Raw genomic sequence first — 57,671 nt, 5'->3', positions numbered from 1 at the left:
AAAAAATATATTGGAGTTAAGATATGTTATGGTTCCATATCTTTATAGTGAGTATATGAAAGCTGTTTTAAATAATGAAATGTATTTTAAACCATTAACATTTGAATATAGTGATAACTTTGTAAAAAGAGTAGAAGATCAAATGCTTCTAGGTGATAGTTTAATGGTAGCACCTATATATGAGCAAAATGCTTTAGGAAGATATGTATATCTTCCAGAGGAAATGCTTTTATGGAGAGCTAGAAAATATGATGATGGAGATTATGAAGTTTTAGAAAAAGGACATCATTATGTTGAAGCTAAGTTAAATGAAATTCCTATATTTATAAGAAAAAATAAAATAGTAACAATGGCAAGTAAGCCAAGAAAAAGGGTAGAAGAAATAGATACTAGTGAATTAAATCTAATTGCTTTTGTTTGTGATGAGGCTGAGTACATTTATTACAATGATGATGGTATCACTAAAAATTATAAGAATGGTGAGTATGAAGAGCTAAAAGTTAAGATTACAAAAGCACAATCAGATTATGATGTATTAGTAGAAAATAAAAATTCAAGGGTTAAAAAGTTAAATATAAAAATATTTGATTTAAATAAAAATATGATTGAAAAAGAGATATTAATTCAATAATAGTAACTAGGGGGAAGTAATATGAGAAGAGCAAGTGGAATAATAATGCATATTGCTTCCTTACCTGGAAAGTATGGAATAGGTACTTTTGGTAAGGAAGCATTTGAGTTTGTAGATTTTTTAAAGAAAGCTGGACAAGGATGTTGGCAAATATTGCCCTTAGGTCCTACAAGTTATGGTGATTCACCATATCAATCATTTTCAGCCTTTGCAGGAAATCCATATTTTATAGATTTTGATATTTTAAATAAAGAAGGATTACTTGATAAAAAAGATTACCAAGGAATTAATTTTGGAAATGACCCAGAAAAAATAGATTATGCTTTATTATTTGACAAGAAGATGAGAGTGTTAAGAGTAGCATATGAAAAATCTTTAGATGAGAATAAAGAAGAAATTGAAAAGTTTAGAGAAGAAAATAAACTTTGGCTTGAAGATTATGCTTTATATATGGCAATCAAAAATGAAAACGAATTAGTAAGTTGGCAAGAATGGGATGAAAAATTAAGATTAAGAGATAAAAAGACCTTAGAAGAATATAAAGTTAAATTAGAAAAAGAAATAAACTACTGGGTATTCTTACAATATCATTTCTTTAAGCAATGGAATAAATTAAAAGAGTATGCAAATAGTTTTGGAATTAAGATAATTGGAGATATGCCTATATATGTTGCAGAGGATAGTGCAGATGTTTGGGCAAATCCAAAAGCATTTTTATTAGATGAAAATAATATTCCTAAAAAGGTTGCTGGATGTCCACCAGATGCTTTTTCAGAAACAGGTCAATTATGGGGAAATCCTATATATGATTGGAGCTACATGGATGACACAGGATATTCTTGGTGGATTGATAGAGTAAGAGAAAGCTTTAAGCTTTATGACATATTAAGAATAGATCACTTTAGAGGGTTTGAAGCTTACTGGCAAATACCATATGGAGATGAAACTGCTGTAAATGGTGAGTGGGTTAAAGGCCCTGGAATAAAATTATTTAATGCAATTAAAGAAGAGTTAGGTGAGGTTAATGTAATAGCAGAAGACCTTGGTTATTTAACTCAAGAGGTTATAGATTTTAGAAATGAAACTGGATTCCCAGGAATGAAGGTTTTACAATTTGCCTTTGATTCTAGAGAAGAAAGTGATTATCTTCCACATAATTATCCAGTTAACTCAATAGCTTATACAGGTACTCATGATAATGATACATTTAGAGGTTGGTTTGAAGTTACAGGAAATAGAGAAGATGTGGAATATTCTAAAAAATATTTAAAACTTACTGAAGAGGAAGGGTATAACTGGGGGTTTATCAGAGGAGTTTGGAGCAGTGTATCACATACAGCTATAGCTCTAATGCAAGATTTCTTAAACTTAGGAAATGAGGCAAGAATAAACTATCCATCTACTCTTGGTGGCAATTGGCAATGGAGAGTTAAATATGATGCTCTAACTGATGAATTAGCAGAGAAAATATATGATATAACAAAATTATATGGAAGGGTGAATATTAATGAATAAAGAACAAATAAAGAGAGGAATCGAGAGATATCTAAAAGTAAAGTATGGTAAAAGTTCAATTAAAGATGCTAAGGATTTTGAAATTTTCAATGCATTATCACTAACTCTTTTAGAGGGAATTGTTGATGACTGGAATCATACAGAAGAACTTTATGAGAAAGAAAAGAATGCATATTATTTTTCAGCTGAATATTTAATGGGTAGAGCTTTAGGAAATAACTTAATAAGTTTAGGACTTTATAATGAAGTAAAAGAAGTTTTAGATGAACTTGGCTTTGATTTAAATAGAATTGAGGAAATAGAAGAGGATGCTGGTTTAGGAAATGGTGGATTAGGTAGATTAGCAGCTTGTTTTATGGATTCAGGAGCTTCATTAGAAGTACCTTTAAAAGGTTATGGAATTAGATATAATAATGGTTTATTCTCTCAATATTTTGAGGATGGATTCCAAAAAGAAGATGTGGATAGCTGGCTAAAATATGGAGAACCTTGGAGCATAAGAAAAGAGGATGAATTTGTAACTGTTGATTTTGAAGATATGACAGTTAAAGCAATTCCATATGATACCCCAATTATAGGATACGCTAGTAAAAATATAAATACTTTAAGACTATGGAAGTGTGAGCCTGTAAAAGAATTTGATTTTAAATTATTCAATGAACAAAAATATGATGAGGCATTAGAACTTAAAAATAGAGCAGAAGACATATCAAGAGTTTTATATCCAAATGACTCAAATAGAGAAGGTAAATTATTAAGATTAAGACAACAATATTTCTTAGTAAGTGCTTCACTAAAAGATATAATAAGAAAGCATAAAGAGGTTTTTGGAAACGTTACTGAAGATTTTGCAAAGATGCATGCTGTTCAATTAAATGATACTCATCCAGTTTTAGCAATTCCAGAGCTTATAAGACTTCTTGTAGATGAAGAAGGATTTACTTTTGAAGAAGCTTACAATGTAGCTTCAAAAACTTTTGCTTATACAAACCATACTATATTAGCAGAAGCTTTAGAAAAATGGGATGTTGACTTAATAGAGGAATTATTCCCAAGAATATTAGAAATAATTGAAAAGATAGATGCAGAGTTCATAGTTAGCCTTGAAGAAAAAGGATACTCAGAGGAAGAGATAGAAGAGTTTAGAATAGTTAATGATGGAAAAGTTAGAATGGCTAACTTAGCAATACATGTAGGGTTTGCTGTTAATGGTGTTGCTAAATTACACACAGATATATTAAAAAATATTGAGCTTAAAAACTGGTATGAATTATATCCAGAGAAGTTCCAAAACAAAACAAATGGAATAACTCCAAGAAGATGGTTAAGACTATGTAACCAAGAGTTATCAGCTTTAATTACTGAACTTTTAGGAAACGAAGATTGGGTTAAAAATCTAGACTTATTAAAAGGATTAGAAAAATATAAAGATGATGAAGAAGTTTTAAAAAGATTCATGGATATTAAGCACACTAAGAAAGAACAATTAGCTGCTTATATTAAAGAACATGAAGGCGTTCAGTTAGATCCAGATTCAATATTTGATATACAAATTAAGAGATTACATGAGTATAAGAGACAATTATTAAATACTCTATATATCTTAGATTTATATTATAGATTAAAAGAAAATCCAGATATGGATATACCAAAGGTAACATTTATATATGGAGCAAAGGCTTTCCCAGGATATAAGAGAGCTAAATCAATAGTTAAGTTGACAAATGAAGTTGCTAAACTTATAAATAATGATGAATCTATAAAAGGAAAAATAAAGGTTGTATTTGTAGAAAACTACAGAGTTTCTTATGCAGAAAAATTATTCCCAGCAGCAGATGTATCAAAACAAATATCAACAGCTGGTAAAGAGGCATCAGGAACAGGAAACATGAAATTCATGTTAAATGGTGCACCAACTTTCGGAACTAATGATGGAGCTAATGTAGAAATTGTTAGAGAAAGTGGAGTAGATAATAACTTTATCTTTGGATTAGAAGTAGAAGAGATAGAAGAACTAAAAGGAAAATATGATCCAGTTGCTTACTATGAAGCAGATGCAGATTTAAAGAGAGTTTTAGATTCATTAGTAGATGGTACTTTTGATGATGGTGGTACTGGTGACTTTGAAGATCTTTATAATTCATTATTAGAAGAAGGAGATCAATACTTCTTATTAGCAGACTTCAAAGCATTTAAAGATACTGAAGATAAGGTCTTTGAAGCTTATAAAGATAAATTAGGATGGGCTAAAAAAGCCTTTGAAAATACTTGTAATGCAGGTATGTTCTCAAGTGACAGAACAATACAAGAATATTGTGATGACATCTGGGGAATTAAAAAATGTACTAATAAATAATAGGGAAAATAACTTTATAAAAACATAATAAAACTTACAAACATATTGAGAAAATTGCTAGATATTTTCTTTATATTCTTTGTAAGTTTTATGAAAAGTTGTTTTTATATATAACTAGGAAATATAAGTAATCAGAGGAATAGTTTTGCTAAAACTTGAAAACTTAGTATAAATCCAAATTATATTTGGATGTTAGGAATTTATGTTTTTATTAAAGTGTAAATTTAAAGTTTGTTTTTGAGTTTTGTGCAAGGCCTTTTCTAAATTTATATAAAGAATTAAAATTTGTGAAATTTATAGTTAAATAGTTAAATAGTTAAAAGGGTACTTTAGATATTGAATTAAGGGGTGTCAATTTATGAAGTTTGGAAAAAAAGATTGGATTAGTTATGACAGAGGGATAGAAAAAGAGTGGATGCTTACTAATGGCATAAGTGGATTTTGTGGAGGAACTGCTATAGGAGCAAACTGCAGAAAATATCAGGGGTTATTATTAGCATGTACTAATTCTCCAGAAGAGAGATACATGATTCTTTCAAATTTAAATGAGGAAATAAATATTAATGGAAAGCTTCACCAGTTGAGTTCTTGTAAATATACAGATAAAATAGTGGATGGCTTTAAAAATCTTCAAGGATTTTATTATGATGGACTACCTTATTTTAGATTTTTTGTAGATGGAGTAGTTATAAATAAAAAGATTGCTATGGAATATGGAAAGAATACTGTAGTAATAGAATATGACATATTAAACGGAAGTAAAGAATCAAAAATAAATATTGAACCATTATTTACTTTTAGAAATCCAGGAGTATGTAGTGGAGAAGAAAATTTAAAGTTTTCAAAATCTGTGGATAAAAATAAAATTCAACTTACTCCACAGCTAAATGAGGACATAAATATAAGATTTTTTACTTATGGTGGAAAAATAGTAGATAAAACTGATAAAATTGTGGATAAAATTTATTATGATGTGGATAAAAGTACAGGTGATAAGTTTGTGGATAAATGTTACATTCCAGGAACTGTTGAAATAAATTTAAATCCTAAGGAAAGAAAAAAGATTTATTTACTTTGTACTATAGAAAATGAAGAGAATTTTGACTGTGAAAAAATAATAGAAAATGAAGAGAAAAGAATAAATAATCTTAAAAATACCTTTAATGATTCAAGAATTTTAGCTAAATATCTTCCTATTGCAGGGGATCAATTTATAGTAAATAGAGAATCTATAAAGGGAAAAACAATTTTAGCTGGCTACCCTTGGTTTTTAGATTGGGGAAGAGATGCTATGATTGCTATTAATGGATTAACTTTGTCAACTGGAAGATTAGAAGATGCTAAAGATATTATAAGAAGTTTTAGCCTTTATGAGAAAGATGGATTAATCCCAAATATGTTCCCAGGAAAAGGACAAGAGCCACTTTATAATACAGTAGATGCTTCCTTATGGTTTATAAATGCAGTTTATAATTATTTGCTTTATGCTAATAGTTACGAAGCTTTAGAGTTTGTTGAGAAAGAAGTTTATAAAACTATAAAAAATATAATAAAGGCTTATAAAGAAGGTACTAAGTTCTCAATAAAAATGGATGAAGAGGATTCTTTAATAAATGCTGGATCAGGATTAGATCAGGTAACTTGGATGGATGTTAGAGTAAATGGTATAGTGGTTACTCCTAGACATGGTAAACCAGTTGAAATAAATGCTTTATGGTATAATGCCTTAAAAATAGCAGGCTTATTAAAAGATAAGTTTGAAAAAGATGAAAAGAATGAGTACGAAGAGCTAGCGCAAAAGGTTAAAGATTCATTTAATAAGGCTTTTTGGAATGAGGATGGAAAGTATCTTTACGATGTTGTAAATCATAATGAGAAGGATCATAGCTTAAGACCTAATCAGATTTGGGCAGTATCATTACCTTTTACAATGTTAGATAGAGAAAAAGAAAAGTATATTGTTCAAAAGGTTTTTGAAGAATTATATACTCCCTATGGATTAAGAAGTCTAAGTAGAGACCATAAGGATTATCATGGAATTTATATAGGAAAGCTTTTTGATAGAGATATGGCCTATCATCAAGGAACAACATGGGCATTTCCTCTTGGAGGATTTTTCACAGCTTATTGTAAGGTAAATGATTATTCTAAAGAAGCTGTAGAGTTAGTTGATTCTTTAATGAGAGATATGGAAGATCATATTAAAGATCAATGCTTAGGAAGTATTGCTGAAATTTTTGATGGTGATAATCCTTATAAAGCTAGGGGATGCTATGCTCAAGCTTGGAGTGTTGGAGAAATGCTTAGAGTTTATTATGAGGATATTCTAGGAAACCATAAAAAATTAAAAAAAGTCCACAAAGATATATTTATATAAATGTTTTGCTAGAGATTAATTTAATGATCTCTAGCTTTTTTTAATTTTTGTAATTATTAAGTTTGTAATTTTAGGATATAATTAAAGGAAGAACTTAGCGTAAAGGGGCGATTTACATGAGAACATCATTGAATATAGAAAATAAAATTAATATGATAACTGAAATGAGAGGAGATTCTGTATTTCAGGTTTTAGAGTATGATAGTTTAAAGGGAGGAAATTCCTTAGAGCTTGCAGTTAAACTAAATCAAATGAAGGAAGCTAATATAAAGCTTAGACAGGTAAGAATTATTTTAGAAGATAGCTCTGTAAATATAGAAAAGGGAGCCTTAAGCTATATGAGAGGTCCAATATCTATGAAAAATAAGATTGGTGGGCCAATAGGATTAGGTAAAAAACTTTTTTCTAGTAAAGTTACAGGAGAGAGTACATTTAAACCTAAATATGAAGGAACAGGGGATATATTTTTAGAACCTTCCTTTGGTCATTATGCCTTAATTGAATTAGAAGATGATGAAATAATAGTTGATGATGGATTATTTTACGCTTGTGAAAGTAGTGTAGAAATAACTGCCCACATGAATAAATCTTTATCCTCTATGGTTTTAGGAAATGAGGGAGTATTTCAAACTAAGCTTTCAGGAAATGGAATAGTGGTTTTAGAAATACCAGTACCTGAGGAAGAGGTATTTAAATGTAAAATAAATAATGATGTGTTAAAGGTTGATGGAAATTTTGCCATATTGAGAACTGGAGATATTGAGTTTACAGTTGAAAAGTCATCAAAATCACTAGTATCTACAGCTACTGGAGGAGAAGGGCTTTTAAATGTATTTAGGGGGACTGGAGAAGTATGGCTAATACCAACTAAATCTGTTTATGAAAAGCTTGAGAAGGGATGGAATTCCTTAAGACCATTAACAGATCCAAAGGGTAGCTCTAATACTAAGGTATAATTTATCAAGATTAAATTAGTTCTAATACAAGTATTATTTTATTTATTATGATAAAGAGATATAATTAACTTAATAAAGAAAAAATATTTAACTATTATAGAGTTATATTAATATACCAGTAGTTGAAGGAGAAGATTATATGAATGGAGTACAATCTAAACTAAAAGGTAAGGATTTAGATTTTTTATTTGAGGCTATATTAAAGTTAGAAGATATAAATGAATGTTATAATTTTTTTGAAGATATATGCACTATTTCAGAGCTAAAAGCATTAGCGCAAAGATTACATGTTGCAAAAATGCTTAGGGAGAAAAAAACATATACTGAAATTGCAGAAGAGACTAAGGCTTCAACAGCTACTATAAGTAGAGTAAATAGATGTTTAAACTATGGAGCAGATGGTTACAATAATATCTTAAATAGATTAGATGAGAAATAATTAGAAGAATAATTATTTTAAAAAGAGGCATACTACTATCATTAATACTTAAGGAGGGATATAGTATGCCAAATTTAAGCTGTGGTGTAGATAACTGTGCATATAATCAAAATGATATGTGTTCATTAAATTCAATAAAAGTAAATGGTTCATTTGCTAATCATTCAGAAGCTACTTGTTGTGGAAGCTTTGTTGAGAAAGGTGGATTTACTAACGCTGCTGTTGATATGGGCCCTGCAGAGCCAGCAACTAGCGTTGCATGTGAAGCTGAGAAATGCTGCTACAATAAAAACTGTAAATGTCATGCTGAAAGCATAGATATTTCAGGTGATTATGCACAACACCAAGACAATACAGAATGTTCAACTTTTAGACAAGAATAATAAAATATTGATTTTACTAATTTAGAAGGAAGACTATATATTTAGTCTTCTTTTTAAATAAATTTATTTATTTTATTGGACAAGCTTATAATTCTACATATTATTTATATAGTTTTTAGTTTAAATATAACTAATGAAAATTCTAATTATTTATAAGAGGTGGAAAGTTTGAATATATTATTAGTTGATGATGAAGAAAAAATCATTGAGGTATTAGAAGCTTATTTGAAAAAAGAAGGTTTCAGTGTTTTTTCTTGTAGTAATGGAGAAGAGGCTTTAAAAATATTTGATAACAATAAAATAGATTTGATTCTTTTAGATCTTATGCTTCCAGATTTAAGTGGAGAAGAGGTTTGTAAGGTTATTAGGGCAAAGAGTTGTGTTCCAATAATAATGATAACAGCTAAGACTGAGGAAGAGGATTTATTAGAAGGCTTTGATATTGGAGCTGATGATTATGTTACAAAACCTTTTAGTGTGAAACAACTGATTGCTAGAATAAAAGCTATTATTAGAAGAAGCACACCATGTCCTAATGAGGGAAGTGATATTTTAGTCTTTAATAATGGAGAGTTAAAAATTAATGTAGATACAAGAGAAGTATGGGTTAGAGATGAATTAATAACTCTAACATCAACAGAGTTTAATATACTTCTTTGCCTAAGTAGCTATCCAAAGAAAATATTTACTAGAGACGAAATAATAGAGTTAGTATTAGGGGATAAAAGTGATAGCTTTGATAGGGTTATAGATTCTCACATAAAAAATTTAAGAGGTAAAATAGAAGAAAACACTAGAAAACCTAAATTCATAGTAACTGTATATGGGGTGGGATATAAATTTGAAGGTAAGAAAATATAAAAGTTTAAATTTTAAGGTTATAGTTCCATCTATAGTTATCATAATAATTGTAACTTTACTTACTGTGGTCATATCTAAATTTTATTTTGATAAAAAGTTTGGTGACTATATTATGATTAAAAATCAGAATACAGTACAAAACATTTTGATGGAGCTAAGTGAACAATATTCCGATAATGAGTGGAATTATAAGAATATAGAGAAGATAACTTATAATTCCTTAGATAAAGGGATTATAGTTGCTTTATATGATAAAGAAGATAAGGAAATAATGAACATAGAAAAAAACTCTAAGGATAAATGCAATAGAATTATGAATTTTATAAAAAGTTCTATGGAAGGGAAATATGGCTCTACAACAAGTCAATTTGAACCTGTGTATTATCCTTTAATAAAGAGTGGAGAAAAAATTGGAGAGGTTAGGGTAAAATTTTATGGTCCTATATTTTATATGCAGAATGAATTAGTTTTTCTGGATATAGTAAATAAGATAATATTAGGTATTGGAGTTTTACTTATTTTAGCATCTACAATAATGGGATTTATAATTTCAAGATCCATAACAAGACCAATAAATAAGCTCATGACAAAGGCGAAGTATATCTCTAAAGGAGAGTATGACAAGAAAATTGAGATAAATACAGATATTTTAGAGATAAATGATTTGATAAATTCCATAAATAATCTTTCACAGAGTATAAAAGAGCAAGAGAATATAAGAAAAAGACTTACTGGGGATATTTCTCATGAGTTAAAAACTCCTTTAACAAATATACAGTCTCACTTAGAGGCAATGATAGATGGCATATGGGAACCTACAGAGGAAAGGTTACTAAGTGTTAAGGAAGAGGCAGAAAGATTATCGTCCTTAGTAAGTGATATGCAAAAGTTAAATAAGTATGATGAGTCTTCTATTAAGCTTAAAAAGGATAATGTGAATATAAGTGATATAATTTGCTTTGTAATATTTCAATTTTCTAATTTAGCAAAAAGCAAAAATATAAAGATAGAATATGAAAAAAAGAATATTAATTTATATTGTGATAAGGATAAAATAACACAGGCTTTAGTAAATATTCTTTCAAATGCTATTAGGTATTCAAATGAGGGAAGTACTATTTTTATAGAAGAAAAATTAAAAGATAATAAGGTTATAATATCAATAGAAGATCAAGGTATAGGTATTTCAGAAGAGGATTTAAAATATGTCTTTGAAAGATTCTATAGGGCAGATAAATCTAGAACTAGAGCTACTGGAGGAACAGGAATAGGACTAACCATAGTTAAATCCATAGTATCTTCTCATGGAGGAGAAGTTAAGTTAGAGAGTAAACTAGGTGAAGGAAGTAAGTTTACTATAATATTACCTAAAGAAGATATATGATTATTTTATGGAAAAGTAATTTTATTTATAATGCTATATAAATAAGTAAGATACTTAGAAACTATATAATTTAATACGAAAGTTTGAATTATATGATTATAAAAGTTTAAATTATATAGTTTAGTAAAAAATATACCCCTTAAGTAGATTTTAAAAGGTGGTTTTCTTAAATCTACTTAAGGGGTATTTTAAATATTTATAAGTTAATAAAATATAGAATAATATAAAAAATATATTTTTCTATATAATAACCTATATTTTTATTTTAAATTGTTTAGTTCATTTCTTATTTCATGCATTTCATTTTGAACTTCTTTAACTTTAGCTTTATTGCTTTCAATTCTACCTTTGATATCTTCAACTATTTCTTGGTATTTTTCAATAGTTTCTAAAGAATTGTTTCCAGGTCTAACATTAAATAATCTGTTAGTAAAGTCAGAAAGTCTTTCTTCATCTTGGCTAATATATTTTTTTAGCTTTTTAACAAACTCATCTTTATTTTTAAGTAAAGAGTTTAAGAAATCTTTTTGTTTATTAGCTCTAGCAGCATTTATCTTATCAAAATATTCTTGTCTAGCAGCGTAGAAACCATCTCTTATTTCTTTAAACTCGTTTATAAGTTTTTCATTTTCTTCTTTTCCGCAGAATCCTATTTTAAAGAATTCATCACTTATTTCTTTAACCTTAGCAGAAGCTTCTTTCCAACTATCATTTTCATATAGTTTCTTTAATTCTTCTATAAGAGCTTTTCTTTTTTCTATATTAACTTTGTTCTCAGCTTTTAGGGCATCAAAAAATTCTTGTCTCTTAGCAAAGAAAGCATCCTTAGCTTCTTTATATCCTAGAGAAATTTCTTCATTTCCTTCTTTTCCAGAGAAACCTATACCTTTGAATTCATCGCAAAGAGCATTGAACTTTTCAGTAGCTTCTTTCCAGTTTTCATTATTAACTAAAGCTTTAAGTTCTGAGATAATTTCTCTTTTTCTATCAGCTTTATTTCCGAATTCTTCTCTTAAGCCTTCCATAGCAGCTTTTCTAGTTTCTTGAGCTGCATTTCTAGCCTTTTTAAATCTATCATATAATTCAGTGTTTAATTCTTTACCTGCAAAGCCTATAGCATAGAATTCTTCAGATAAAGATTTAGCTAACATATCGCAAGCTTTTATATCACTTGTATATACTAAAGCTTCAAGTCTTTTTATAACATCTTCTTTCTTTTCAGCATTTTCTTTGAAACCTTCATTTGCTTTTTCAAAGAATTCTTTTCTAGCAGTATAGAATTCATTTTTAGCTTCTCTTAATTCACTTTTTAGGGTATTCTCAGTTTCTTGGTCATAGTAATAAATATTGTTAAACTCTTCAAGAAGAGCGTTGAATTCTTTATTAGCTTCTTTCCAATTTTGAGCACTTTTTGCTAAGCTTCTTATTTTCTCAATTACTTCTTTTTTTCTCTTACAAGAATTTTCTTCTTCAGCAGCTAAAGCTTTAGCAAAATCTTCAGTTTCTATAGGATTTTTATTTTCATCTATGTAATTAGATTCATTAGTTGTCATGTAAATTATCCCCTTTCTTTTATATCACTCAATTAATATTTTAAGGCGTAATGAGACTTATGTCCATAATTAAAATGTTTTCACCAATATTTATGTAGGATATATAGAAATATAAAATTTATAGCTCTTTAAATAGACATAAATTTATTACCTTTATAGTTTCAAGTATATGCTAATATTGATGATATATTATATTAATATAAATAAATCTATGTAATAATTAGTGAAAATAATGTTAACTAAAACAAGCTAAAAATAATATTTTAGTAATAAATATATTTTATTCATGTGGTAACATAAAAAATGACTATAAAATATAAAGAAAATTTAAATTTTTAATAACTAATATTTGACAAATAGCATTACATACAGTATTCTTTGAAAGTGTAAAAAGTATTAATTAAGTAGCAAAATTATAGGTATTTTAATTAAATATAAGTATAATATAAATTTATTAGAGGGGTGACATAAATTGTCAAGATTATTTGGAACAGATGGAGTTAGAGGAATAGCAAATACTGAATTAACAGCAGAATTAGCATATAACTTAGGTAGAGCTGGAGCTTATGTTTTAACAGAGGGAACTCATAAACCTAAGATATTAGTAGCAAAAGATACTAGAATATCAGGAGATATGCTAGAGGCTGCTTTAGTTGCAGGTATATTATCAGTTGGAGCAGAGGCAGTATGCTTAGGAGTAGTTCCAACACCAGCGGTAGCTCACTTAACAAGAGTATATGGAGCAGATGCTGGAGTTATGATATCAGCTTCACACAATCCAGTTGAATATAATGGAATAAAATTCTTTGATGATAAGGGATATAAATTATCAGATGATTTAGAAGATGAAATACAAAGAGTTATAGAAAGTGGTTTTGAAAATGTACCTTCACCAACAGGAGCTAATTTAGGAAGAGAAATAATAGAAAAAGCTGCTTTAGAAGATTATATAAGCTTTGCTAAAGATACAATAGGAATATCTTTAGAAGGATTAAGAGTAGCTTTAGATTGTGCAAATGGTGCATCTCACGAAGCTGCTGTTAGAGCTTTCAGAGAATTAGGAGCAGAAATATTTGTAATAAATGATAATCCAGATGGAACTAATATAAATGAAAATTGTGGATCAACTCATCCAGAAGAATTAATGGAATATGTTGTTAAGAAAAAATGTCATATGGGATTTGCTTTTGATGGAGATGCAGATAGATGCTTAGCTGTTGATGAGCAAGGAAACTTAGTTGATGGAGATTTCATCTTAACAATATGTGCTAAATACTTAAAAGAATTAGGTAGATTAAAAGATGATACTCTAGTTGTAACTGTAATGAGTAACTTAGGACTAATGATAGCTTGTAAGAATGAAAAAATAAATACTGCAGTTACAAAAGTTGGGGATAGATATGTATTAGAAGAAATGTTAGCTAAAGGATATTCTTTAGGTGGAGAACAATCCGGTCATATCATATTCTTAGATCATAACTCAACTGGAGATGGACTTGTTACTGCACTTCAAGTAGCTAGCATAGTTAAGAGAACTGGAAAATCTTTATTTGAATTAAAAAATGTAATGAAGGTATTACCACAAGTTTTAGTTAACGCAAAAGTACCTAATAACATGAAAAATATTCATGAAGAAGATGAAGAAATAATAGCTGAAATTAAGAAAATGGAAGCTGCTTTAGATGGTTGCGGAAGAGTATTAATAAGACCATCAGGTACAGAACCATTAGTAAGAGTTATGCTTGAAGGTGAAAATCAAGCTGAAATAGATGAAATGGCTCATAACTTAGCAAAAATGATAGAAGCAAAATGTAATTAATATATTATATTAAACTATAAAAGTCTTATATAAAACCATAGAATTATAAAAGCTATAAATACATGATAATTTTATTTAAAACTATTCATGTTATTTATAGCTTTTTATGATTTAAAATATTTTTATTTATTTGATTATTAAAAGTTATATTAATTATCTTCAATTGGTCCATACTTATCTGAATCAAGTCTCATTAAAGCAAGGGTAAGTTCCTCCACATGCTCTTTTTCCTCCTTAGTTATATCTCTTATCATTTTAACAAGGCATTTATCTTCTATTTTATTTATTAAATCATCATAGAGTAATATGGCCTCGTATTCTCCTTTAATATCATCTCGAATTTTATTTAAAATACTATAAGCAGTTAATTTTTTATTTTCGTGATATGTTTTCTTTAAAGGTTTGTCTTTTATTTCTACATGATCAACTGATTCTACATAGACTTCAAATTCCTCTTTATCATATCTTCTGAGAGCTTCTAAAAATTGACCATAGTGTCTTTTTTCATCTTCCATTATGTGATGTAATAATTCTTTTATATCCACTAAAGCAATTTCATCTATATGTTTACTATAACCATTGATGGCAACTATTTCTGAGATTAAAGCTTCCCTTAAAAATCCTTTTATATCCAAGGCTTTTCCTTGAGGTTGCTTTTCTGTAGTATAGCTCATAAAAAATCTCCTAAATTATTTTTATAGTATTTATAATATGATTTTTCCTAGGAAAAGGAACAGTTAAAGATAGATATTTACTTATTCCAAGATTTTTTTATAAGAAATTAAAGTATAAAAATTAATTACTATAAATAAGTTAGCTTTTTTACTGAGAAATTTTAAACAATGGAAAGCGTCTATACACTAATTATACTTTGAAGTTAAAAATGAAAGAAATAAATATAAAAATTTCTTTTATAATATGGAATTTAAAAAGTTAATTTTAAAATCAAATACTATAGATGTCTATACAACTATACATTAATATATTAAACAAAAGAAATATAGAGGTATAGACAGATAATTAAAAATATTTCTTAAAAATAAATGAAAATAACTAAAAATGAACTGAAATAAGCTTTAAAAGCTTGAATTTTTTTAAAAAAGTGTTAGAATAAGTTTGTGGCTTTTTAGAAAGATGATGCATAGAATATATTAACTTTCAAAATAATAGATTAAAGCGCCAGAACTTAAAGTTTTATTGATAGACTAATAAGTAATTTAACTTTAGTAGATTAAAATGCTTATTAAGATTCTTAATAAATTTAAGTTGACGAGGTTGGGGAGTATCGAATTTTCGGCGGATGCCCCACGGTAAAGCACTACCGTAAAAGATTGGTTAAAGCTTAAAAGTGATTTTAAGGACAAAGCCAATTGGGTGTTTCAAACCTTCTATGCAGTAAGAAGTTATATAAAGCTTATTTTGAAAGTTAGAATATAATTTTACAAAAGGGAAGGAAGAAAATAATATGTGCGGAATAGTTGGATACGTAGGACAGAAAAAGGCAACAGATATATTAGTTGAAGGATTATCAAAATTAGAGTATAGAGGATATGATTCAGCAGGAGTTGCAGTTTTAGAAGATAATAAGATAAAGGCTGAAAAGCATAAAGGAAGATTAGCAAACCTAGAAGGAATGTTAAATGAAAATCCAATAGAGGGTGGAATCGGAATAGGACATACTAGATGGGCTACACATGGAGAACCATCAGATGTTAACTCACATCCTCATTTAAATAATAAAGAAACAATAGCTGTAGTTCACAATGGAATCATTGAAAACTACAATGAATTAAGAAACTGGTTAATGGAAAAAGGATATGAATTCAAATCAGAAACTGATACAGAAGTTATTCCAAACTTAGTAGATTTCTACTATAAAGGTGATTTATTAGATGCAGTTATGGAAGCTACTAAACACATGGAAGGTTCATATGCTATTGGAGTTATATGTAATGATGAGCCAGAAAAATTAGTAGCTGTAAGAAAAGATAGTCCATTAATAGTTGGATTAGGAGAAAAAGAATATTTCATAGCTTCTGATATCCCAGCAGTTTTAAATCATACAAGAGAAGTTTATCTTTTAGAAGATAAAGAGTTTGTAGTATTAACAAATGATGGAGTTACTCTTTTTGATGAAGAAAAAAATCCAGTGGAAAAAGAAGTTTATCATATAACATGGAATGTTGATGCTGCTGAAAAAGGTGGATATGAAGATTTCATGTTAAAAGAAATTAACGAGCAACCAAAAGCTATAAAAGATACAATGACTTCAAGAATAATGGAAGGAAAAGAAGTAACTTTAGATGATATATCAATAACTAAAGAATATTTAGATAATGTTGATAGAGTATATATAGTTGCTTGTGGAACAGCTTACCATGCTGGAGTTATTGGAAAATACGCTATAGAAAAATTAGTTAGAATACCAGTAGAAGTGGATATAGCTTCAGAATTTAGATATAGAGATGCTGTTATTACAGATAAAACTTTAATAATAGTATTAAGCCAATCAGGAGAAACTGCAGATACTTTAGCAGTTTTAAGAGATGGACAAGCAAAAGGTGCAAGAGTGTTAGCTGTAACTAACGTAGTAGGAAGCTCAGTTTCAAGAGAAGCTAACGATGTATTATATACATGGGCTGGTCCAGAGATAGCTGTTGCATCAACAAAAGCATATGTAACTCAATTAATTGCTATGTACACATTAGCATTACACTTTGCTGAATTAAAAGGAAGCAAATCAGTAGAAGAAATTGAGGAAATCAAAAAAGCAATGCTTGAATTACCAGAAAAAGTTGAAGAAATCCTTAAAAATACAGATTTAATAAAAGAGTTTGCAGTTAAAGCATCTACAGAAAAAGATTTATACTTCTTAGGAAGAGGTATGGATTATGGAGTTGCAATGGAAGGATCATTAAAACTTAAAGAGATCTCTTACATTCACTCAGAGGCTTATGCAGGTGGAGAACTTAAACATGGACCAATAGCTCTTATAGAAAAAGATATTCCAGTAGTATCATTATTAACTCAAAGAGAGCTTATGGATAAAATGATAAGTAATGTTCAAGAAGTTGTTACAAGAGGAGCTAACGTTTTAGGTGTTTGCTTTAAAGGTGACATGGAAGAAAGTAAGAGAAAAATGTTTGAAGGATTAATAGAAATACCAGAAACATTAAGCTTATTATCACCAGTTTTAAGTGTTGTACCATTACAATTATTCTCATACTATGTAGCTAAAGCTAAAGGATTTGATGTTGATAAACCACGTAACTTAGCTAAATCAGTAACTGTTGAATAAAAAAAGGGGGATTTTGAATATGAATAATGAGAGTTTATTAAAATTATTAGCAGAGTATAAGGAAACTAAAAAGTGCCTTGAAACAGGGTTAAACTGGTTAGAAGAGAAAGACTATGCTAAGGGTAAGTTAGATATAGTAAATGTAATAATAAGAGATTTAGAAGCAGCAATTGGTGCTGAAAGAATTTAATATAAAATTAGCTTAAAATTTTAACCTTATTTATATGTGTTAGGGGTGTTTAAATCATTAAAATAGTATTTAAAATGCTATAAAGTGATTTTAAACACTCCTTATTTTTAGTGAAAAATATATTGAAAAATGATTTTTATTGAAGTATAATACTTTCGCTAAAACCTCATAATTCTGAGGAATAAGCTAATATTAATTAATGAGGTATTTACAGTGGAAAAATTTCAAGAAAATAATATTTTAGAAGATAAAAAAGTATGTATAAATGAAAATGAAGAGGCTTGGAATAAAGAGACATACAATGCTTGGGTAAAGAGATTTGGAACTGCTAAGGAAGCAGCAGAGAAAATTAAATCTATGCCTGAGAAAAAATTAAATGTTTTGTTAGATAAATTTGGAGATGTTAAAGGAAAGAAGATATTTAATCTTATGGGCTCTAATGGAAATAAGGCTGTTGCATTAGCTTTATTAGGGGCAGATGTTACTGTAGTGGATTTCTCAGAAGGAAATAGAAGATATGCTTTAGATTTAGCTGAGGCTTGCGGAGTAAAGATTAACTTCATTCTAAGTGATGTTTTAAAAATGCCTAAAGAAGTTATGAGTGGAGATTATGATATAGTATTTGCAGAGATGGGAATACTTCATTATTTCTCAGATTTATCTCCTTTTATGAATGTTATACATAGTTTATTAAAGGATGGAGGGAAAGCTGTATTAAGAGATTTTCATCCAGTATCAACTAAACTAATAACTTCAAGGGGTTCTACAGCAAAGGTAAGAAAACATAAGGTTACAGGAGATTACTTTGATACTTCATTAGAGGAAAAAGAAGTTGCTTACTCAAAATACTTAGAAGAAGGAGAAGTAGAAAAAGTATTTTTACGTAAGTGGAATTTAGGAGAAATAGTAACTGCCGTTGCTAATACTGGACTTAAGATAGAAAGTTTAACAGAGGAGCCTAATTTATCAAGTGATGTTTTTGATAAAGGGATTCCAAAGACTTTTACAATAGTAGCTAGAAAATAATTTAATAGACTTGGTCGTGTATCAAAATAGATTTTTATAAAACTTACAAACAGTATGAAGAAGTAATTCTCGGAATATGTTTGTAAGTTTTATTATTATATTTTGATACAGCACATTATTTTTTATTATGATGCATTTATACGAAAAGAATATTAAGTGTATTTATATAGTATTGCAATACAGAATATGGTAAAATTATTAAAAGTCTATGAGGAGGAATTTCATATGGATAAGGGAGAGTTAAGAAAAGAAATTAAGCTAAAAAGAGAAAATATAGATAGAGATACTAAGTTAAGGGCTGATGAAAAAATAAGAAAAACTCTTTTGGAAAGTGATATATATAAGAATAGTAAGGTTGTATTTATATATGTAAATATGGACTCTGAAGTAAATACAGTTGAGATAATAAAAGAATTATTAGTTTCAGATAAAAAAGTTGCAGTTCCTAAAGTTATTCCTGTTAGTTTAAAAGAAAGACAAATGAAGGCTTTGAAAATAGAATCTTTACTTCAATTAAATGAAAGTGGTGCCTTTGGAATATTAGAACCAAGCATTGAATGTGAAGATATAAGTGAGGAAGTTGATTTAATTATAATACCTGGTTTAGCCTTTGATTTAAAGGGAAATAGATTAGGATATGGGGGAGGATTTTACGATAGATTTTTAAGTAAATACCCTAATAGTAAGAGAGTTGCTTTATGTTATGATTTTCAAGTTTTTGATGAAATTCCACATGAATTCTTTGATGAGAAGGTTGATTTAATAATAAGTGAAGAGAAAATTATTAGTTTAAAAAAATCATAATAGTAAAATAATATTTTTGATAATTTTACTTTATTGATAATAAATTTTACTTATGTCAGAATTATATAAAATATAATTGTGAGGTGGGGTAAACAATGAAATTTGAAGATTTTAAATATGAAAGACCTAATATAGAAAAAGATAGAGAAGATATTAGATCTTTTATAAAAGAGTTAGAAGAAGCAAAGGACTTTAATGGGGCTAAAGAAGTAATAGGAAAAATAAATAAGATAAGAAATAATACATCAACTATGATGGCCTTATCAGAAGTTAGACACACAATAAATACTGAGGATGAATTCTATAATGAAGAAAGTGATTTCTGGGATGAAAATTCTCCTCTTATTGAAGAAGTTAATAATGAATTCTATAAAGCATTATTAAGTTCACCATTTAAGGATCAAATAGGTGATTATTATGGTGAAACTATAATAAAAGAGGCAGAGTATTCTCAAAAGAGTTTTTCAAAAGAAGTAATAGAGGATATGCAACTTGAAAATAAATTAGGTAGTCAATATCAAAAACTTATTGCTTCAGCTAAAATTGAATTTGATGGAGAGGAAAGAACCTTAGCACAATTAGTTCCTTTTGTAACATCAGAGGATAGAGAAGTTAGAAAAAGAGCATCAGAAGCTAAATATAACTTCTTTGTGAAGCATGAAGATGAAATAGATGATATCTTTGATAAACTTGTAAAGGTAAGAACAAAAATAGCTAAAAAGCTTGGTTTTAATAACTTTGTGGAATTAGGCTATGTAAGAATGAGAAGATATGACTATAATAAGGAAATGGTTGAAAACTTCAGAAAACAAGTTGAAGAGTTTATAGTTCCTATAGATAGTAAATTATATGAAAGACAAGCTAAGAGATTAGGACTTGAAACTTTAAAATATTATGATGAAAAATTTGAATTCTTAAGTGGGAATCCAACTCCAAAGGGAGATTCAAAGTGGATAGTTGAAAATGCAAAGGTAATGTATTCAGAGCTTTCAAAGGAAACCAAAGAATTCTTTGACTTTATGGTTGAGAATGATTTAATGGACTTAGTTGCTAAGAAAGGAAAGGCAGCTGGAGGATATTGTACTAATTTCCCTAACTATAAAGCTCCATTTATATTCTCAAACTTTAATGGAACAGCTGGGGATGTAGATGTATTAACTCACGAGGCTGGCCATGCATTCCAAAACTTTAGAAGTTCTTGGATAGAAATGCAAGAGTGTCAATGGCCAACTATGGAAAGTTGTGAAATACACTCAATGAGTATGGAATTCTTTACTTGGCCTTGGATGTATTTATTCTTTAAAGAAGATACAGATAAATATAAATTCTATCACTTAGGAGATGCCATTAAATTTATTCCTTATGGAGTAACAGTTGATGAATTCCAACACTTTGTATATGAAAATCCAGAATGTACACCAAAGGAAAGAAAAGATGCATGGAGAAGAATAGAGAAAAAATATCTTCCACATAAAAACTACGATGAATGTGATTTCCTAGAAAGAGGTGGTTGGTGGTTCCAACAAAACCATATATTCTTATCACCATTCTATTACATTGATTATACTTTAGCTCAAATATGTGCACTTCAATTCTGGAAAAAAGATAGAGAAAATCATGAAAAAGCATGGGAAGATTATTTAAATCTATGTAACATAGGTGGAACTAAGACATTCTTAGGCTTATTAAAATATGCTAACTTAAAATCACCATTTGAAAATGGATGTGTTGAAAGTGTAGTAGGAGTAGTGGATGAATACTTAGAAAGCATAGACGACAGCAAATTTTAGTTTTTAAAACAAAATTTATGATTTATTTAGAGTATGATTAAGTAAGTTTATTATGAATATAGATTAAATTTATCAAAATTAATAATAACTATAAAATATTATTAATCTTATTTAGTATAGATTTGTTTGCTTAATATTTTAAATTAATATTTCTTTTAAAATAAAAAAACTTGGAGTATTCCTTATGGATTTCATAGGAATACTTCCAAGTTCTTTTTTGATTATAAATTAAAATGTTATTAATATAAGCTTATTAAAAATATAAATAGTATGAAGAGGATATATGTATGAACTTTAGAATTTAAGTAATCATGGAAAGAAATTTGCGTTAAGAAGATTGAATGTTCGACGCGAAGCTAGTTTTCAATCTTTAGTAAATTTCTTGGAATGATTACTATAAATTCTTAGTGAAATACATTAATCCTCAGAATATATTTATATTTTTAGTTAATTAGACTTTGTATTTTCTTAGTTTTCTCTGTTAGCTATTTCAAGAACTATTCTGTTTACGAAGTCAGCTAAAGGCATAGCACCTTCTTCACCGTTCTTTCTGCTTCTTACAGAAACTTCTTTGTTTTCAGCTTCTTTTTCTCCAACAACTAAGATGTAAGGAGTTCTTTCTAATCTAGCTTCTCTTATTTTATAACCGATTTTTTCAGCTCTGTGGTCAGCTTCAACTCTAACTCCTCTTCTTCTTAATTCTTCAACAACTTCATTTGCATAATCAGCATATTTATCTGATAAAGGAAGAACTTTAGCTTGAACTGGAGCTATCCAAGTTGGAAGAGCACCTGCATATTTTTCTATAAGCATTGCTAGTGTTCTTTCATAACATCCAATTGAGCTTCTGTGAATGATGTAAGGACGTTTCTTTTCTCCATCTTTATCGATGTAGTACATTCCAAATCTTTCAGCTAAAGCGAAGTCTATTTGGATAGTGATGATTGTATCTTCTTTTCCATGAACATTCTTGAATTGGATATCAAGTTTTGGACCATAGAAAGCAGCTTCATCATCAGCTTCAGTAAAGTCTATATTTAAGTGGTTTAATATTTCTCTCATTATATTTTGAGTATTTTCCCAAGCTTCAGGATCATTGATGTATTTCTCAGTATTGTTTGGATCCCATTTTGAGAATCTGTAAGTAATATCATCAGCTATTCCTAAAGTTTCCATAACGTATTTAACTAAGTCAACAGTATTTTTGAATTCATCTTCTAATTGCTCTGGAGTACATACTATGTGTCCATCAGCAAGAGTGAATTGTCTTACTCTTATAAGACCGTGCATTTCTCCTGAAGATTCATTTCTAAATAGAGTAGAAGTTTCAGCAAATCTTACTGGTAAGTCTCTATAACTGTGTTGAGTTGAGTTATATATTGCGTATTGGAATGGGCAAGTCATTGGTCTTAAAGCAAATACTTCACTATCTTTTTCCTCATCACCTAAAACGAACATACCATCTTTATAGTGATCCCAGTGTCCTGAAATTTTGTAAAGGTCGCTTTTAGCCATTAAAGGAGTTTTAGTTAAAACATATCCTCTTCTTTGCTCTTCATCTTCTATCCATCTTTGAAGAGTTTGGATTATTCTAGCTCCCTTTGGCATTAATAATGGAAGACCTTGACCTACATTTTCATCAGTAGTAAAGATTCCAAGCTCTCTACCTAATTTATTATGGTCTCTTTTCTTAGCTTCTTCTAAAGCTTCTAAATAAGCATCTAATTCTGATTTCTTAGGGAAAGCAGTTCCATATACTCTTGAAAGCATTTTGTTCTTTTCGTCACCTTTCCAGTAAGCACCAGTAGATCTTAATAATTTAACTGCTTTTATTGGTTTAACAGCCATTAAGTGAGGTCCTGCACAAAGGTCAACAAAATCACCTATTTGGTAGAATGAAATTACTTCACCTTCTGGAAGATCATTTATAAGTTCAACTTTGTAAGGTTCATCCTTCATAAGTTCTAAAGCTTCGTTTCTAGGAAGTTCAAATCTTTTTATTTCAGGATTTTCTTTTATTATTTTTTTCATCTCTTCTTCTAATTTGTTTAATTGGTCAGCAGAGAATGGTTTTTCAGTATCAAAATCATAATAGAAACCATTATCTATTGATGGTCCTATAGCTAATTTATCTTGAGGGAATAATCTTTTAACTGCAGCTGCTAATACATGAGAAGCAGTGTGGTTAAAAGCATGTTGACCTTCTTTAGAATCAAAAGTACAGATTTCTAATGAAGAATCTTCATTAACTATAAATCTTAAGTCCTCAACTTTTCCGTTTAATATACCACAACAAGCATTTCTAGCTAGTCCTTGGCTTATGCTTTGAGCTATTTCAAAAATTGATAGTCCAGCTTCAACTTCTTTTATTGAACCATCTTTAAGTGTAATTTTTATCATATTAATTTCTCCTTTCAAAATAAATTTCTTTTAATTTTCATTCATATAAAATAAAAACTCTCATCCCTCTTCTAAATATAGAAAAGGGACGAGAGTGTATATTCCCGTGGTTCCACCCAATTTGTACTTTAATAATTAAAAATAAAGTACCACTTAAAATTAATCGTAACGTGATTATGACGGACTGGATTAGAGTCACTCAGAGGTAGTCTTCAACTAATTCCATTTAAAAGTACTTACAGCTACTGTACCTTCTCTCTGAAAATGTACCAAAGTTTACTCGTCTCTTCATTGTGTTAATAAATTTATAATATTTACTTTAGATTATAAGTTTATTATTTTTGTATGTCAATGGATAAAATAAAAATAAATTCTAATTGGAATATAAGATATTATAAGGGTTTAGGTGGAAATAAGTTCTCAATATTATAAATTTTAATTCAAAAAAGTTATTAAGTTAATTAAAGTTTTTAGAAAATAATTTGCAAAAAAATCTTGAAATAGAATTTGAAAAATATTATAATAAAAACATAGTTTTGCAGGTGTGGCGGAATTGGCAGACGCACTAGACTTAGGATCTAGCGCCTACGGCGTGGGGGTTCGACTCCCTTCACCTGTACCACTTATGCGGGTGTAGTTCAATGGTAGAACACCAGCCTTCCAAGCTGGATACCCGGGTTCGATTCCCGGTACCCGCTCCAAATTAATATAAAAATATGCGGGAGTGACTCAATGGTAGAGTGTCACCTTGCCAAGGTGAAAGTTGCGGGTTCGAGTCCCGTCTTCCGCTCCATTTATGCGGGTGTAGTTCAATGGTAGAACACCAGCCTTCCAAGCTGGATACCCGGGTTCGATTCCCGGTACCCGCTCCATTTTAAAAAATATAATATGCACCATTAGCTCAGTTGGTAGAGCACCTGACTCTTAATCAGGGAGTCCAGGGTTCGAATCCCTGATGGTGCACCAAGCATCGATTTATAATCGATGCTTTTTTGTTTTTAGAGATTTTTTTGGAAGACTTCATAATTTTATTGAAGTCTTTTTTTTATTAAAATTAAATAAAGAAGTATTTCTTTTATAACTCTTAAATTCTAAACATATTAATATTCTTTAATTAATAAACATATAGGGGGATATTATTAATTAAATAGTAACCTACAAAAGATTTAAGTATTTTATAAAAATTTAGTTTTTAATAAATATTAATTTTTTAGGTAAAAAGGTATATAAACTAAAGTTAGAAGGAAATAAGAAAGAGGGTATTATAATGATTGAAGGAGATAAGGGGCTAAATATTGTTTTTACTGGAGATAGCATAACTCATGGGCCACTTCATACTAAAGGATATAGAAGTTATACAGAACACTTTAGAGAAAGATTAAAAGAAAAGTTTAAAAACAATATTGTTAAAGAGAATATTATAATTTTTAATACAGGTGTTTCAGGAGCTACAACTAGAGATATAATAAGAGATTTTAATATCTGTGTAGATATATGTGACCCTGATATTGTTTTTATAATGCTTGGAATGAATGATTCATCAAATGAAATTGTTCCTTTAGAAGAATATAGAAAAAATATATTAGAACTTATTAATAAAGTTAGAGGAATTGGAGCAATACCAATCCTTCAAACAAGTAACATAATAAAAATGGATTTAAGTAGGAAAAGTCTTAAATTTTATATGGATATTCTTAGAGAGGTTGCTAGAGGAAATGATGTAATGTTAATAGATCATTATAGTCATTGGGAGGACTTAGAAAAAGAAAATTCTAATATTAAAAATGAGCTTCTTAGTGATTTGATACATCCTAATGAAAAGGGGCATTTAGAAATAGTTAAATTTATTTTTAAGGAGTTAGATATTTTTGAAGAAGAAAGTTATACCTGTAATTTAAGTTATCCAATAAAAGCAGAAAATTATCTTCAAAGAAAAGTTGATAATAAGTGTAACAAAGAAATTCTTAATACCATAAGTAATAAAAATCCTTCACAAGAAGAATTAATTAAATATACTAAAGAAAATTTAAATGATAATTTAGAAGCTATAACAAATTTAATAAATGAAGATGAAAAGGGTATATGGGTGTTTTTAGGGGATGGATATACAAATGGTACAGGAGATACCTTTGGTTATAAAAATTATGTTGAATATGTGGAAGAGAGAATTAGATGGGAATTAAATGATGGAAGCATAAATAAAAGGGAAAAATTTATGATTAATTTTGGTACAGAAAAAGTTAATTCAGAATATTTAATGAATAACTTCGAAGATTTAGTATCAAAATATAATCCTAAAGCTGTTTTTATTATGATTGGAGGAAATGAAAAAATTAATCCAGAGGAATTTAAACATAATTTAGTTAATATAGTAAGCAAGGTTAAAAATATAAACTCAATACCTATATTACAAAGTCCAATAAAAAATGGAAGAGATATAGAAGGGTATGTAAAAGTTATAAGAGAGGTTTCTAAGGAAGAGGAAATATTCTTAATAGATAATTATGAGTATTGGGATAGGTTAAGCAAAGTTCAAAAAGAGCTTATAGAATCATGGTTAGTAGAAGGAAGAGCAAATCATAGGGGACATTTAGAAATAGCTAAGAAAATTTTTAAGGATTTAAGAATATATGATCATAATAGTTTAATATGTGGTTTTACCATAGAAAAATTTTAGTATATTAATTAATAAAAATAAAGCTGCATCAAAATTGAAGTAGCTTTGATACAGCTTTCTATATACAACTTATTGCTTTTTGCAATATGAAATCTTCTATATATTCTTCTGAATAAACTTTTCTTCCCATGAGATTAAATATTAAATCATCACTAGAGTATCCTTCTTTATAAAGTTTTAGGTTCTTAGTTAATTTTTTTAAAGAACCAGGGGTAAGACCTAACATAATTTTTATGTCATTACCAGTGTAAAAACTTTTTATAAAGAGTTCTCTTAGGTTGTTTTGCATTTCAAGTTTATAATTTAAATCTATAACTTTGTCTCTATGGGGGCCTATTTTAGACCTGTGATGTTTTTTACACAAATACTTGTAATTAAGTTTAAAATCTAAACCGCCTTCTGACCTATGAACTATGTGATGAACATCTGCATAATCACCACAAATTTCACAATAATAAGACATATAATCCTCCTTAACATTTTAATACCCATTTATAGTAATAAAATAGCATAAAAAAACAGTTTAATCAATATAACGGAGCTTTTCAGATAAAGATTAAGGTATACAAAGGAATTTAGTATTTTTTACACTTTGCTGTTAAAAAAAGTTAGCAATATAATTAAAATATAAAGGATATGAGGGGGTTTTGAGATGCATAACTTATTTCATAGAAGATCAAAGATAGAAGAAAATCCCGAGAAATTTTGGAGGGAATTAATAACAAAAAATGAAACCCTAAAAGGAAGAATGTTTAAGGATGAACCTATAACTGAAGATACGAAATACCTACATTATGTAATATTCAATAGAAAAGTTGGATTTCAAAATGTTTGGGTTATGGTACCTAACTTTAACAGATTAATAGAATTTATAGAGTATGTATTTATGCCAGAAGCATACTATAAGTGGGTTGAAGGGAAAAAGAAATTAATAACTCATATACCTTCAATTGATGTAGAAAAAATAATTTCTATGATAAATAGAAAATCAACAGAAGAAGAAAAAGAAAAAATGAAAAATGACATTGTAGCATTAAGAAAATTAAAAGGGTTAAGTGCTGATAATGGAATGAGGAAAATAAAAATATTCTGTAGTAGATTTAATAATAACTGGCTTGGAAATGATGATGAGTTTTTATACTTAAAAGCTTTTGGCAGTGCTGAAGAGCTAGGAAAGTTTGTAGTAGAAACTAATCTTCAAACAGATAGTGAGGATTCATATGAAAAAACTATAGGAATGACTACAGAAGAATGGTTTAAAGTTTGTGAAAATGCTCATAAGAATAAAGAAGATGAGGAAAAATTTAAAAAAGTTTTATTTAAACACTTAGAAGATATTGTATAAAATTAAATTTTCTTGATATTTTAAAATTGAAATTGCTTAGTACTAATAAAAATATAAAATAAATTGAAAAAAATGTTGACATTTTTTAAATAACTATGTATAATAATTTTTGTTGATTCAAGTTTGTATCTTTAGCTCAGCTGGATAGAGCAACGGCCTTCTAAGCCGTGGGTCAGGGGTTCGAATCCCTTAAGGTACACCATACTGGGATATCGCCAAGCGGTAAGGCAACGGACTTTGACTCCGTCATTCGCAGGTTCGAATCCTGCTATCCCAGCCAGTTTTTTAACTTGGTTTAAAAACTTGACAGCATATTAACAGTATGTTAATATATAAACATACTAAGCGGGTGTAGTTCAATGGTAGAACACCAGCCTTCCAAGCTGGATACCCGGGTTCGATTCCCGGTACCCGCTCCATTTTTTAAAGTTTTACTGTAAAATTATTTTAAAAAATACAATATGCACCATTAGCTCAGTTGGTAGAGCACCTGACTCTTAATCAGGGAGTCCAGGGTTCGAATCCCTGATGGTGCACCAAGCATCGTTTTATAAGCGATGCTTTTTTTATTTTACATAAAAGTATGGGTACATTTGATATAAAAAAATTAAATTAATATAATACTAGTTAATAAGAATTTTATTTAAAAGCAGATTTTTAAGGGGAGATAGAAATGAAACCTATGAATAAGATTGCTGCTATTCATGATATTTCATGCTATGGGAGGGCAGCATTAGCAACAATAATACCTATATTATCTTCAATGGGAAATCAAGTATGTCCACTTCCAACAGCAGTATTGTCAACACATACAGATGGATTTGGAAAACCAGCAATTAGAGATTTAAGTGATTTTATATATGAAACCAAAGATCATTGGAAAAGACTTAACTTAAATTTTCAATGCATATATAGTGGATATTTAGCTGATCCTAATCAAGTTAAATTTGTTGAAAGATTTATAGAAGATTTTAAGGAAGAGAATACTTTAGTAGTTATAGATCCTGTTATGGCTGATAATGGTAAGCTTTATGATGGTATGAGTGAAAAAATGATTGAAGAAATGAGAACTTTAATAAAAAGTACAGATATAATCACTCCAAATATTACAGAAGCTTCTTTTCTTTTAGGAAAAGAATATAAAGAATCTCTAAATGAAGATGAGATAAAAGAATATTTAGTAGGTCTAGGGAATTTAGGACCTAAAATAAGTATAATAACAAGTGTAACAAGTTCAAGAGGAAATGAATATATTGATACTGTACTCTATGATAGAGAAGAAAAAATGTTTTACACCTATTCTCATAAAAGAATAAATGCTTTTTATTGTGGAACAGGTGATGCTTTTGCCTCATTGCTAATAGGATGGATATTAAGAGGGGAAAGTATTGAAAAAGCATTGGAGAAGTCATGTAATTTTATTGCAGAAGCTATAGAATATAGCGAAAAGTTTGATTATCCTCCAAATGAAGGAATATTACTTGAAAGTTTGTTATATAAATTAATAAGTAAATAAATTATTAAAGTCAAAAAAATAAATTGACAAAGTAATTTTAGAATGATACTATTAAAAAAACAAAATTTAATAAATCTTATCAAGAGAGGTGGAGGGACTGGCCCTGTGAAACCCAGCAACCGGTAATTCTTTGCGGTTAAAACAATGCTAATTTTAAAATGAGAAAAATCAGTAGTAATTTCCCATGCAAAGATTTATAGCGGTGCTAAATCCTGCGGTAGAAACTGAGAGATAAGAAAGAGAGTCTGTAAGAATAATAACTTCTATCCTAGGATAGGAGTTTTTTTATTTTGTAGGATAAAGGATAGATTTATTAAATAGATTAGGAGGAGAGAAAATGAAAAAAGGAAAGTTTTCAGCATTATTACCATTAATAATTTTTGTATCGATTTATTTGGGAACTTCATTAGTAATGAAAGATTTCTACTCTGTATCTGTTTTAGTTCCAGGAATAATTGCAGTTTTATTTGGAATATTTACAAATAGAAAAAGAGGACTTGAAAAGAACATAGAGATATTTTGTAAGGGGGCTGGTAATAGCAATATAATTTTAATGTGCTTAATCTTTATATTAGCTGGTGCCTTTGCAGAGGTTGCTAAAAATATGGGGGCTGTAGAATCTACAGTAAATTTAGGGCTAACAATATTACCTAAAAATATATTAGTAGCAGGAATATTTATAATATCATCATTTATAGCTATATCTTTAGGAACGTCAATGGGAACAATAGCTGCTATAGTTCCAATAGCAATGGGAATTTCAGATAAGACTAATATCGCATTACCACTTATAGTTGGGGCAGTAGTAGGTGGAGCTATGTTTGGGGACAATCTATCAATGATTTCTGATACAACAATAGCAGCAACAAAAACTCAAGGATGTGAAATGAAGGATAAGTTTAAAATAAACTTTAAGGTTATATTACCAGCTGCTATCTTAGTAATTGTAATATATACATTCTTAGGAAGTGGGGCTAATACATCAGTAGGCCAATACGATTATAATTTTATTAAGATTATTCCTTACTTAGGTATTTTAATAGCTGCATTAATGGGGGCTAATGTAATTGCTATATTATCAGGTGGGATAGTATTAGCTGGAGCAATTGGATTCTTTACAGGATCTTTAGATTTAAAGACTTTCTTTACTTCAATATCAACTGGTATAGGGGGAATGAGTGAACTTATATTAATTTCAATAATAATTGGGGGAATTGTTGAAATAATAAAAGAAAATGGTGGTATAGACTATGTATTAAACTTAGTTACTAAGAGAATCAATGGCAAAAAAGGGGCTGAATTTGGTATTGGATTATTAGTAAGCTTAGTTGATGCATGTACTGCAAATAATACTATTGCTATAGTTACAGTTGGACCTTTAGCAAAGGATATTTCAGATGAATATAACTTAGATTCAAAAAGAATTGCAGGAATATTAGATATGTTCTCTTGTGCAGTTCAGGGAATAATTCCATATGGAGCACAATTAATGTCAGCGGCGGCTTTAACTGGATTAAGTTCATTTGAAATAATGAAATTTTTATTCTATCCATATTTAATGGGTATAAGTGCAATAGCATTCATAGCATTTTTCCAAAAGAAAGAAAGTGCTGAAAAAAGTGGGGAGTTAAATGCTATAGCAGTTGAATAAAATATTAAAAAGCAATAAGCGTTAAAAAGGGGATTTATATAAAAGGGGTTTAATAAATTTTAGTATAAAGTAAAAAAAGATAGGCTATAGAAAATAAAACTTACAAACAATATGAAGAGGATATTTAATAATTCTCAAGATATGTTTGTAAGTTTTATTAATTGGGCCTATTTTTTTATTTTACTAAAAGACAAATACTTTGAGATGAGATTCCTTCTCCAGAACCAGTAAAACCAAGTCCTTCCTCAGTAGTTGCTTTAACATTTATTTGATCTAAGTCTATATTTAATGCTTTAGCTATATTTTCTCTCATAGTAGGTATATGAGGAGCCATTTTTGGTCTTTGAGCTATTATAGTTGCATCTATATTTGATATTTTATAGTTATTTTTATTTAAAAGTTCACCTACAAATTCTAGAAGTTTTATGCTATCAGCACCTTTGTATTTAGGGTCTGTATCTGGAAAATGCTTTCCTATATCTCCTAAAGCCGCTGCTCCTAATAGTGAATCCATTATTGCGTGTAATAATACATCAGCATCTGAATGGCCTAAAAGTCCTTTTTCATAAGGAATTTTTACTCCACCTAATATTAAATCTCTATTTTCAACTAATTTATGAACATCATATCCCATTCCTATTCTCATTTTTATCACCTCTTAGATTTATTTTTTCAATGAAAATTTATTTTTATGGTTTAATTATATATAATTCTGTTATGTTATCAAAGCATCAATAGCTATTAAAGAAAATTAAACTTAATTGTAACAAAAATATAGCTTTATAAGATTAAAATCTTTATATGTTTTAATTATGTAAAAGATGTATTTATAATATAAAATTTTATATAGATATCATGGGGGCTATGGTATAATAAATTGAGATTTAATTAAAGAGAATAGCTTATAATAATTGATTAGAAATAATTTTAGTCTGTAGTAATATTATTAGAAGCTTTATGTAAAAGGGATTTAAATAGAAAGGGTGAATTGAGAAGTGTGGGGAAAAATTAGAAATGTATTAGGTATTCTTTTAATAGTGGCAGGAGTATCACTTATTGGAGTAACTATTTGGATGAAATATGATACTTATAGACAGCAGCAAGCTGTTTTAGATAGTTTTAGAAATTTACAGTTTGATGTTCCAGAGGGTGAAAAGAAAGATGCTGATGTGTTAGAAGAAGAAAATACTAAGGAAAATACTAAAGAAAATAGCGATGAAAAGAATAAAGCTGATAAGGTTGAAGTTGAAAAAGACAAAAAGCCAGAAAAAGCACAACTTGAAGAGGGAAAAGGAATAGGTATTTTAAATATTCCAAAGATAAACTTAGAAATAGGTATAATAGAAGGCGTTAGCTATGAAGATATAAAGTATGTAGTAGGTCATTTTCCTGGGTCACCAATGCCAGGGGAAAAAGGTAATTTCTCCATAGCAGGACATAGAATATCATATTTTGGACAAGCTTTTAAGGATATTGATAAGCTTGAAAAAGGGGATAAAGTCAAAGTTACTTACAATGGAAAAGAATATACTTATGAAATAACTGATATGTATGAGGTTACTCCAAATGAAACTGAGGCTTTAAATCCAACAAAAGATGCTACTATAACTATAGTTACATGTACAACTGACGCTAAAAATAGGGTTATAGTAAAAGGAAAGTTAGTGGAATAAGACTGGGTTTTTGCCTTAGTCTTATTTTTTATAAAATATACATAAAGGAGTGTCGCTTGAGTGAGTGAAGTAACTTTTAGAAAAGATAAATATATGTTTTCTACTAGAAATATAAAGAAAAATCTAGATAAAAACATATTGAAAAAAGAAATAAGTACTTTCATAAAAGAGCTTAGAAAATTTAAAGTTGATTTAAAAAGTCTTTCAAGTGAAGAATTTAATCTTGAGGAAAGAAATTTAATTCTTAATATAGCCTATTTTCTAGTAGATGAAGAAGTGTTATTAAGAAAGATAATAAATAGAAGAGAGTTAAAAACAAAGGTCATAGCTAAAAAAACAGGATTTAGTAATGAAAAGATTATAAGTTGGTCAAATTATTTAATAGCGTATTTAATTTTATTATATAATGCAGATTATACAAATTTAGCTATGTATTTAAATATAAATTTTAAGGACTTAGAAAACTTAGCTGTTATAAAGGGTACAAAAGGGGAAGAGGTTGTTCATAAAGGATTAGTTATGTTAGAAGGTAAAAAGAGTACCATAATATTAACTAAAGAAGGACAATTTATAAGAATAAAAACAAGATGTGAAAATAAAGTTGGAGAAGAATTATCAGGAAAAGAGAAGAAAACTTTAAGACATTACAAGACCTTAATAGTTAGCGTGGCTTTAATTGCATTTGTCCTTATAGGAAGTGTTACTTTTCTTTATAAACAACAGGAAACTACCATATTAATTCAAGGAACATCAAAGGTTAAAATTGGATTGAATAGGTTTGATAGAATAGTTTATAGTTATTCTCCAACAGAAAAGGGAACTATATTAATAACAGAACTAAAATTAGAAAACAAGAAATTTGAAGATGGTATGATCTCAATTTTAAAAGGTTTTGAAGAAGAGGATATGCTTCCTCCTAATAGAATTGTGGATGTTTATATAACTGGAAAAATGGTAGACACTGTAGATTTAAATAAGGTTACAGAATATGTTGAGAGTGTAAATAAGGATGATAATGCAAAGAATAATTTTAGAATAAAAATAAATAATTCAGGATATGAGAAGAAAAATTAATTAAGGAAAGGATTATTTATAGTGAGAAAAGCATCAAAAAATAACAATAGAAGAGATAAGAGTTTATCTAATAAAAAGTTTAAGAGTGAAGATAAAAATTTAAATAAAACTAATAAAAATAATAAACAAAAAGTAGCTAAAAAGGCTTCAGTAAAAAATACTATTATAGTATCAAATAAAAATGAAATAAGAGATAAAGTTAGATTAAATAAATATATAAGTGAAACAGGATTTTGCTCAAGGAGAGAGGCTGATAAGCTTATAGAACAAGGAAGAGTTAAGATAGATGGGCTAAAGGCTACAACTGGTATGAAGGTTTCTAAGGGGCAAAGTGTATCTATTGATGGAAAACCTCTAAAGGTTGAAAATGAACTAGTTTATATAGCTTTAAATAAGCCTGTTGGAATAACTTGTACTACTGAGAGCAAGATAAAAGGTAATATAGTTGACTTTATAAATCATGAAAAAAGAATTTTCCCAATAGGAAGACTAGATAAGGATTCTCAAGGATTAATATTTATGACTAATGATGGTGATATAGTTAATAAGATATTAAGAGCTGGGAATAATCATGAAAAAGAATATATTGTCACTGTAAATAAACCTATAACTGATGAGTTTATAAAAGGAATGAGCAATGGAGTGCCTATACTAGGAACAGTTACTAAGAAATGCTTAGTTAAGAAAGAAAGCAAAAACTCATTTAGAATAATACTAACTCAAGGGTTAAATAGACAGATAAGAAGAATGTGTGAGTATTTTGGATATGAGGTCAAAAAATTAGAGAGAATAAGAATAATGAATGTTAGCCTAGGAAACCTAAAGATAGGATCTTGGAGATACTTAACTAAGAAAGAGTTAGCTGAAATAAACAGATTAACAGAAAACTCTTCAAAGACTGAAGAGGCCTCAATTTAATTGAATGTTAATTACTAGATATATATTCAGGCCTAACTTAATTTCGCAAAGAGTTTCTATTGTTTATTCCAGAATAATAGCTAAGGCTTTTAAACTCGCTATGCTCAAACAGTAAAAGCCTCTTAACGCTATTATTCTTACATAAACAATGAAACTCTAATAGCTCATTAAGATGGCCTTTCATCTATATCTAGTAATTAATACAGTTCAAAATAATTTAAATAGAATTTGTTTTTATAATTTACTTATACAAAGATAATGCTTTTTCGATAAAGGTCATTATCTTTTTTTCGTATAGAATTTTATTAACTTCTAAGGCTTCAGCATGTTTGGCACCTTCTACTAGGTAAAGTTCTTTATAGCCTTTAGTTTTAGCTTTGTATAAATCTACTGCCATATACCATGGTACAAAATAATCCTCTTTTCCATGTATAAACATCATTGGTAGTGATGTTGAAGCTACTATATCTATAGGAACTATTTTTTTCATAGAAAATTTAGCTTTAGTTTTCATAAAGAAGTTTGCAAATATAAGGCTTGGACGAAGAATTTTTCTAACAAGTCTATTTTTATATGCATGTGTTATTTGAAATCCTATAAGTTCGTGAAAGTTAGAGTAACCACAATCTTCAATTACAAATTTTATGGAATCATTTAGAGGAATAGTCTCCATAACTGTTCCAGCTCCCATTGATTCACCATGAAGACCTAAAATTATATCATTGCCAAATCTAGATTTTAAGTATTCTATCCACATGTTTACATCATATTTTTCGTAAAAACCATATGTGGAATATTTTCCTTCACTTTTTCCATGTCTTCTTTGATTCACTATAAGAACATTAAAGCCATTTCTATAAAATATATCAAAGTATTTTAAAGAACCAACATAACAAATAGAAACTCCATGGACTAATACTATAAATTTATTTGTAGGATTTTCATTCATTATAAGTGTTGAGGTTAGATTAAGACCATCAAAGGATTTTAAAGTAATATCTTCCTTAGAAGCAGAATTATATAAGGCTTCGTCAAAAAGATTATTTTCTACATATCTAGTATAACTTTTCTCTATATCGTGAAGTTCTCTAGTTACAGTAGATTTAAATATATATAGACCTGTTGCTAAAAAAAAGACAATAACTAAAATAGCAATAATTATCAATATAATAAGATAGGTCACTTATATCACTCCAATCAGCTTTTAATAGATTTTATTTATACATTATACATAATTATAACACTTAAGAGAAAAATAAAATTAGCCAAATATAAAGTGGAGGTTTATTTTATGAAATTTAAAAAAATTTTTTTATGCCTTATGTCATTACTTCTTATTTTTTCTACTGTAGTTTTAGGAGAAGAAATAAATAAAATAGAAGTTATAGAAAAATCTATAGAAGAAAATACTGACAAGTATGAAATTAAAGTTAAATATCCATCAATTCAAGGTGGAGAAAAAGAGGTTACAGATAAAATAAATAAAACTATAGAGGATTATACTTTAAATTGGATAAATGACATTAAGTTATTAGGAGAAGAGTACAGCAAAGAATATGAGAAGGCAGGAAAAGAAATGCCTAAAATGGAGGCATATAGTCTTTTTGAAGCATTTAATACAGATGAAGTAATTAGTTTACCTGTTTCATATTATCAATATACTGGTGGAGCTCATGGATTAACGACTAAAGTAAGTTATAATTATAATCTTAAAACAGGAAAAGAGCTTAGACTAAAAGATTTATTTAAAGAAGGATTTGACTATAAAAGTATAATTGATAAAAAGGTAAGAGAGGATATTGAAAAAGAGAAGGAGCTTTATTTTGATAATGGAGCTTTGTTTAAGGGAGTTAATGAAAATCAAGCCTATTATTTAAATAGAGATGGAATTATAGTGTATTTTCAGCAGTATGAAATAGCTCCATACTCTTCAGGTATTAGAGAATTTAAAATTCCTTATGGAGAATTAAAGGAAGGATTAATTTATAAATTAGGAAATTAATATTAAGAGCGTGTATCAAAGTATATTTATTATTAAATTTTGATACACGCTTTTTGTGATTAAATTTAAAAGAATATATTTTATTATTAAATAAAATAGGTCTATAATAAATTAAAAAAGGAATTGGAATAATGAGGGAGGGGAAATTCTATGGAAACCTTAAGAGAAAAAATAAATAAACAGAGAGAATATTTTAGTACAGGTGAAACTAAGGATATAAATTTTAGAATAGAAAAACTAAAGAAGTTAAGAGATGTTTTAAAAAGTGAGGAAGAGAAAGTCTTTGAAGCCTTAAAAAAAGACTTAATGAAATCTAGCTTTGAATCCTATGTTACAGAAGTGGCAATGGTATATGATGAAATAAATATGCACATTAAAAATATAAAAAAATGGAGCAAAAAAAGAAGAGTAAAAACTCCATTAGTACAATTCCCAGCAAAAAGTTTTATACAGTTAGAACCTTATGGAGTTGTTTTAATAATAGGTCCTTTTAATTATCCTTTTATGCTTACAATGGATCCTTTAATTGGAGCAATAGCAGCTGGGAACACAGCGGTTATAAAGCCTTCTGAATCAGCACCAGAGACATCTAAAATTCTTAAAGAAATATTAGAAAAAGTATTTGATGAAAAGTATGTTCTTCATATTAATCCAGAAAGAGGAAAAGAAGTTGTAGAAGAACTTTTAAAAGAAAAATTTGATTATATTTTCTTTACTGGAAGTGCTACTGTAGGAAAAATAGTAATGAAGGCAGCTTCTCAATATTTAACCCCTGTAACTTTAGAACTTGGAGGAAAAAGTCCTTGTATTATTGATAAGGATTGTAAGTTAGAATTAGCAGCTAGAAGAATAGTCTGGGGAAAATTATTGAATTCAGGACAAACCTGTGTTGCACCAGATTATTTATATGTTCATAAGGATATTGAAGAAGAATTTATAAAAAAATTAGAGGAAGAAATAAAAAATCAATTTGGAGATAATCCTTTAGAATCTGAAGATTATTCTAAAATGGTAAATGAAAGAGAATTTAATAGAGTACTTTCATATATAGATAAAGAAAAATTAGTTTTTGGAGGGAATTATAATAGAAAAACTTTTCAAATAGAACCAACTATATTAAAAAATGTAACTTGGAATGATCCTGTTATGGAAAGAGAAATTTTTGGGCCTATATTCCCAATTTTACCTTTTGAAGATTTAGATGAAGTAATAAGATTAGTAAATAGTAAGGATAAGCCTTTAGCCATATATTATTTTTCAGAGGATAAAAATAAAATTGAAAAAGTTCTTAATAGTACATCATCAGGAGGAGTAACAATAAATGATACCTTAGTTCATGTATCATCCTCATATCTACCTTTTGGTGGAGTTGGAAATAGTGGTATGGGAGAATATCATGGTAAGTATAGTTTTGACTTATTTTCCAATAAAAAGGGCGTTATGAATAGAAAAACATTCTTAGATTTAAAAATCAGGTATGCTCCTTTCCAAAATAAGTTAACAATTGTTAAAAAAATCATGAAATAAATAAAAAATGAATGAATATGAGTGGATTTGTATGGAAATGATTAAAAAAGTTATGTATAATATACTTAAAGATTGTATATGTTTTCAATGAGCGGATAAAAAGTATTTAAAATAAAGTGTTCAATTTATACTAAAAACATATAACTAAATTAGGAATACAATCTTTGAAAGTTACGTCTATGTACTAATGCCTGTTATTTATAGATGAACTTCTGACAAGCCAATAAGGGTATGATAAGCATATTTAAGATTAAGTTTTTAAGCTTTAAGGTTTGGGGGAGCCTTTTAGTACAATTACTATTGAAAATATGAGTAAATTTTATTTTAAACTTAAGAATAAGAAATTGTTCTTACATGAATTTTATAAGCTTCGACGGGGAAGAAGCTAGAATATCTTTCGACTTATGAATAGATATTAGGGTATTTATATTGAGAAATTATTTTTATTATTGAATTTTGAGAGAATTTATTAAGTATGGTCATTTAAAGGGGACGTTATGAGTTTAAATTAAAATTTATACAGTTATATTTATAATATTGGTTTGCGAAAAAAAGGTCTAAGTTATACTTAGATCTTTTTTTCTTGAAATTAACCACCTTTTTTGGAATTAAGCCACATAAGAACCCTAGAAAAAAGTTTTTTTAAAATATACAATTAAGTAGAGAAAAAGTTTACAAAGGTATAGGGGGTTTTCACATGAAATATACTTTCCCAGAAAACTTTTGGTGGGGAGCTGCAACTTCAGGACCTCAGTCAGAAGGTAGGTTTAATAAAAAACATGATAATGTATTTGATCACTGGTTCGATATAAATCCAGAGTTATTTCACAATGGTATAGGACCAAATATAGCATCAAATTTTTATAATAGTTACAAAGAAGATTTAGCAATGCTAAAAGAAATTGGATTAAATTCCTTTAGAACTTCAATTCAATGGACAAGGTTAATTAAAGATTTTGAAACTGGTGAACCAGATGAAGATGGAGTGAGATTTTATAATGGTGTAATAGATGAATGTTTAGCAAATGGAATAGATATAATCATGAATTTACATCACTTTGATCTTCCTGTTGAATTATATGATAAATATGGTGGATGGGAATCAAAGCATGTCGTAGAATTATTTGCGAAATTTGCTAAGACTGCCTTTAGTTTATTTGGTGATAGGGTTAAGAAGTGGGCTACGTTTAATGAACCTATAGTTATTATTGAAGGACAGTTTTTATATAAATGGCATTATCCTTGTATAGTTGATGGAAAAAGAGGGCTTCAAGCTGCCTATAATATAGCATTAGCTTCTGCTAGAGCCATAGAAGAGTATAGAAAATTAGGACAAGATGGAGAAATAGGAATAATAGTTAACTTAACGCCAGCATATCCAAGAAGTGAGTCAAAAGAAGATTTAAGAGCTGCTGAAATTGCCAATGCTTTCTTCAATGAGTTATTCTTAGATCCAGCAACTAAGGGAGAATTTCCTAAGAACTTAGTTGAGGTTTTAGAGAAAGATGGAGTAATGTGGAATTCTACTAAGGAAGAATTAGAGGTTATAAAAAATAATACTGTGGATTTCTTAGGGGTAAACTACTATCAACCAAGAAGGGTTAAAGCTAGAGAAGAGGAATATGGTGGAGAAACATGGGCTCCAGAAAAATATTTTGATAATTATGATATGCCAGGAAAGAGAATGAATCCCCATAGAGGATGGGAAATATATCCTAAGGCAATTTATGATATAGCTAAAAATGTTCAAGAGAACTATGGCAACATAAAATGGTTCATTTCAGAGAATGGAATGGGTGTTGAAGGAGAAGAAAAGTTCAAAAATGCTGAAGGTATAATTGAAGATGATTATAGGATTGAATTTATAATAGAGCATTTAGAATGGCTTCATAAGGCTATTGAAGAGGGTTCAAATTGTGTAGGATATCATTTGTGGACTCCAATAGATTGTTGGTCATGGTTAAATTCATATAAGAATAGATATGGATTTATATCATTAGATTTAGAAACTCAAAAGAAAACTATTAAAAAATCAGGAAGATGGATAAAAGAAGTTTCTAAGAATAATGGTTTTTAAAACTTTGAAGTTACTTAGCTTAGATTAATTAAAAAATAAATTTTCTAAGTTAATATGATTACGCAAAAAGTTTTTTATTATAAAATTATAAATAAAATAAATTAATATGAATAAATGAGGAAAGGCTTTAGTTATGGTATTTTTGCTTAAACTAAAGCCTTAAATTTTTTTAATACTCACATAATGGGATATTTTCACATAAAATACACTATAACAATTAACGGAGTTGAAGGCAACATGCTTTACTCATTAATTTTAGCAGGAGGAAAGGGTACTAGACTTTATCCACTTTCAAGAAGTTCAAACCCTAAACAATTTCTTAGCATACACAATAATGGGAAGAGTTTTTTAAGTAATACTGTGGATAGAATTAGACCTATAATCCATAAAGATAATATTTATGTAGTGACAAACCAGGAGTATGAAGACAAAATAAGAGATGAACTTAAAGACATAAGAGAGGAAAATATCTTTACTGAACCTGCTAATAAAGAAACTGCAACCTGTATAGGTCTTTCAGCAGCTAAGCTTTTAAAGAAAGATAAGGATGCAGTTATGATTGTATTGCCTTCAGACCATTATATAGAAGGAGATAAAAGTTATCTTCAAACTCTGGAACAAGCCGTAGAGATTGCGGATAAGAAGAGAGCTATTGTTACCATAGGAATAGAGCCAACTAGACCAGAGACAGGTTATGGCTATATAGAAATGGGCGATAGAGTCAATGGACACATTCCTACCTTCAAGATAGCAAGGTTTACAGAGAAACCTAATTTAGAAGTAGCAAAGGACTTCTTATTAAAGGGGACTTATTTATGGAATAGTGGAATGTTCATATTTAGAGCTGATGTTATATTGAGAGAAATTGAAAAATATATTCCTAAGATGTATAAATGTTTAATGGAGATATATCAACACATTGGAGAAGATGATGAGGAAGAAATAATAAAAGAGCAGTATTCTTTAATTGATGGAATATCTATAGATTTTGGAGTAATGCAAAAAACAAGAAGATCCTTTGTTATAAAATGTGATTTTTCTTGGGATGATATAGGTACTTTCTCAGCTCTAAGTAGATTTTTAGGACCTAATGGAAATAATAGAACTTCAGATAATGTTTTTTTAGAGGAATGTGAGAATTGTTCCGTTTTTGGAAAGGAAAAATTAATAATAGGATTTGGAATAAAAGATCTAGTATTAGTTGATGCAGGAGATGTTATTTTGGTCATGGACAAAGGTAGGGACCAAGAGATTAAGCATCTATTAAATTCTATTAGTGGTAAGAAGGAATTTAAAGAATATCTATAAGTTTATAAACTTATGTAAAAAAAGTCCTATATCATATACTTTAGGTGTATGATATAGGACTTTTTAGTTAATTTTAATATCTACAATTTAGTTAAGAAAACATAAAATTATTTAAAATTTAAATTTAATTAAAATATAACTAATTTTAATCCTTAAAATATGTTATAAAGATATTTTTATGTTATTATAGTAATAATATAAGTTTGAACTTTACGGAGGTATTGTTTTATGAGTGATAGAATTGTAGATTTTAATGAGTTAAAAAATAAAGCAAGAGATAAAGATATAGATAAATTTGAGTCATATATTTATGATTTATATTATTCAGTAGCTCAAGGAAAAATGAGTATGATGGAGCTTTCTAGAGAGATAACTAAATATATGAATGAAAATAATATTTCTCAAGAAAAGTTTTTAAATATTCAAACAGAAATGCTTAAGAGATATGGCTTTGATATGGGTGATATTGAAGGGCAAATGAAAAATTTGGGTATAGATATGAGTAACTTAGGAATTCAAGGTGGAGATTATGAAAATTTAAGAAAAACTTTGAGTTTTCAAGAGAAGTATAAGGGAAAAGTAAAAACATCTACTGTTACTACATATTTTATTAAAAACGAAAAAAATGATATTGAGTTAATTTTAGAAAATAATAAAGTTCTTATAACTAGTCCTAAAAATATAGATCTTCAGGATAGTGAATTAAATGAGTTCTTATGTTCATACAAAAAAACTCTTTCAGATGATCTTTTAGATATAAGAATTTGTGAAAATGTAGGACAATATAATTATTAATTTGTATTTTATAAGCTAGGAATGGAAGTTTTTCATTCCTAGCTTTTTAATTTTAGGCACTTTTATTTTTTATAGAAAAATAGTTTTTTTTAAAAAATTAAAATTTATTTTAAATAGAGTAAATATTAAAATAAATCTTCTCTTAAGCATTACGATATAAAAAAGTAAAATTGGAATATAAATAATAATTATCTTTAAAATGTAATAATTTTAAGAATTAAATAGGTAAATTGGGTTAAAACTGTAGAGGAGGAAGCATTTCATACAATAAATAAACCGTTTATTAATAATTAATTAATAAATTTAAGGTGTTTTTGTAATATACTTTTAATTGATATGAAATATCATATTAATAAGAAACTTTTTTAAAGAGATTAGAGGTAATAAATTATGTTAATGAACACTCATATTCTTATTGCACAAAATATATTGAGAGATGTTGACGTAGATTTTAAAATAAGTGATAAAAACTTTATATATGGAAATGTAAAACCTGATATGGTTTCAAAATATAAATTAAAGAAGCATTATTTAGATGAATCTTTTGATATGATAGTTAATAAGATAAAAAAATTAGCATCACTTAGTATGTATGATTTTAAAAAGAAATTTTCAGTAAGTAGATTTAGTCAGGAACTAGGAGTTATATGTCACTTTATATGTGATTTTTTCTGTATTCCTCATAGTGAAAGATGGGAATTTAAGCATAGTATGAATAAACATGTTAAATACGAAAAAGAGTTAGCTAGTTTTGCTAAAACATATACTCCATCACAGGATGATTTTAAAATATGGGGTAATATGTCTGTGAAGTTTTTCTTAGAAGAAGCTCATAAGCTATATAGAAAAAGAGAAAGTTATGAGAATGATATGCAGTATGCATACTTTGCATGTAGAAGTATAGTTAAATATATAAGTGATTGCATAGCTAGAAATACAAAGGCAGTCTATTCTGAAGCTATAGCTTAATACAAATATTTCCTTTAGATGATAAAATATGTTAAAATCAATTATATATATATTGATTAAAGTAATTTTTATAATAGAAAGGAAATGAGATGGAGAGTAAGGTAAATGAACCTATATATAAGCAAATTGCTTTAGATATTGCAGGTAGAATATATAATAATGACATAAAGGTAGGACAAAAGATACATGGTAGATCAACTTTAGCAAGTAGTTACAATGTATCACCAGAAACAGTTAGAAAAGCTGTTAAATTATTAGAAGACATGAAAGTAGTATCATCAAGCAAGGGTAGCGGAGTAACAATTATTTCAAAAGATAATGCTTATAATTTCATAAATAGGTTTCATTCAATTGAAAGTGTAACATCTTTAAAACATGATATAGAATCCTTAATGGAAGAAAAAAAGGCTATAGAAAAAAATATAGGTGAAATGATAGATAAAATAGTGGATTACTCTAACAGACTTAGATATACAAATCCTTTAACACCTATAGAAATAGAATTACCAAAGGATTGTACTCTTATAGGTAAGAGTGTTTCAGAGTCTAAGTTTTGGCAAAATACACAAGCTACTATTGTTGCCATAAGAAGAAAAGGAGAGCTTATAATATCTCCAGGACCATATTTAAAGTTTGAAAAAGATGATAATCTCCTTGTAGTTGGAGAAGAGGACATATTAAAAAAGATAGAAATGTTTTTAAATAAATAATGAAAAAAGGCTGTATCAATAAAATTTTTGGTGCGGTCTTTTTTTAGTTGCATTTTTTGTAAAAGAGACATATAATAAAAGTGAACATATGAACAGATGCTCATATGTAAAAACGAATAATAGGAGTTAAGAATATGGATAATAATAAAATAGAAAGTTGTAACTGTTCTTATATCCATGAAGATATATTAAGTAGGGTAAAAGAACATTTGCCAAAGGAAGAAGTACTTTATGAATTAGCAGAAATATTTAAAGTTTTTGGAGATTCAACAAGAATAAAAATTTTATGTGCCCTTTTTGAAGGAGAAATGTGTGTATGTGATATGGCTGAACTATTAGGTGTAAGTCAATCAGCAGTGTCTCATCAATTGAGAGTTTTAAAACAAGCTAGGCTAGTTAAGTTTAGAAGAGAGGGTAAGATAGTTTACTATTCTTTAGATGATGATCATGTTAAACACATATTCAATGAAGGTTTAAATCACGTTTTAGAGTAAAGGAGGTATTTAGACATGAAAGATATAAAGCTTTATTTAGACGGCTTAAACTGTGCAAACTGTGCTGGGAAAATTGAAGATAAAGTTAATAAACTTACTGATGTTGATGAAGCTGTCCTTAATTTTTCAACAAAACTTTTACTTATAACTCCTAAAGAAGGGGTTTCAGAAGAAGAATTAGAAGAGAAAGTTGAAAAAATAGTTTTAGATTTAGAGCCAGATGTTAAAGTTTTAAAGGATAAAAATAAAATAAAATCTTCAGTTAATACATGTAATGATGGATGCTGTGGAGAAGGAGAATCTCATAAACACAATAATGTAGAGAGTCACTCACATTCTCATGAACATGGACATTCACATTCACATAGTCATGGAGGAAATTCAGGTATAGAAAAGAAGGAACTTTTTAGACTAGGAATAGCTTTAACCTTATTTATAATAGGAATGATAGTTAATTTAGATAAAATGTATGAATTTATTATATTTGGTGTAGCTTATATTATAGCAGGTGGAAAAGTTCTTTTAAGGGCATTTAAGAATATTTTAAGAGGACAAGTATTTGATGAAAACTTCTTGATGGCTATAGCCACAATTGGAGCTTTTGCTATAGGAGAATTCCCAGAAGGGGTAGCAGTAATGCTTTTCTATGAAGTAGGAGAAATGTTCCAAGACTATGCTGTAAATAAATCAAGAAAATCAATATCTGATTTAATGAATATAAGACCAGACTTTGCAAATTTAATTGATCTTAATGGAGAGGAAAAAAGAGTATCTCCAGAAAGCGTTAATGTTGGATCAATCATAGTGGTAAGAGCAGGAGAAAAAGTTCCTCTAGATGGAGTAGTTTTATCAGGAGAGGCAACTCTTGATGTATCTGCATTAACAGGAGAATCTTTACCAAAAGAAGTTGAGGCAAAAGATGATGTATTAGCAGGATCAATAAACAAAAGTGGATTATTAAAAATAAAAGTAACAAAAAGTTTTGGAGAATCTACAGTTTCTAAAATATTAGATTTAGTTGAGAATGCAGGAAATAAAAAATCACCAACAGAGAAATTTATAACTAAGTTTGCAAGATATTATACACCAGTAGTTGTATTCTCTGCCTTAGCCCTTGCAATTATTCCACCTTTAGTAATAAGTGGAGAAAGTTTTTCCCCATGGATTTCAAGAGCTTTAATATTCTTAGTTGTTTCATGTCCTTGTGCTTTAGTAGTATCAATACCACTTGGATATTTTGCTGGAATTGGTTTAGCTTCTAAAAATGGTATTTTAATAAAAGGAAGCAACTATTTAGAGGCACTAAATAATGTAGAGAGTATAGTTTTTGATAAAACGGGAACACTAACAAAAGGTACATTTAAAGTTAGAAAATCAGAGAGCACAAGCAAGTTAACTAATGAAGAATTATTAAAGTTAGGAGCTTATGCAGAATATTACTCAAATCATCCAATTGCTAAATCTATAGTAAGTGAGTTTAATGAGGAAATTAACAAAGGCTTAATTTCAAATTATGAAGAAATTTCAGGAAAAGGAATAAAAGTAGACATTGATGGAGAAACATTCTTAGCAGGTAATTCAAAATTAATGGATATGTTTAATATAAAAATTACTCCAATTCATGAAATAGGTACTGTTGTTTATTTAGCAAATGAAAAGAGTGAGCTAGGATATATAGTTATTTCAGATGAAATAAAAGAGGATTCTAAAGAAGCCATAAGTGGATTAAAAGAAATAGGAGTTAAGCAAACAATTATGCTAACTGGAGATAATGAGAAGGTTGGAGATAGTGTTGCCAAAGAATTAGGCTTAGATAAAGCATATTGTAGTTTATTACCACAAAATAAAGTTGAAAAATTAGAGCAAATTTTTGAAGATAAGAGCAAAGGTAAAAAAGTTGCTTTTGTTGGAGATGGAATTAACGATGCACCTGTACTAGCTAGGGCAGATATAGGAATAGCTATGGGGGGAGTTGGATCAGATGCAGCCATAGAAGCTGCAGATGTGGTAATAATGGATGATAAGCCAAGTAAGATAATAAAAGCAATAAAAATAGCTAAGAAAACAAATAAAATTGTATGGCAAAATATAATCTTTGCTTTAGGTGTTAAAATTATAATATTAATATTTGGTGCTTTAGGAATGGCTAATATGTGGGAAGCTGTATTTGGAGATGTAGGTGTAACATTAATAGCAGTAATAAATTCAAGTAGGATATTAAAAAATAAAAATTTATAGGCGTGAAATTTGTCTAATGTTGTTGACAAGAGCTAGTTTTTTTGCTATCTTAATATGGTAAGAATACTTTCAGGCATAGGGTATAGATTGTAAATAATTCCCTTAAACTTTTATATTAAACATTATGAAATGTTTAAATAGGCTTGTGTGCACGTAGGGTTTTAGCCACGCAAGCCTTATTTTTTTTGTAGAAATTTATTAGAAAGATAGTTTATAATAGAATCACATAAATTTAATAATATTAATTAATGATATAAAAAATGCAATTAAATGTAAAAAATACACTTTAATACATATATTTTTGATAGTGAAACCAAAAGAATGTTAAAATATAGACAAACTTTTTAGGGTATGGTAATATTTTAGAAGGTTAAATTTGTAATTTTATCATTTGATTTTAGAATACAGTCTAAAAAGTAATTGCTTTTTAAAAAAAGAACAATTTTAGAAAGAGGTGCTATTAAAATGGAAAAGAAAAAAGGCATATCTATGGCTGTTATAAAAAGATTGCCTAAATACCATAGATATTTACAAGAATTAATGGAAAATGATGTTGATAGAATATCTTCAAAAGAGTTAAGTGAAAAAATAGGCTTCACTGCTTCTCAAATAAGACAGGATCTTAATTGTTTTGGAGATTTTGGGCAACAGGGATATGGATATAATGTAAAAGAGTTATACAATAACATAGGGAGTATATTAGGGCTTACAAGAGACTATAACACAGTTATAATCGGAGCTGGTAACATAGGGCAGGCTATTGCAAACTACAATAGTTTCAATAGATTAGGCTTTAAATTAAAAGGTATTTTTGATGCTAATCCAAGAATGTTTGGAATAAAAATAAGAGATGTTGAGATACAAGATGTTGAAAAATTAAAAGATTTCGTAAAAGAAAATGATATTGAAATAGGTATAATCTGTGTTCCAAGAACAAATGCTCAAAAGGTATGTAATGACCTTGTTGAAGGTGGAATCAAAGGTATATGGAACTTTGCGCCTATAGATCTTGAGGTGCCAAAAGATATAAGAGTAGAGAATGTACATTTAAGTGAAAGTATGATGACTTTAGTATATCTTTTAAATCACAATGATGTAAAATAAATTGGATTTATTTTATAAAAATTTGTTTAATATGGAAAAATAGTATTAGATTTTCAAAAAAATATATTGAAAAATTTACTTTTAAGTTTTATAATTTAATTGAAGTACCGAGTACTTCAATTATTTTTTTGTCTTTGCTTGTTACAAAATTAACAATAAATTCTGGAAAAAGCATAGGATAAAAAATATTAAGTTGTTAGTTATTAGTTGTTAAGTTATTTAAAACCATATATTCGCTATGGTATATGAGGGAGGAAATACAATGGAATTAAATAATGTAATCTTTGAAAAAGAGGGAAACATTGGGGTTTTAACAATTAACAGACCTAAGGCATTAAATGCACTAAACTCAGAAACTTTAAAAGACTTAGATACTGCTATAGATCATATAGAAAAACAAGATGATATATATGTTGTTATTTTAACAGGTGCTGGAGATAAAGCATTTGTTGCAGGCGCTGATATAGCAGAAATGAAAGATCTAAATGAAGAAGAGGGTAAAGAATTTGGACTTTTAGGTAATAAAGTGTTTAGAAGATTAGAAAATTTAGACAAGCCTGTAATCGCTGCTATAAACGGTTTCGCTTTAGGTGGTGGATGTGAAATTTCTATGGCTTGTGATATAAGAATAGCAACTACAAAGGCTAAGTTTGCTCAACCTGAGGTTGGATTAGGAATAACTCCAGGATTTGGTGGAACTCAAAGATTACCAAGAATAGTTGGACCTGGTAAGGCTAAAGAAATTATTTACACAGGAGACATGATAAAAGCTGATGAAGCTTTAAGAATTGGTTTAGTAAATAAGGTTGTTGAACCAGAGAATTTAATGGAAGAAGCAATGTCATTAGCTAAGAAGATATCTAATAATGCACCAATAGCTGTTAAGTTATGTAAAGATGCAATCAATAGAGGAATTCAAGTTGATATAGATTCAGCAGTAGTTATAGAAGCTGAAGATTTTGGAAAATGTTTTGCTACAGAAGATCAAACAGAAGGTATGAGTGCTTTTGTAGAAAGAAGAGAAAAGAACTTTAAAAACAAGTAATGTTTTAAACAAAATGGTTGTGTGGATTTAAGGAGGGTAATTAAAAATGAACTTTCAATTAACAAGAGAACAAGAATTAGTTAAGCAAATGGTTAGAGAATTTGCTCAAAATGAAGTTAAGCCTATAGCTGCAGAAATAGATGTAACAGAAAGATTCCCTATGGAAAATGTTAAGAAAATGGCTAAACTAGGAATGATGGGAATTCCTTTTAGCAAAGAATATGGCGGAGCTGGTGGAGATACTTTATCTTACATCTTAACTGTTGAAGAATTATCAAAAGTTTGTGCTACTACAGGAGTTATAGTTTCAGCTCATACTTCATTATGTGCTTCATTAATAGATCAATTTGGTACTCCAGCTCAAAAAGAAAAATATTTAACTCCACTTGCAAAAGGTGAAAAATTAGGTGCTTTTGGATTAACTGAACCAGGAGCAGGTACAGATGCTGCAGGACAACAAACTACAGCTGTATTAGAAGGAGATAATTATATCTTAAACGGAAGTAAAATCTTCATAACTAATGGTGGAGTTGCAGATACTTTCATAATCTTTGCTATGACTGATAAGAGTCAAGGTACAAGAGGAATTTCAGCTTTCATAGTTGAAAAGAATTTCCCAGGATTCTCAATTGGCAAGTTAGAAGAAAAAATGGGTATAAGAGCTTCTTCAACAACTGAGTTAATCATGGAAAACTGTGTTGTTCCAAAAGAAAACTTAATCGGAAGAGAAGGAAAAGGATTTGGAATAGCAATGAAAACTTTAGACGGTGGTAGAATAGGTATCGCTGCTCAAGCATTAGGTATAGCAGAAGGAGCTTTAGAAGAAGCTGTTGCTTACATGAAAGAAAGAAAACAATTTGGTAGATCATTATCTGCATTCCAAGGATTACAATGGATGGTAGCAGAAATGGATACTAAAATAGAAGCTGCAAGATTTTTAGTATATAAAGCAGCTTGTTTAAAAGAAGAGGGTAAACCATATTCTATAGATGCTGCAAGAGCTAAATTATTCGCTGCAGATGTAGCTATGGAAGTTACAACTAAGGCAGTTCAATTATTCGGTGGATATGGATATACTAAGGAATACCCAGTAGAAAGAATGATGAGAGATGCTAAGATAACTGAGATTTACGAAGGAACTTCAGAAGTTCAAAAAATGGTTATCGCAGGAAGCATATTAAGATAATTTTAGGAGGGCTTTGAGATGAAAATAGTAGTTTGCTTAAAACAAGTGCCAGATACAACAGCTGTTAAAATAGATCCAAAAACAGGAACTCTTATAAGAGATGGAGTTCCATCAATAATAAACCCAGAGGATAAACATGCTTTAGAAGCTGCATTACAATTAAAAGATAATAATGGAGCAGAAGTAACTGTATTAAGTATGGGACCACCTCAAGCTAAATCAGCTTTAAGAGAAGCTTTATGCATGGGAGCTGATAAAGCAATTCTTATAACTGATAGAGCATTTGCAGGTGCAGATACATTAGCTACTTCAAAGGCTTTAGCTGGAGCATTAAAGAAATTAGAATATGACATAATATTCGCAGGAAGACAAGCTATCGATGGAGATACTGCACAGGTTGGTCCAGAAATAGCTGAACATTTAAATATTCCTCAAGTAACTTATGTTCAAGGCGTTAAAGTTGAAGAAGATGGATTATTAGTAAATAGAGCTTTAGAAGATGGATATGAATTAATAAAAGTTGAGGCTCCAGTACTTTTAACTGCTATAAAAGAGTTAAATGAGCCAAGATACATGAATGTTAAAAATATATTTGAAACATCTGATGATGAAATCTTAGTATGGTCAGCTGATGACATAGATGTAGATAAAGCTGAATTAGGGTTAAAAGGATCTCCAACAAAAGTTAAGAGATCAATGACTAAAGAAGCTAAAGGTGCAGGAGAAATAGTTAAAGAATCACCTAAAGATTCAGTTACTTATGTACTAGGCAAATTAAAAGAAAAACACTACATCTAAGGATTATGGGAGGTATTTAAGATGAATAAAGCAGATTTCAATGGCGTTTGGGTTTTTGCAGAGCAAAGAGAAGGTCAATTACAAAAAGTTTCATTAGAATTATTAGGTGAAGGTAGAAAAATCGCTGATAAATTAGGATCAAAATTAACAGCGTTATTAATAGGAAATAAAGTTCAAAATTTAGTTGAAGATTTATCAAGACATGGTGCTGATGAAGTACTAGTTGTTGATGCTCCAGAATTAGAACATTACACAACTGATGGATATACAAAAGCTATATGTGAATTAGCTAATGCTAAAAAACCAAATATAATTTTCATAGGAGCAACATTCATAGGAAGAGACTTAGGTCCAAGAGTTGCTGCAAGATTAGAAACTGGTTTAACTGCTGACTGTACATCTTTAGATGTTGATGTTGAAAGTGGGGATTTATTAGCAACAAGACCAGCATTTGGTGGTAACTTAATGGCTACAATAGTATGTCCAGATCATAGACCACAAATGGCTACAGTAAGACCTGGAGTTTTTGAAAAACTTCCACTAGGAGAAAATGATGCAACTGTAGAAAATGTTGAAATAAAATTCAACTCTAATGATATAAGAACAAAAATTGTTGAAATAATTAAAGAACATAAAGATATTGTTGATATATCAGAAGCTAACGTATTAGTTGCAGGTGGTAGAGGTATTGGTTCAGAAGAAAACTTCAAAATGCTTAAGGAATTAGCAGAAGTTATGAATGGATCAATAGCAGCTTCAAGAGCAGCAGTAGAAAAAGGATGGGTAGATAAAGATTACCAAGTTGGACAAACAGGAAAAACTGTTAGACCAAATATATATGTAGCTTGTGGTATATCAGGAGCTATTCAACATGCCGCTGGTATGCAAGATTCAGATATGATAATAGCTATAAATAAAGATGCTAATGCTCCAATAATGAAGATTGCTGATTATGCAATAGTTGGGGATGTAAATAAAGTTGTTCCAGAATTCATAGCTCAATTAAAAGCTATGAAGGAAGAAGCTTAATTAATAAATAATATAACAAGGGTAAACTTATAAAATTTTTCAATTAATGGTGTAGGACTTTTCTGTTAAGTCAGAAAAGTCCAATTAAAGAGAGTATTTAGGAGGAACTTAATATGGAAAAGATTTTTGTAATTGGTGCAGGTACAATGGGTGCTGGAATAGTTCAAGCATTTGCACAAAAAGGATATGAAGTTATCGTTAGAGATATCAAAGACGAGTTTGTTGATAGAGGAATAGCTGGAATCAACAAAGGTCTTACTAAATTAGTTTCTAAAGGAAAAATAACTGAAGAAGATAAAGAAGCAGTATTATCAAAAATCACTGGAACTACTGATTTAGGATTAGCTGCTGACTGTGATTTAGTTATAGAAGCTGCAGTTGAAAATATGGAAATCAAAAAACAAATTTTCGCTGAATTAGATAAAATCTGTAAAGAAGAAACTATATTAGCTTCAAATACATCTTCATTATCAATAACAGAAGTAGCATCAGCTACAAACAGACCTGATAGAGTTATAGGAATGCATTTCTTTAACCCTGCAACAATAATGAAACTTGTTGAAGTAATAAGAGGTATGGCTACTTCACAAGAAACTTTTGACAAAGTAAAAGCTATGTCAGAAGCTATAGGAAAGACTCCAGTAGAAGTTGCTGAAGCACCAGGATTTGTAGTTAATAGAATACTTATCCCTATGATAAACGAAGCTATTGGAATATATGCAGAAGGAATAGCTTCCGTTGAAGATATAGATACTTCAATGAAATTAGGAGCTAATCATCCAATGGGACCTTTAGCTTTAGGAGATTTAATAGGATTAGATGTTTGCTTAGCTATAATGGACGTATTATTTAAAGAAACTGGAGACAGTAAATACAGAGCTCACAGTCTTTTAAGAAAATATGTTAGAGCAGGATGGTTAGGTAGAAAAACTGGTAGAGGATTCTACAACTACAACGCATAATATTGAAAGTTTAAAAAGTTTATAAGGTATAAATTTTCTATAGTATAAATCTGATATTATTAAATATTTTAAAGTATATATTATAGGAAGAGATTGAAGTAAAGTAAGAGATTGATATTTTATCAATCTCTTTTTTCTTTTATAAAAAGCTTTTTATTTAAATAATTTTATCAGGTTGATTTAATTTAGAAAGTTCATTATAATTAAAAGAATGAAAATTGGTGTTAATTAATAATTTTTATCATTAAAAGGAGGTAGTATGTTAAAAAGATTTATACGTTATTATAAACCATATAAAAAATTATTTATTTTAGATTTATTAGCGGCATTTTTAGTTTCAGCTTGTGACTTATTTTATCCTATGATTACAAGAAATATAATTAATGATGTTATTCCAAATAAACAGATAAAATTATTGTTTGTTTTCGCAATTGTACTTACTCTAATATTCTTAATTAAGGCAGGATTGAACTATTTTATGCAATATTGGGGACATGTAGTTGGAGTTAGAATGCAAGCTGATATGAGAAGAGACTTATTTGATAAACTACAGGATATGCCTAATAAGTATTTTGACAATAATAAAACTGGAGTTATTATGTCTAGAATTATAAATGACCTTCTAGATATATCAGAATTAGCTCACCATGGTCCAGAGGATTTATTTATATCATTAGTTATGTTAGTAGGATCCTTTATAATTTTATGTACAATAAATGTACCTTTAACAATTATTACTTTTGCTATAATACCTTTTTTACTTTTTTATACTATTCATAAGAGAAATAAAATGAAAAAAGCATTTAAAGAGACAAGAGTTAAAACTGGTGAAGTAAATGCTACTATAGAAAATAGTATTTCAGGAGTTAGAGTAACTAAATCTTTCGGTAATAAGGCTTATGAAATGGAAAAGTTTGATAAGAGTAATGGTATATTTAAGAAAGCTAGAGAACATGCTTATAAGGCAATGGCTGAATATTTTTCAGGGATGTTTTTCCTTGTAGATATGCTTGAACTTATAGTTTTAATAGCAGCTGGATATTTTACTTACTTAGGAAAAATAAATGTAGGGGATTTTGCAGCATACTTACTATATATAAAGATGTTCTTACAGCCTATTAGAAAACTTATAAATTTCAATGAAATGTTCCAAAATGGAATGTCTGGTTTTGAAAGATATGAAGAGATAATGAATGAGGAAAATGAAAAAGAAATTCCTAATGCAAAGGATCTTAAGGATGTAAAAGGAAAGATTACAATAAAAGATGTTACTTTTAGATATGATAATAAAGAGAGTATTTTAGAAAATTTCAATTTAGATATTGAAGCAGGCAAAATGGTTGCTTTAGTTGGTCCATCAGGTGGAGGAAAGACAACAATATGTAATCTTATACCTAGATTCTATGACTATGAAAGTGGTCAAATCTTTATTGATGATGTGGATATAAGTACTGTTACTTTAAAATCTTTAAGAGAAAATATTGGTATAGTTCAACAAGATGTATTTTTATTTACAGGAACTATAAAAGAAAATATAATGTATGGAAATCCTAATGCTACAGATGAGGAAGTTATAGAGGCAGCTAAGAATGCATGTCTACATGATTTTATTATGGGCTTAGAAGATGGATATGATACATTTATAGGTGAAAGAGGGGTTAAGCTTTCTGGAGGACAAAAGCAAAGAATTTCAATAGCTAGAGTATTCTTAAAGAACCCAGCAATATTAATATTAGATGAAGCTACATCAGCCTTAGATAATGTTACAGAATATGAAATACAAAAAGCTTTAGAAGAATTAAGTAAAGATAGAACAACCCTTGTAGTTGCTCATAGACTTTCAACTGTTAAAAATTCTGATGAGATAGTTGTATTAACGGATAAAGGCATAGAAGAGAGGGGAACACATGAAGAGCTTATTAAGCTTGGTGGTGTTTATAGTAATCTTCATAATTTATAATTTAGTTTAATTAAAACTGTATTAAGAGTAATTTTATTTGCTTTTAGTACAGTTTTTATTTTTATATAGGAATACTTTACATAATCTTTGAATATACATATAATAGGAGAATTATATTTTATATTTAGCAAGGGTGAATTTATGAATAGTAAAAAGATTGTTAATACTATATATTACATAGTTATTTCTATGTTAGTTATAATATTAGTAAATAATTTTATGAGTAAGTCAGATTCAATATTTAAAGCTGTTGGATTTAGAACATATTCAATATTAAGTGGAAGTATGGAACCAGAGATTAATACTGGAGATTTAGCTATTGTTAAGAGTATTGATGCTGATGATGTTAAAGTTGGAGATATAATAACATTTAAATATGAGGGGAAAGTAGTTACCCATAGAGTTGTTGAAAAAAATGAAGAGGGATTTATAACAAAGGGTGATAATAATAATGCTAATGATACTGAAATAGTTAGAGGAGAAGACTTAATAGGAAAAGTTTTATTTCATATGCCTTTCTTAGGATATGTTACAGTATTTTTATCAAAGCCAATAGTAATATCAGGACTTATGGTCCTAATTGCAATAAGCATACTTTGGGATACTTTTAAAGTTGATAAGAAAAAAACAATAAAGGCTTAGCTTAATAACATGGAGGGTGATTCGAAAGAACACCTATCCATGTTTTTCTTTTTATATTATATGAAAAGACTATTTATTAATAACTTTTATTAGTATAATATTATTAGTATAAGGTTATTATTTAAAATATTAATGTTTTAAGTTTAATCTTATTTATATGTATTTTTAAAAATAAAGTTTTTATTTATAATAGCTAAAAGATAGAAGTTTATAGTAATAAAACTTTATTTAGGAGGATAATATGTTAGTTGAAAAAGCAAGAGAAAAGTGGGATAAGAAACATGATTTAAATTGTGCAGAGTGCATAATGTACGCTGCAAATGAAGAATATAATTTAAATTTATCAAAGGAAACTTTAAAAGTAATGTCTTCTTTTGGTGGAGGATTAGCAATAGGAAATGTATGTGGAGCAGCAACTGGGGCAGCAGGTGTTTTAGGCCTTATGTTTACAGAGGATAGAGGTCATCAGAGTCCACAAACTAGAGCATTAACACAGGAATTTATGGAAAAGTTTTATGATAAATTGGGATACTATAATTGTACTGACTTAAAAGCTAAGTACAAAAAAGATGATGACAGAAGATGCATAGTTATGATAGAGACTGCAGCTGAGGTTTTAGATGAAATCGTAAGAAGAGAAAGATAGGTGAAAAGAATGGATTTTAAAAGTGTAGAATATGGAGAGAACAAAGTAATATTAAAAGATGCAAAAAATTTTAATATAAAACAAGTTTTTGAATGTGGTCAATGTTTTAGATGGGAAAGAACAGAAAGTGGTTCATACATAGGAGTTGCCTTTGGAAAGGTTATAGAGTTAGCTCAAGAAGGCCATGATGTAATAATATACAATACTAACAAAGAGGATTTTGAAAATATTTGGGTTGATTATTTCGATTTAGAAAGAGATTATTCAAAAGTAAAAGAAGCTTTATCTTGGGATGAAACATTAAAGAGTGCTGTTGAATTTGGATATGGAATAAGAATATTAAATCAAGATCCCTTTGAACTTGTTATTTCATTTATAATATCAGCAAGAAATAGTATTCCTGTAATTTCAAAGACAATAAAGAAAATCAGTGAAAGATGGGGAGAACCAATAGAGTATAAGGGAAATACTTATTATTCATTCCCAACTCCAGAAAGTCTATCTAAGGCTTCAATAGATGATATAAGAGAGACAGGAGCTTCATTTAGAAGTAAGTATATATGGGATACAACTAAAAATATATATAACTGTGAGTTAGCTAAAAAGGGAATACTAGATGCACCAGAAGAAGATATAGTTGAAATATTAGAAAAATATGATTTAGAAAAGATAACTAATATGGATGCTGATGGATGTCATAAAGGACTTCAAGAATTTATGGGAGTAGGAGCAAAGGTAGCAGACTGTATAATGCTATTTTCTATGAAAAAAAGTTCTGCATTCCCAGTAGATGTTTGGGTTAAGAGAGCAATGATGCATTTTTATGGAGCTGATGATGCTTCATTAAATAAAATAAGAATTTTTGCAAGAGAGAGATTTGGAGAGTATTCTGGATTTGCTCAACAATATCTATTCTATTATGCTAGAGAAAATGGAATAAAGATCTAATAAAAAAACTTACAAACATATTTAGAGGATTACTAGATTAAGCTAAGGATTAAAGTTCTAAAGCTTATTTAGATATTCTCTTTATATTGTTTGTAAGTTTTATTTTGATATAGTACATTTTGTTAATAACGGCCTTTTTTACGAATAGCTTTTGATTTTTTTATAGTAACATTAGCATCACCAGGTTGCTTTTTTATGAATTTTAAGTAACGCTTAATTTTTTCATCATCTTTAAGTCTTGGAAGAGAATTAAGCCTAACAGCCAATTCATAGTTACTATATAAAGCATGTACTTGTTTATGACAAGGAACACAAAGCCAGGTTGTTTCATCAAATCTTCCACCTTTTTCACGAGGAATGAGATGATGTTCTGTGATTTTAGGAACTTTTCTTTCACAAAGAGCACATATATGAGTTTCTTTATTCATATTCATCACACCTTAAATAATTAAAATACTTATAAATATTATAATATATGTATTTAAAATTAAAAAAGCCGTTACTTTAATAGTTTGAAAATTTAAGAAGATTTATGCTAAATTTTTAAATTAATCTATTTTATTTTAAATATTATTTTTATTTTAAATGTTTATGT

49 protein-coding genes, 9 tRNA genes, 1 riboswitch and 1 other annotated feature (2 of these 60 running past the window's edge) are annotated in these 57,671 nt (G+C 28.6%); of the genes, 50 read left to right on the top strand and 8 right to left on the bottom strand.

Features of this window, described 5'->3' with window-relative positions; translation table 11 throughout:
* From GOM42_RS12985 to GOM42_RS12945, 9 genes are all read left to right on the top strand, one after another.
* On the top strand, positions 1-631 hold the 3' portion of the coding sequence (locus GOM42_RS12985; protein ID WP_003457922.1) for a TIM-barrel domain-containing protein. The gene continues 1,517 nt to the left of window position 1, outside the view; the window shows 631 of its 2,148 coding nt (coding positions 1,518-2,148); its start codon lies beyond the left edge, outside the window; its stop codon occupies positions 629-631.
* A 21-nt stretch (positions 632-652) separates the two neighbouring features.
* Positions 653-2,146, top strand: a complete 1,494-nt coding sequence (malQ, locus tag GOM42_RS12980) for a 4-alpha-glucanotransferase (protein ID WP_011591126.1) — start codon at positions 653-655, stop codon at positions 2,144-2,146.
* Entirely contained in the window at positions 2,139-4,502 is a 2,364-nt protein-coding gene (locus GOM42_RS12975) for a glycogen/starch/alpha-glucan phosphorylase (RefSeq protein WP_003457876.1), read from the top strand. Before malQ ends, GOM42_RS12975 begins: the two co-directional genes overlap by 8 nt.
* A 358-nt stretch (positions 4,503-4,860) precedes the next feature.
* Entirely contained in the window at positions 4,861-6,879 is a 2,019-nt protein-coding gene (locus GOM42_RS12970) for an amylo-alpha-1,6-glucosidase (RefSeq protein WP_003467507.1), read from the top strand.
* Positions 6,880-6,995: 116 nt separating this feature from the next.
* Entirely contained in the window at positions 6,996-7,835 is an 840-nt protein-coding gene (locus tag GOM42_RS12965) for an AIM24 family protein (protein WP_003454256.1), read from the top strand.
* A 139-nt stretch (positions 7,836-7,974) separates the two neighbouring features.
* Positions 7,975-8,274: a YerC/YecD family TrpR-related protein gene (locus GOM42_RS12960; RefSeq protein ID WP_003454163.1), complete on the top strand. Its 300-nt coding sequence runs from the start codon at positions 7,975-7,977 to the stop codon at positions 8,272-8,274.
* Between the two features lie 65 nt (positions 8,275-8,339).
* Positions 8,340-8,657 (top strand): DUF1540 domain-containing protein, encoded by a 318-nt coding sequence (locus GOM42_RS12955; RefSeq protein ID WP_003454391.1) that lies wholly within the window; start codon positions 8,340-8,342, stop codon positions 8,655-8,657.
* A gap of 168 nt (positions 8,658-8,825) precedes the next feature.
* Complete coding sequence (locus GOM42_RS12950) at positions 8,826-9,518, top strand: response regulator transcription factor (protein ID WP_003457897.1); 693 nt, start codon at positions 8,826-8,828, stop codon at positions 9,516-9,518.
* Complete coding sequence (locus GOM42_RS12945) at positions 9,499-10,902, top strand: HAMP domain-containing sensor histidine kinase (RefSeq protein WP_003457838.1); 1,404 nt, start codon at positions 9,499-9,501, stop codon at positions 10,900-10,902. Before GOM42_RS12950 ends, GOM42_RS12945 begins: the two co-directional genes overlap by 20 nt.
* Before the next feature lie 260 nt (positions 10,903-11,162).
* Here the strand turns inward: GOM42_RS12945 and GOM42_RS12940 are convergent, their stop codons facing one another.
* Positions 11,163-12,455 (bottom strand): DUF349 domain-containing protein, encoded by a 1,293-nt coding sequence (locus GOM42_RS12940; RefSeq protein ID WP_003457833.1) that lies wholly within the window; start codon positions 12,453-12,455, stop codon positions 11,163-11,165.
* Positions 12,456-12,927: 472 nt separating this feature from the next.
* Here GOM42_RS12940 and glmM point away from each other — a divergent pair, with 472 nt between their 5' ends.
* Positions 12,928-14,274, top strand: a complete 1,347-nt coding sequence (glmM, locus tag GOM42_RS12935) for a phosphoglucosamine mutase (protein WP_003457908.1) — start codon at positions 12,928-12,930, stop codon at positions 14,272-14,274.
* Positions 14,275-14,423: 149 nt separating this feature from the next.
* On the opposite strand, the gene GOM42_RS12930 is transcribed toward glmM, so the two are convergent.
* Entirely contained in the window at positions 14,424-14,948 is a 525-nt protein-coding gene (locus tag GOM42_RS12930; protein WP_003457864.1) for a ferritin-like domain-containing protein, read from the bottom strand.
* 791 nt (positions 14,949-15,739) lie between these two features.
* Between GOM42_RS12930 and glmS the strand changes: the two genes are divergently transcribed.
* From glmS to GOM42_RS12905, 5 genes are all read left to right on the top strand, one after another.
* On the top strand, positions 15,740-17,572 hold the full coding sequence (gene glmS / locus GOM42_RS12925) for a glutamine--fructose-6-phosphate transaminase (isomerizing) (RefSeq protein ID WP_003457837.1): 1,833 nt from the start codon (positions 15,740-15,742) through the stop codon (positions 17,570-17,572).
* 19 nt (positions 17,573-17,591) lie between these two features.
* On the top strand, positions 17,592-17,762 hold the full coding sequence (locus tag GOM42_RS12920) for a hypothetical protein (RefSeq protein ID WP_003454473.1): 171 nt from the start codon (positions 17,592-17,594) through the stop codon (positions 17,760-17,762).
* A gap of 213 nt (positions 17,763-17,975) precedes the next feature.
* Positions 17,976-18,788 (top strand): class I SAM-dependent methyltransferase, encoded by an 813-nt coding sequence (locus tag GOM42_RS12915; protein ID WP_003462312.1) that lies wholly within the window; start codon positions 17,976-17,978, stop codon positions 18,786-18,788.
* A 225-nt stretch (positions 18,789-19,013) separates the two neighbouring features.
* Complete coding sequence (locus tag GOM42_RS12910; protein WP_004459316.1) at positions 19,014-19,592, top strand: 5-formyltetrahydrofolate cyclo-ligase; 579 nt, start codon at positions 19,014-19,016, stop codon at positions 19,590-19,592.
* Between the two features lie 95 nt (positions 19,593-19,687).
* The gene (locus tag GOM42_RS12905) at positions 19,688-21,382 is read left to right on the top strand and encodes a M3 family oligoendopeptidase (RefSeq protein WP_003457828.1); all 1,695 of its coding nucleotides are present in this window, start codon (positions 19,688-19,690) and stop codon (positions 21,380-21,382) included.
* A 468-nt stretch (positions 21,383-21,850) separates the two neighbouring features.
* On the opposite strand, the gene thrS is transcribed toward GOM42_RS12905, so the two are convergent.
* The gene (gene thrS, locus GOM42_RS12900; RefSeq protein ID WP_003457830.1) at positions 21,851-23,782 is read right to left on the bottom strand and encodes a threonine--tRNA ligase; all 1,932 of its coding nucleotides are present in this window, start codon (positions 23,780-23,782) and stop codon (positions 21,851-21,853) included.
* 81 nt (positions 23,783-23,863) lie between these two features.
* Positions 23,864-24,083, bottom strand: a binding site (T-box leader).
* Positions 24,084-24,320: 237 nt separating this feature from the next.
* On the opposite strand from thrS, the gene GOM42_RS12895 reads away from it, so the two are divergent.
* The 6 genes from GOM42_RS12895 (at position 24,321) to GOM42_RS12870 (ending at position 26,459) form a co-directional block, all read left to right on the top strand.
* Positions 24,321-24,404: transfer RNA gene (locus GOM42_RS12895), tRNA-Leu, on the top strand.
* Positions 24,405-24,409: 5 nt separating this feature from the next.
* A tRNA-Gly gene (locus tag GOM42_RS12890) sits at positions 24,410-24,483 on the top strand.
* Between the two features lie 17 nt (positions 24,484-24,500).
* Positions 24,501-24,575 (top strand) — tRNA-Gly (locus GOM42_RS12885).
* A 5-nt stretch (positions 24,576-24,580) separates the two neighbouring features.
* Positions 24,581-24,654, top strand: a tRNA-Gly gene (locus GOM42_RS12880).
* 18 nt (positions 24,655-24,672) lie between these two features.
* Positions 24,673-24,748 (top strand) — tRNA-Lys (locus GOM42_RS12875).
* A gap of 301 nt (positions 24,749-25,049) precedes the next feature.
* On the top strand, positions 25,050-26,459 hold the full coding sequence (locus GOM42_RS12870; RefSeq protein ID WP_003467540.1) for an SGNH/GDSL hydrolase family protein: 1,410 nt from the start codon (positions 25,050-25,052) through the stop codon (positions 26,457-26,459).
* A gap of 58 nt (positions 26,460-26,517) precedes the next feature.
* Here the strand turns inward: GOM42_RS12870 and GOM42_RS12865 are convergent, their stop codons facing one another.
* Positions 26,518-26,922, bottom strand: coding sequence for an HNH endonuclease signature motif containing protein (locus tag GOM42_RS12865; protein WP_003454383.1), 405 nt, complete (start codon positions 26,920-26,922; stop codon positions 26,518-26,520).
* Positions 26,923-27,111: 189 nt separating this feature from the next.
* On the opposite strand from GOM42_RS12865, the gene GOM42_RS12860 reads away from it, so the two are divergent.
* The 7 genes from GOM42_RS12860 (at position 27,112) to GOM42_RS12830 (ending at position 30,971) form a co-directional block, all read left to right on the top strand.
* Positions 27,112-27,804: a hypothetical protein gene (locus GOM42_RS12860; protein ID WP_003454455.1), complete on the top strand. Its 693-nt coding sequence runs from the start codon at positions 27,112-27,114 to the stop codon at positions 27,802-27,804.
* 125 nt (positions 27,805-27,929) lie between these two features.
* A tRNA-Arg gene (locus GOM42_RS12855) sits at positions 27,930-28,006 on the top strand.
* A 3-nt stretch (positions 28,007-28,009) separates the two neighbouring features.
* A tRNA-Gln gene (locus GOM42_RS12850) sits at positions 28,010-28,084 on the top strand.
* Positions 28,085-28,149: 65 nt separating this feature from the next.
* Positions 28,150-28,223, top strand: a tRNA-Gly gene (locus GOM42_RS12845).
* Between the two features lie 44 nt (positions 28,224-28,267).
* A tRNA-Lys gene (locus GOM42_RS12840) sits at positions 28,268-28,343 on the top strand.
* Positions 28,344-28,477: 134 nt separating this feature from the next.
* On the top strand, positions 28,478-29,320 hold the full coding sequence (locus GOM42_RS12835) for a pyridoxamine kinase (protein ID WP_252597666.1): 843 nt from the start codon (positions 28,478-28,480) through the stop codon (positions 29,318-29,320).
* Positions 29,321-29,393: 73 nt separating this feature from the next.
* Positions 29,394-29,558, top strand: a riboswitch (SAM riboswitch).
* Between the two features lie 99 nt (positions 29,559-29,657).
* Complete coding sequence (locus GOM42_RS12830; RefSeq protein ID WP_003457854.1) at positions 29,658-30,971, top strand: Na+/H+ antiporter NhaC family protein; 1,314 nt, start codon at positions 29,658-29,660, stop codon at positions 30,969-30,971.
* Between the two features lie 175 nt (positions 30,972-31,146).
* Here GOM42_RS12830 and ispF read toward each other — a convergent pair whose 3' ends face one another.
* Positions 31,147-31,617 carry a 2-C-methyl-D-erythritol 2,4-cyclodiphosphate synthase gene (ispF, locus tag GOM42_RS12825; RefSeq protein ID WP_003457926.1) on the bottom strand — a complete coding sequence of 157 codons (471 nt, stop codon included), beginning with the start codon at positions 31,615-31,617 and terminating at the stop codon, positions 31,147-31,149.
* 349 nt (positions 31,618-31,966) lie between these two features.
* Here ispF and GOM42_RS12820 point away from each other — a divergent pair, with 349 nt between their 5' ends.
* Genes GOM42_RS12820 through rluF form a run of 3 tightly spaced genes read left to right on the top strand, consistent with a single transcriptional unit; the run spans position 31,967 to position 34,636 of the window.
* Positions 31,967-32,644 (top strand): class D sortase, encoded by a 678-nt coding sequence (locus GOM42_RS12820; protein ID WP_003467492.1) that lies wholly within the window; start codon positions 31,967-31,969, stop codon positions 32,642-32,644.
* A gap of 60 nt (positions 32,645-32,704) precedes the next feature.
* Positions 32,705-33,718 (top strand): anti-sigma factor domain-containing protein, encoded by a 1,014-nt coding sequence (locus GOM42_RS12815; protein WP_003467523.1) that lies wholly within the window; start codon positions 32,705-32,707, stop codon positions 33,716-33,718.
* 21 nt (positions 33,719-33,739) lie between these two features.
* Positions 33,740-34,636: a 23S rRNA pseudouridine(2604) synthase RluF gene (rluF, locus tag GOM42_RS12810; protein WP_110077507.1), complete on the top strand. Its 897-nt coding sequence runs from the start codon at positions 33,740-33,742 to the stop codon at positions 34,634-34,636.
* 241 nt (positions 34,637-34,877) lie between these two features.
* On the opposite strand, the gene GOM42_RS12805 is transcribed toward rluF, so the two are convergent.
* Positions 34,878-35,819, bottom strand: coding sequence for an alpha/beta hydrolase (locus GOM42_RS12805; RefSeq protein WP_070957216.1), 942 nt, complete (start codon positions 35,817-35,819; stop codon positions 34,878-34,880).
* Between the two features lie 108 nt (positions 35,820-35,927).
* Here GOM42_RS12805 and GOM42_RS12800 point away from each other — a divergent pair, with 108 nt between their 5' ends.
* The 19 genes from GOM42_RS12800 (at position 35,928) to GOM42_RS12710 (ending at position 57,076) form a co-directional block, all read left to right on the top strand.
* A complete protein-coding gene (locus GOM42_RS12800; RefSeq protein ID WP_011591123.1) occupies positions 35,928-36,638 on the top strand; it encodes a DUF3298 and DUF4163 domain-containing protein in 711 nt (236 codons plus the stop codon).
* A gap of 150 nt (positions 36,639-36,788) precedes the next feature.
* Entirely contained in the window at positions 36,789-38,165 is a 1,377-nt protein-coding gene (locus GOM42_RS12795) for an aldehyde dehydrogenase (protein WP_003475090.1), read from the top strand.
* 697 nt (positions 38,166-38,862) lie between these two features.
* Positions 38,863-40,242, top strand: coding sequence for a glycoside hydrolase family 1 protein (locus GOM42_RS12790; RefSeq protein WP_057232130.1), 1,380 nt, complete (start codon positions 38,863-38,865; stop codon positions 40,240-40,242).
* Between the two features lie 237 nt (positions 40,243-40,479).
* Positions 40,480-41,550, top strand: coding sequence for a mannose-1-phosphate guanylyltransferase (locus tag GOM42_RS12785; RefSeq protein WP_003457862.1), 1,071 nt, complete (start codon positions 40,480-40,482; stop codon positions 41,548-41,550).
* Positions 41,551-41,778: 228 nt separating this feature from the next.
* The gene (locus GOM42_RS12780) at positions 41,779-42,345 is read left to right on the top strand and encodes a DUF3867 domain-containing protein (protein ID WP_003454445.1); all 567 of its coding nucleotides are present in this window, start codon (positions 41,779-41,781) and stop codon (positions 42,343-42,345) included.
* A gap of 390 nt (positions 42,346-42,735) precedes the next feature.
* On the top strand, positions 42,736-43,314 hold the full coding sequence (locus GOM42_RS12775) for a zinc dependent phospholipase C family protein (protein WP_003457835.1): 579 nt from the start codon (positions 42,736-42,738) through the stop codon (positions 43,312-43,314).
* A gap of 89 nt (positions 43,315-43,403) precedes the next feature.
* Positions 43,404-44,024 (top strand): TrkA C-terminal domain-containing protein, encoded by a 621-nt coding sequence (locus tag GOM42_RS12770; protein ID WP_003454289.1) that lies wholly within the window; start codon positions 43,404-43,406, stop codon positions 44,022-44,024.
* Between the two features lie 134 nt (positions 44,025-44,158).
* Positions 44,159-44,518, top strand: a complete 360-nt coding sequence (locus GOM42_RS12765) for a metalloregulator ArsR/SmtB family transcription factor (protein ID WP_003454170.1) — start codon at positions 44,159-44,161, stop codon at positions 44,516-44,518.
* 15 nt (positions 44,519-44,533) lie between these two features.
* Complete coding sequence (locus GOM42_RS12760) at positions 44,534-46,756, top strand: heavy metal translocating P-type ATPase (RefSeq protein WP_110077508.1); 2,223 nt, start codon at positions 44,534-44,536, stop codon at positions 46,754-46,756.
* Positions 46,757-47,221: 465 nt separating this feature from the next.
* Positions 47,222-47,860, top strand: coding sequence for a redox-sensing transcriptional repressor Rex (locus tag GOM42_RS12755; protein WP_003454253.1), 639 nt, complete (start codon positions 47,222-47,224; stop codon positions 47,858-47,860).
* Positions 47,861-48,122: 262 nt separating this feature from the next.
* On the top strand, positions 48,123-48,905 hold the full coding sequence (locus GOM42_RS12750) for a short-chain-enoyl-CoA hydratase (protein WP_110077509.1): 783 nt from the start codon (positions 48,123-48,125) through the stop codon (positions 48,903-48,905).
* Between the two features lie 46 nt (positions 48,906-48,951).
* The gene (locus GOM42_RS12745) at positions 48,952-50,091 is read left to right on the top strand and encodes an acyl-CoA dehydrogenase (protein WP_003454427.1); all 1,140 of its coding nucleotides are present in this window, start codon (positions 48,952-48,954) and stop codon (positions 50,089-50,091) included.
* Positions 50,092-50,109: 18 nt separating this feature from the next.
* Complete coding sequence (locus tag GOM42_RS12740; RefSeq protein WP_003460115.1) at positions 50,110-50,889, top strand: electron transfer flavoprotein subunit beta/FixA family protein; 780 nt, start codon at positions 50,110-50,112, stop codon at positions 50,887-50,889.
* Positions 50,890-50,910: 21 nt separating this feature from the next.
* Complete coding sequence (locus GOM42_RS12735) at positions 50,911-51,918, top strand: electron transfer flavoprotein subunit alpha/FixB family protein (RefSeq protein WP_003454260.1); 1,008 nt, start codon at positions 50,911-50,913, stop codon at positions 51,916-51,918.
* 113 nt (positions 51,919-52,031) lie between these two features.
* Positions 52,032-52,880, top strand: coding sequence for a 3-hydroxybutyryl-CoA dehydrogenase (locus GOM42_RS12730; RefSeq protein ID WP_003454476.1), 849 nt, complete (start codon positions 52,032-52,034; stop codon positions 52,878-52,880).
* Positions 52,881-53,139: 259 nt separating this feature from the next.
* Positions 53,140-54,840, top strand: a complete 1,701-nt coding sequence (locus GOM42_RS12725) for an ABC transporter ATP-binding protein (protein ID WP_003460100.1) — start codon at positions 53,140-53,142, stop codon at positions 54,838-54,840.
* A gap of 141 nt (positions 54,841-54,981) precedes the next feature.
* Positions 54,982-55,482: a signal peptidase I gene (locus tag GOM42_RS12720; RefSeq protein WP_003460107.1), complete on the top strand. Its 501-nt coding sequence runs from the start codon at positions 54,982-54,984 to the stop codon at positions 55,480-55,482.
* A gap of 241 nt (positions 55,483-55,723) precedes the next feature.
* Positions 55,724-56,128, top strand: a complete 405-nt coding sequence (locus GOM42_RS12715; protein WP_003460091.1) for a C-GCAxxG-C-C family protein — start codon at positions 55,724-55,726, stop codon at positions 56,126-56,128.
* Between the two features lie 9 nt (positions 56,129-56,137).
* A complete protein-coding gene (locus GOM42_RS12710) occupies positions 56,138-57,076 on the top strand; it encodes a DNA glycosylase (RefSeq protein ID WP_003454265.1) in 939 nt (312 codons plus the stop codon).
* Between the two features lie 122 nt (positions 57,077-57,198).
* Here the strand turns inward: GOM42_RS12710 and GOM42_RS12705 are convergent, their stop codons facing one another.
* Positions 57,199-57,504 (bottom strand): HNH endonuclease, encoded by a 306-nt coding sequence (locus GOM42_RS12705; RefSeq protein ID WP_003454503.1) that lies wholly within the window; start codon positions 57,502-57,504, stop codon positions 57,199-57,201.
* A gap of 148 nt (positions 57,505-57,652) precedes the next feature.
* Positions 57,653-57,671, bottom strand: the end of a protein-coding gene (locus tag GOM42_RS12700; RefSeq protein ID WP_011591102.1) for a TIGR01906 family membrane protein. It continues 632 nt past the right edge of the window; the window shows 19 of its 651 coding nt (coding positions 633-651); its start codon lies beyond the right edge, outside the window; the stop codon is at positions 57,653-57,655.

The sequence above is a fragment of the Clostridium sp. 16K-1-R1 genome, assembly GCF_023921145.1.
Taxonomy (GTDB): domain Bacteria; phylum Bacillota; class Clostridia; order Clostridiales; family Clostridiaceae; genus Sarcina; species Sarcina perfringens.
Note: the sequence above shows the minus strand (reverse complement) of the source record. Positions and strands in the feature narration are given on the sequence as shown.

Bases quoted from the DNA above. Each gene is read 5' to 3' on its own strand.
- GOM42_RS12955 (WP_003454391.1), top strand. From the start codon at position 8,340: ATGCCAAATTTAAGCTGTGGTGTAGATAACTGTGCATATAATCAAAAT.
- GOM42_RS12870 (WP_003467540.1), top strand. From the start codon at position 25,050: ATGATTGAAGGAGATAAGGGGCTAAATATTGTTTTTACTGGAGATAGC.
- GOM42_RS12725 (WP_003460100.1), top strand. From the start codon at position 53,140: ATGTTAAAAAGATTTATACGTTATTATAAACCATATAAAAAATTATTT.
- GOM42_RS12975 (WP_003457876.1), top strand. From the start codon at position 2,139: ATGAATAAAGAACAAATAAAGAGAGGAATCGAGAGATATCTAAAAGTA.
- glmS (WP_003457837.1), top strand. From the start codon at position 15,740: ATGTGCGGAATAGTTGGATACGTAGGACAGAAAAAGGCAACAGATATA.
- thrS (WP_003457830.1), bottom strand. From the start codon at position 23,782: ATGATAAAAATTACACTTAAAGATGGTTCAATAAAAGAAGTTGAAGCT.
- GOM42_RS12775 (WP_003457835.1), top strand. From the start codon at position 42,736: ATGTTAATGAACACTCATATTCTTATTGCACAAAATATATTGAGAGAT.
- GOM42_RS12830 (WP_003457854.1), top strand. From the start codon at position 29,658: ATGAAAAAAGGAAAGTTTTCAGCATTATTACCATTAATAATTTTTGTA.
- ispF (WP_003457926.1), bottom strand. From the start codon at position 31,617: ATGAGAATAGGAATGGGATATGATGTTCATAAATTAGTTGAAAATAGA.
- GOM42_RS12765 (WP_003454170.1), top strand. From the start codon at position 44,159: ATGGATAATAATAAAATAGAAAGTTGTAACTGTTCTTATATCCATGAA.
- GOM42_RS12735 (WP_003454260.1), top strand. From the start codon at position 50,911: ATGAATAAAGCAGATTTCAATGGCGTTTGGGTTTTTGCAGAGCAAAGA.
- malQ (WP_011591126.1), top strand. From the start codon at position 653: ATGAGAAGAGCAAGTGGAATAATAATGCATATTGCTTCCTTACCTGGA.
- GOM42_RS12740 (WP_003460115.1), top strand. From the start codon at position 50,110: ATGAAAATAGTAGTTTGCTTAAAACAAGTGCCAGATACAACAGCTGTT.
- GOM42_RS12755 (WP_003454253.1), top strand. From the start codon at position 47,222: ATGGAAAAGAAAAAAGGCATATCTATGGCTGTTATAAAAAGATTGCCT.
- GOM42_RS12790 (WP_057232130.1), top strand. From the start codon at position 38,863: ATGAAATATACTTTCCCAGAAAACTTTTGGTGGGGAGCTGCAACTTCA.
- GOM42_RS12865 (WP_003454383.1), bottom strand. From the start codon at position 26,922: ATGTCTTATTATTGTGAAATTTGTGGTGATTATGCAGATGTTCATCAC.
- GOM42_RS12905 (WP_003457828.1), top strand. From the start codon at position 19,688: ATGAAATTTGAAGATTTTAAATATGAAAGACCTAATATAGAAAAAGAT.
- GOM42_RS12750 (WP_110077509.1), top strand. From the start codon at position 48,123: ATGGAATTAAATAATGTAATCTTTGAAAAAGAGGGAAACATTGGGGTT.
- GOM42_RS12920 (WP_003454473.1), top strand. From the start codon at position 17,592: ATGAATAATGAGAGTTTATTAAAATTATTAGCAGAGTATAAGGAAACT.
- GOM42_RS12860 (WP_003454455.1), top strand. From the start codon at position 27,112: ATGCATAACTTATTTCATAGAAGATCAAAGATAGAAGAAAATCCCGAG.
- GOM42_RS12710 (WP_003454265.1), top strand. From the start codon at position 56,138: ATGGATTTTAAAAGTGTAGAATATGGAGAGAACAAAGTAATATTAAAA.
- GOM42_RS12960 (WP_003454163.1), top strand. From the start codon at position 7,975: ATGAATGGAGTACAATCTAAACTAAAAGGTAAGGATTTAGATTTTTTA.
- GOM42_RS12715 (WP_003460091.1), top strand. From the start codon at position 55,724: ATGTTAGTTGAAAAAGCAAGAGAAAAGTGGGATAAGAAACATGATTTA.
- GOM42_RS12760 (WP_110077508.1), top strand. From the start codon at position 44,534: ATGAAAGATATAAAGCTTTATTTAGACGGCTTAAACTGTGCAAACTGT.
- GOM42_RS12795 (WP_003475090.1), top strand. From the start codon at position 36,789: ATGGAAACCTTAAGAGAAAAAATAAATAAACAGAGAGAATATTTTAGT.
- GOM42_RS12910 (WP_004459316.1), top strand. From the start codon at position 19,014: ATGGATAAGGGAGAGTTAAGAAAAGAAATTAAGCTAAAAAGAGAAAAT.
- GOM42_RS12965 (WP_003454256.1), top strand. From the start codon at position 6,996: ATGAGAACATCATTGAATATAGAAAATAAAATTAATATGATAACTGAA.
- GOM42_RS12835 (WP_252597666.1), top strand. From the start codon at position 28,478: ATGAAACCTATGAATAAGATTGCTGCTATTCATGATATTTCATGCTAT.
- GOM42_RS12940 (WP_003457833.1), bottom strand. From the start codon at position 12,455: ATGACAACTAATGAATCTAATTACATAGATGAAAATAAAAATCCTATA.
- GOM42_RS12745 (WP_003454427.1), top strand. From the start codon at position 48,952: ATGAACTTTCAATTAACAAGAGAACAAGAATTAGTTAAGCAAATGGTT.
- GOM42_RS12780 (WP_003454445.1), top strand. From the start codon at position 41,779: ATGAGTGATAGAATTGTAGATTTTAATGAGTTAAAAAATAAAGCAAGA.
- GOM42_RS12770 (WP_003454289.1), top strand. From the start codon at position 43,404: ATGGAGAGTAAGGTAAATGAACCTATATATAAGCAAATTGCTTTAGAT.
- GOM42_RS12705 (WP_003454503.1), bottom strand. From the start codon at position 57,504: ATGAATAAAGAAACTCATATATGTGCTCTTTGTGAAAGAAAAGTTCCT.
- GOM42_RS12730 (WP_003454476.1), top strand. From the start codon at position 52,032: ATGGAAAAGATTTTTGTAATTGGTGCAGGTACAATGGGTGCTGGAATA.
- GOM42_RS12930 (WP_003457864.1), bottom strand. From the start codon at position 14,948: ATGAGCTATACTACAGAAAAGCAACCTCAAGGAAAAGCCTTGGATATA.
- GOM42_RS12800 (WP_011591123.1), top strand. From the start codon at position 35,928: ATGAAATTTAAAAAAATTTTTTTATGCCTTATGTCATTACTTCTTATT.
- GOM42_RS12785 (WP_003457862.1), top strand. From the start codon at position 40,480: ATGCTTTACTCATTAATTTTAGCAGGAGGAAAGGGTACTAGACTTTAT.
- GOM42_RS12720 (WP_003460107.1), top strand. From the start codon at position 54,982: ATGAATAGTAAAAAGATTGTTAATACTATATATTACATAGTTATTTCT.
- GOM42_RS12970 (WP_003467507.1), top strand. From the start codon at position 4,861: ATGAAGTTTGGAAAAAAAGATTGGATTAGTTATGACAGAGGGATAGAA.